Origin of the sequence: Crossiella sp. S99.2 (assembly GCF_023094165.1) — a bacterium.
Lineage (GTDB): Bacteria > Actinomycetota > Actinomycetes > Mycobacteriales > Pseudonocardiaceae > Crossiella.
Map to the genome: position 1 here is coordinate 1 of NZ_JALMDK010000020.1, position 57671 is coordinate 57671.

Sequence of the window (57671 nt, forward strand, 5' to 3'; positions counted from 1 at the left end):
TTTGCCACGTCTCGTTCCCTCCGGACTCTCCGTCAATTCTACTTGGGGACGTGTCCGGAAAACTCGGGGCACCTCATTCATCGTGTTGGCCGTTGTCGTACGGTGCGTTGGCCGTTCCCGACGGCGAGTTGGCCCAACTGGTACGCCCGGTTGGCCCAAGTGGGCGTACCAGTTGGCCCAAGTGGTGCGTTAGCCGCGCAGCGAGCTGACGCCCGACTCGACCACCCGCGCCGCGCGGCCCACCTCCTCGGTCACCCGGGCCCGGATCTTCGCCGGCGGATGCTCGCCCTGGAGATACCGCCGCAGTGCGCGGGTGTGCACCTCCCACAGCCCGAGCAACGCGGTGGCCGCGATCAGCGGCTCGGGGTCCTCGGCGGTCAGCCCGGAGCGCTCGGCCAGGATCTCCGTGGCCACCGCGACGACCTTGTCCAGCTCGTCTCGCTGGTGGGCGCGCAGCGCGGGGGTGGCCCCGGCCAGCTCGAAGAAGCGGCGCACCAGGACCCGGGTCTGAGCCGGGTCCGCCTGGTCTGCCAGCCAGCCGAGCAGGTCGTCGAGTTCGCTGGCCAGGATCCGTTGCACTGCCTCGACGGGGGTGGTCGCGGGGTCGGCCAGGGCCGCGCGCAGGGAGGCGGTTGTGGTCTCCCAGCGGTCCAGGACCAGGGATTCCTTGGTGGGGAAGTAGTTGAAGACGGTCTTCTCCGAGACGCCGCAGGCCTCGGCGATCTCGGTGACCCGGACCGCCTCGAAGCCGCGCTCCATGAACATCATCGTCGCGGTGTCGGACAGCTGCTGGCGCATCTGCCGCTTCTTGCGCTCGCGCAGGCCCTCGGCGGCGGGGGCCTGATCCGCCGGGCCGCGCAGCGCCGTCCAGTTCACCGTTCGCGCCTCCATGACCGCAGCATAGTCCAGCCCCTGCATTGTTTCTGCTACGGTAATTTTATAGCTACTGAAACTAGGAGGCTGGACATGACCAAGACGCGGATCGCGATCATCGGCGCGGGACCCGGTGGACTGCTGTGCGCCCGGGTGCTGCAACGGCGCGGCATCGAGGTCGCCGTGTACGACACCGACCCCGGCCCGTACGCCCGCGACGCCGGCGGCACTCTGGATCTCAAGGCCGATTCGGGGCAGATCGCCTTGGAGGACGCCGGATTACTGGCCGAGTTCCGGGAGCTGGCCCGGCCCGAGGGGCAGGCCAAGACGCGGCTGGACCAGCACGGCACTGTGCTGGCCGCCTTCGTTCCCGAGGAACAGGATGAGGCCGCCACCGAGATCGACCGCGGTCAGCTCCGGGTCATGCTCGCTGACCATCTGGCGCCGGGAACCGTGCGCTGGGGCCACAAACTGCGCGCCGCCACCCCGCTCGGCGCGGGCGTGCACCGGCTGGAGTTCGCCAACGGCGTCGTCGTCGAGACCGACCTGCTGATCGGTGCGGACGGGGCCTGGTCCCGGGTGCGGCCGCTGCTGAGCCCGGCCAACCCGGTCTATCGTGGAGTGTCCTTTGTGGAGGTTCGCTTCGACGAGGTGGACCAGCGGCACCCGCGGATCGCCAAGCTGGTCGGCGACGGGCAGATGTTCGCCACCGACAACGCCGGGCGGGCGATCATCGGACAGCGCAACAGCAATGGGCACGTACGCGGCTACGTCGCCCGGCGCACTGCGCTGGACTGGCTCGCTGAGGCCGGGCTGGACCTGGCGGATCGGGTTGCGGTGCAACGGTTCCTGCTCGCCGAGTTCAGCGACTGGTCCGCGGATCTGCTGCCGTTCATCACCGATAGCGAAGGCGAGTTCGTCAACCGACCGCTCTACGCGTTGCCCGCCCCGCTCACCTGGGCGCACCGGCCCGGGGTGACCCTGCTCGGTGACGCCGCGCACCTGATGACGCCGTGGGGTGGGTTCGGGGTGAACCTGGCCATGCTCGACGGCGCCGAACTCGCCCGCGCGGTGGCCGAGGAGTCCACTGTGGACACAGCGATCCGACGGTACGAAGCCGTGATGCTACCGCGCGGCGGCGAACACGCGGTCGGCGCGAACGACGCGATGGACCGGTTCTTCGCCACCAAGGAGTTCGACCCCGCCGACATCCCGGACACCCTGGCCGAGCACCAGCACGCACTGGCCGCCGCGGCCGAGTACCGCCGCCGCCACCCGGTGGCCACCACCTGGACCCTGCGCTTCCGCACCCCTGGCGGGGAACGGACCTTCGCGCTGGTGCTCGACACCAGCACCGCACAACCCACCGGCACCCTCGACGGCCTGCCGATCGAGCACGGCACCCTCGCCGATGGCGTGCTGCGCTTCACCGCCCGGCTCACCGCACCGTTCCCGATGAAGTTCAGCTGCATCGCCTCTCTGGACGGCGACACCATGACCGGCAGTGCCAAGGCGCCGATGATGTCGATCGCCTTCACCGGCACCCGCGCCACCCAGGGGAGCACCCGGTGATCGAGGTGACCGACCTGGTCAAGCGCTACGGCGAGACCACCGCGGTGGACCGGCTCAGCTTCACCGTCCGGCCCGGCCTGGTCACCGGTTTCCTGGGCCCCAACGGCGCCGGGAAGTCCACCACCATGCGGATGATCGTCGGCCTGGACACCCCGACCGCGGGCGCGACCAGGGTCAACGGGCGTGCGTACCGGACCCAGTCCGCGCCGCTGCGGGAGGTTGGCGTGCTGCTGGACGCCCGCGCCACCCACCCCGGCCGCTCGGCGCGGGACCATCTCCTCGCGCTCGGCGCCACCCACGGCATCCGGGCCGACCGGGTGGACGCGGTGCTGGAACTGGTAGGGCTGAGCGAGGTCGCCCGCCGGCGGACCGGCAACTTCTCCCTCGGTATGGGGCAGCGCCTGGGCATTGCCGCCGCGCTGCTCGGCGATCCTCGGACGCTGTTGCTGGACGAGCCGGTCAACGGACTGGACCCGGACGGCATCCGGTGGATCCGGCATCTGTTGCGCGACTTGGCCGCGGAGGGCCGCACGGTGTTCGTCTCCTCGCACCTGATGAGCGAGATGGCGCTCACCGCCGACCACCTGATCATCATGGGCCGGGGCAGGCTGGTGGCCGATCTGTCGGTGGCCGAACTGGTGGCCGCGGCGGCCCGCGGTGTCCAGGTGGGTTCGCCGAGGGCGGGGGAGCTGGCCGCGGCGCTGGACGGCCCCGGCGTCACGATCACGCCGCAGGGCAACGGTGTGCTGCACGTGACCGGGCGGAGCGCGCCGGAGATCGGCCTGCGCGCGGCGCAATCGGGCATCCCGCTGTTCGAGCTGACCGCCCAGCAGGCATCCCTGGAGGAGGCGTACCTGGAACTGACCGCGGATGCCGTGCAGTACCAGGGCATCCTGACCGGGAAGGCCGCCTGATGACCACGACGCTGCCCGAAGTCCGTGCGGCGCAACGGATCCGGCTCAGCGCCGCAGGGGTGCTGCGCGGGGAGTGGATCAAGCTGATCAGCGTGCGCTCCAGCGCGGTGTGCCTGCTCAACGCGGTGGTCGCGATGTTCTCCGCGGTGCTGCTGCTCTCCATCCGGAGCACCATGCAGATGGCCAAGGTGGAACGGGATCCGGTGGCGACCGTGCTCAGCGGCGCCGAGTTCGCCGGACTCGGCATCGGCGTGCTGGGCGTGCTGCTGGTCAGCACCGAGTACGCCACCGGCCTGGTCCGGGTGGTCTTCACCGCGGTGCCCGCCCGGCTGCCGGTGCTCTTCGCCAAGATCGCCGCGGTGCTGCTGGCGGTGTTCCCGGTGATGCTGGTGGCCAGTGCCGCGGCCTTCCTGGCGGGGATGGGTGTGCTGGCCGCCAACGGCGGCTCGACCACGGCGCTGACGGATCCGGGTGCGCTGCGCGGGGTGGTCGGCACGGCGGCCGCGCTGGCCGGGATCGGGGTGCTCGGCGTGGCCCTGGGCACCATCCTGCGCGGCACGGCGGCCGGGGTCACCGCGGTGATCGCGGTGGTGTTCCTGCTGCCCAACGTCGGCGACCTGCTGCCGCTGTCCTGGCAGCAGACCGTGCTGAAGTTCTTGCCAGCCAAGGCGATCGAGGCATTCACGCACAGCGTCCAGGACCCGGCGCTGCTGACCCCGGCCACCGGCGCGCTGGTGTTCACCGGATGGGTGACTGCCGCGGTGACGCTGGCGGCCCTACGCCTGCGCCACCGCGACGCCTGATCACCCACCCGCCACCGCGTTGGCCGAATCCCGGTACCACTTGGGCCAACTGGTACACCCACTTGTGCCAAACGGGCGTACCAGTTGGCCCAACTCGCCGGAAGGTCGGTACGCCGGAGCCGGGAGCTGGCCTGGTTCAGCCGATCTTTACCCGGCTGCTTTCCTTGTCGGACAAGAACAACGCGACCTGTTCGGCTTCCTCGGCCACCGCGGTCCGGTCGGCCTTGGGCAGCTTGCCCAGCGGTGTGACCAGCACGGTGCCCTCGGCTGACTTCCAGGTCGCGGCGACCCGGCCGTCCACCAGGACCACGCGTTCGCCTGCCACGGACAGGTTGCGGTGCTCGTCGTCGATGATCCGGGTGCGGTCCTGGTAGCCGAGGATCGCGTTGTCGAAGGCAGGCAGGAAGCGCACCGGGGCGGGGGTGTCGGGGTCGGGACGCGGGGCCTCGGGCAGGTCCAGGAGTTCCCGGCCCCGCTCGTCCCGGAAGCTGATCAGTTCGGGGCGGACCGCGGCCACCGCGGCGGGCAGTCCGGTCAGACCGCTCCAGGCCCGCAGGTCGGCGGGGGCGGCGGGGCCGAAGGCGGCGAGGTAGCGGCGGAACAGGATTTGGCCGACCGGGTCAGTGGGATCCTCGTCCAGCGGGTCGATCTCCCGGCCCACCCAGTCGGCGAGCAACGCGTTGCGCGCGCCGCCCTTGGCCCGCCACAACCCGCGCGGCGGGATCTGCACCATCGGCAGCAGGGCGGTGACCAGCATTTCGCCGAGGGCCCGGTGACCCGCCGACGGCCAGCGGTCCAGCACCGCCCTGGCCAGCTCGGGCCTGGAGCGGGGTTCGCCGTCGGCCAGCACCGCCCGGCCCGCGGCGGCGAGTTCGTCCAGGTCCACCTCGGCCAGGTCGGCGCGGTAGACCCCGAGCATGCGCTGGCGCAGCATGGCGTTGTGCCGGGACCGCCAGGCCAAGGGGTCCGCGGTGGTCATCAGGTGCACGGTGCCGCGCATCAGGTGGGTGCGCACCACCTGCCGACCGGTCAGCAGGTCGGAGAGCACCGTGGGATCGAAGGCGCACAGTCGTGACCACAGGCCGATGAAGGGTTCCTGGGGTTCCTGGGCCTGCAATCCGCCCAGGTGCGTGACCGCGTCCAGCACCGGCAGGTCGGCGCGGTCGAGCAGGAGCTGGCGGGCCAGGGCGGCGCGGTTGAGCGCCCGGGTGGTCAGCACGGTCATCGGGCACCGCCGTGGCGCGCACCGTGTCCGGACCCACCGAGTCCACAATGGAGAACCATGAGATCACCTCGCAGCCGCAGGCGATTCCGGTCCACCGCCCTGGTGTTCACCCTAACCGCCGCACTGACATCGGCGGTGGCGTGCCGGCGCACACCACCGCCTGATGCTCAGTCCGACAGGTCGACCGGCAGTACGGCCTCGTTGGCCGTCATGACCGCCCTGGCCGCCTCGGCCTTGGCGAGCACACCGGGCCAGCGCGGATCGGCCAGGTAGACCTCGTCGCGCACGTCACCGAGGTCGGTGATCAGCACGTCGAAGACCAGCCCGGCCTGCCGGAGCGGCTCGACCTCGTTGGCGTGCAGGATCTCCCCGACCGCGGCCGCCGGGTCGGAGAGCACCTCGGTGTCGTCGAAGAGCACGTGCACGCACTCGTCGAGGTTCTCCACGTTGCTCCGGTCGAGCCACACCCGTTCCTGGTACTCGCGGTCGGCGAGTGCGCGCACCGCCGCCAGCACCTGGAACCGCAGTCCGGGAAACCTGACCTGCCTCATTTCTCGTTCCACGATTTCCACTGCAACCATTCCTCGAGTGGGATGTGCGTGGCCAAACCGTCGTCGGAGACCTTTGTCCCCTGCGGTAGCTTGTTCCCGTTCCGGTCGACGAGACGGCCATTGTCGGTGATGCGCACGTGGTCGACCCGCTGGGACGGGAAGTCGCTGGCCGGGTTGCCCTTGTCGATGCGGATGAAGTTGCCCCTGGGGTTCTTCTCATCGAACCACCGGACCCCGACGCCCTTCTTGGTGGGGCCGGGCAGCCCGAAGGTGTCCGGCACCTTGGTCAGCGCCCGCGCGTCCAGCCAGCCGTCCAGCGGCGGCGTCTCGGGCGCGTTCTCCCGGACGCGCTCGTTCAGCTCCCGGAATGCCTTCTTGTTGACCAGGTCGCTCAGCTTCTCGACGATGTCGAGGCCCTGGTCGAAGATCTCCTTGATCTCCTGCTGGTACTTGGTGGCCAGCGTGTTGAGCAGCCACTCCAGGTCCGCGCGGGTCCGGCACAGCGGACTCTTCAGGCAGGCCTTGGCGACGGTGACCACCATCGCCTTGTCCCTGGCCCGTCCGTCGACCTGGGCGCACTCGATGGTGTGCTCGGTGCAGTGCGCGGCCAGGAACTCGGTGATCGCGTCGGCCTTGTCCTGCTGCGGACTCGGCGGCGGACCGATGTCGGTCCCGTCCTCATCGGCGTTGACATCGCTGCCGCTGGCCGCCTTTTCCTTGGCCAGCGCGGATTCCAGCGCGTCGCTGGCCGCCTTGGCCGCGGCGGCGGCGTGCTCGTTGGCCTCCTCGGCCGAGGCACGTGCGCTGGCCGCCGAGTCCGCCGCCGAGGCAGCGGAAGCCTTGGCCTGCGCGGCCGAGGTGGACGCGGCCGCGGCCGAGCTGTCCGCCGACCAGGACGCCCGCTGCGCGGACGCCGCCGCCGCTCTGGCGTCCTTGGCCGACTGCGCGGCCTGCGCCGCCGATGCCTCCGCGTCCCGCGCGGACCTGGCCGCGTCGTCCGCGTGCACCTGTGCCTGCGCCGCGGAGGCCGCGGCCTGGCGCTTGTACTCATCCGCCGCTTCCGCGGCCTTGTTGGCCACCGCGGCCACCCGTTGCGCCTCGGCCGCGTCGGCCCCGGCGGTCGAGGCGAACCGGGCCGCGTCGGCGACGTAACCCTTGACCCGCGCCTCGTGCGCCGCGGTGTCCTGGTCCCGGCGCTGCGCCCGCAGGTGCTCGACCTGGAGGAAGTCCGCCAGCATGCTCGGCGGGCCCTCCAGGGCGATCGCACCGGCCGCCTTGACCTCCTCCTTGCCCGCGGTCATCAGCTGGGCGACCCGGATCCGGTTGTCCTGCTCGGCGGCGATGTGCTGACCGCGCAACAGGAACTCGGTGCGGTCGGCGTCGGTGCCGTTGAGCGCCCGGTTGCCCGCGTCCCTGGTCGCGGAGCCGCCGTTGTGCATGAGCACGCCGATCGCGACCCGGTCGTCGTCCTCCTTGCCCGGGTAGGCCCTGGTGCGCTCGAAGTCCAGCACCGCACCGTGATCGCCACCCAGCGCGGCGGCCGCGGCCTTGCGCTGCGCGGTCTTCGGCGCGTCCATCGCGAGGTACTCGACCCGGGACCGGTCATCCAGCTCGGCGGCCAGCTGCCTTTGCCTGGTGACGAACTCGCGCACCTCGTACTCGGTGCCGCCCAGCGCGCTGTAGGCGAAAGCCCTGGTCCACGCGCCGCCGGAACGGGTCAGGTGTGCGGCGGCCTGCCTGCCCTTGGCCGCGACCACGGCCAGTTCGACGCCGGGCGCCGCGGCCTCGGCCAGCAGCCGCTTGGTTTCGGCCTCGGTCCGCCTGCCCTCGACGCTGGCCCAGTCCTCGTGTTCCTTGCGGTTGAGCCAGTTCTCCTTGGCCAGCCTGGCCTCGGCCTTCTTCGCCTCGGTCTCGGCGGTGAGCCGGTTCGCCGCCGCGTCCCGCGCGGTCTTCTCCACCTCGGCGGCGGACTTGGCCGCCTTGGCCGCGGTCTCGGCCGCCTTGCTCGCGTTGCCCGCGTGCTCGGTGGACTTCCTGGCCGCGGTGGCCGCGTTCCCGGCGTGTTCGGCCGCGTCGGCGGCCGCCGCGGCCGCTGCCCTGGCGTGCGCCGCGGCGTCGGTGGCGTGCGCCTTGGCCGCGAACGCGGCCTTCGCCGCCTCCGAGGCCAGTCCGGCGGCGTCGTTGGCGGCCCGCTTGGCCGCGCCCGCGGCAGCCCGCGCGGTGGCCGCGGCGCGCCTGGCCCGCTCGGCCTCCGCACCGGCCACAGTAGACTGTCCGGCGGCCTGTTCCGCGGCCGCCGCGGCCAGCTCCGCGTTGGCCGAGGCGCCGCCCGCGGCCGCCGCGGCCTGACCCGAGGCGGTGGCCGCCCGGCCTGCCGCGTCGGCGGCCACCACCGCGGCGTCCACTTCGAGGGCGACCTGCGCCGCCTCCTCGGCCATCCGGCGGGCCACCCCCGCCGCGGCGTTGTCGGTGGCCGCGTTGGCCGCCGCCTGGTAGGCGCGGGCGGCGGCCTGGCTGGCCAGCACCGCCGCACTCGCCGCGCGGGCGGCCGCGTTGGCCGCCACCCTGGCCGCCTGGTTGGCGGTGGCGGCGGCGCCGATCGCGGTCCGCGCGGCCACCGCGGCCCGCCCGGCCGCATCCGCCGCCCGGCCGGCCGCCTGGGACGCGGCGGTCGCGGAGTCCTTGGCCGCCGCGGTTTCCCGCGCCGCCAGCTCGGCCGCTGCCTTGGCCAGTTCGGCGGCCTGGACTGCCTGATCGGATGCCTCGGTGGCCAGCTCGGTCTCCGCCTTCGCGGTCGCGCCCGCCTCCTTCGCGGCGGCCACCAGCTGGGTGAGGGTCAGCGTCTCCTGGTCGCGTTCCCGCGCGATGTGCTGGCCGACCGTCAGATAGTCCCTGATCTCGGGCAGGCCGCCGCCCATCGCGACCTGCGCGGTCCGCTTCACCTCCGGCCCGCCCGCGGCCATGATCTGGGCCAGCCGGACCCGGTCGTCCTCCTCCTGGGCCCGCTGCACCCCGGTGGCCAGGAAGGTCTGCCGCGCGGCGTCGTCACCGGCCAGCGCCCGCTGCCCGGCCTCGTTCACCGCCCGCCCGCCGACGGTCATCAGCTGACCGATCCGGACCCGCTGGTCCTCCCGCGACGGCGCCACCCAGCCACCGGCCAGGAACTCCCGGATCTGAGTGATCCCACCGGCCATCGCCCGGCTGCCGGCCTCCCGGACACCTCGCCCGCTCGCGGCCATGAGCTTGGCCAGACGCACCCGGTCGTCTTCTTCGGTCGCGGCCGGTTGCCCGGTGCTGAGGAAAGCCCGGACGTCGGCCTCGGTGCCGAGCAGCGCGGCCTCGGCGGCCCTGGCCGTGCCGGGCCCGCCGGTGCGCAGGAACTGCAGGGCCTTGGCCCGGTCGGTGGGCGGCAGCGGTGCGGCCGCGGCGGCCTCGGGCGCCAGTGGCGCACCCGCGACCCCGGCCAGCACCGCGACCGCCAGCGCGGCGGCGGTCAGTCTGGACGCGATTCTCATGCCGTCACCCGGAATTCGAGCAGGGTCGCGTCCGGCCCGCCGGTGCCCTCGCCGATGGGGGTCCAGTCCTGCCCGTTGAGCCGGACGGTCTTGGTCTCGGTGGCGGTGCGCAGCACGACATCGGTGCTGAACAGGCCCTTGGCAAAGTAGGCCTTGGGCAGCTCCATGGTGATGAACCCGGAGTTGCCCGCCAGCTTGAAGCAGTACTGGCCCGCCTGGTTCGGCGATCCGTCGGTGCGGCGCTGCACGGCCAGCACACCCTCGACACCGGTCCGCGGGCAGTCGGTCAGGGTGATCTTCCCGTCGCCCTTCTTCAGCCGGATGCCCTTCTCCTGGAAGATCTTCTCCGCCCCGGGGTAGTCGTACTCCTCCTCCAGCGGCGGCGGGTCGTCAGCGGCGGCGGCGACCGGCACGCCGGAGATCAGCACGGCGAACACACCGGCCAGGGACGCGGACAGGACAGAACGAAGGCGCACGACAAGAACCCTCACGGCTCAGTGACAGCAACTCGCCTCGGCACGACTGTGCGAGACCCCCGACAGCCCGGAATTACAGCATGTAACAGTTAGGTCGTCCAGGGGTTCCAGCGTCGAGTTGGCCACACTCGTACGGCCAGTTGGCCCAACTGGTCGTCCCACTTTGGCCAACTCGACGGCCGCCGTCGGCGGAGGCGGCGGCCAGCTCGGCGAGCAGCTCCTTGGCCTCGGCGGACCGGGTCACCAGCCAGTCGGGCACTCCGCCCCAGGTCTCCACCCGGTGCACCTGTCCAGCGGCTCAACCCGCTGATCCAGCCGCTCTCCCTTGCTCCCACACGATGATCTCACCGTGACCGCTGCCGCTGGCGAGCAGAACCGTGCCGTCGGCCAGGGTGAGGGTGGTCAGGGCGTACACGCTGGCGGTGTGGCCTTCCAGCTCGCGCAGGAGTTCTCCAGTCGCCGGATCCCACAACCGCACCACGCGTCCGTCTCCGGCAGTGGCGAGCAGGGTGCCGCCATCGGGGGCCGGTACCGCGACGAGCGACCAAGCCGAATGGTCGGGTATGCGGAAGTCGTTGTGCGGCAAGCCGGTCAGCGGATCCCACAGGCGCACGCGGTCCTGGTCGGCGGCCGCGAGCAGGGTGGTGCCGTCCGGCCTCGGCACCAGCGTCATGGCATGCACGTCGCGGTGGTCGAGTTGTCGCACCAGCTCGCCGGAAATGGGGTGCCACAACCGGATTCCGTCGTCCTCGGTGCTGGCGATCAGCGGCACACCGTCCGGCATCGGCAATACCGCCAGGGCGGCGATGCTGTCCACGTTGTGCCCGTTGAGTTCGTAGGCGTACTCACTGTCGAAGGCCGGGTTGCCGACCTCCACCAGATCGACGTACTTCTCGTACTTCTCCATCGGGCTGGCGTAGTCGTCGTAGTCGTAACCATCCCTGAGCTGGGCCGTGCCGCGGGCGAGCAGCCGGGTGCCGTCCGGCAGCACCAGCACCGCCAGCTCGTGGCCGCCGTCGTCCCCCCGGTACTCCTGCACCGGCGTGGCCGCCGAGCCCGGGGCGAGATCCCACAGCCGCACAGACTTGTCGTCCGAGCCGATCAGGACGGTGCTGCCATCCGGTATCGGCATCGCGATCAGCGCCGTCACCGGGACCTCGTGGCCGTGCAGTTCCCGGTGCAGCTCGCCGGTGACCGGATCCCACAGTCGCACAACGTGATCGGCGCCCCCACTGGCCAGCAGCACCGTGCCGTCGGGCATCGGCACCGCGGCCAGCGCATTCACCTCTCCGATGTGCCCCGCGCTGGTGCCGTGCAGGCCACCGGCGGCCAGGTCCCAGAGCCGGATCGTGCTGCGCACCACCATGCTGTTCTCGCTCGCGGTGGCGAGCAGGGTCCCGCCATCCGCCATTGGCACCGCGGCGAGGGTGTGCACCCGGCCCGGACTGCCTTCGAGCGTGCTGTGCTCGACCCCGGTCCCGGGATCCCACAGTCGCACCACCTGGTCCTCGCCGCCGCTGGCCAGCAGCATGCCGCCACCGGGTGCCCGTACGGCGGTCAGGCAGTGGACCGGGCCGAGGTGCCCGTGCCGTTCCCGGCGCAGCTCACCGGTGGCGGGGTCCCACAACCGCACCACGCATGGCTCGCTGAGGCTCAGCACGGGGTTGTGGTGGTAGTCGTGGCCCGCGCCCGCGAGCAGCACCGTGCCGTCGGGCATGGGCAGCGCCGCCAGCGCGTACACGCGGTTGAACTGAGGCAGCGGGAACCTGCGGTCGTATCGCGTGCCGGTGACCGGGTCCCACAGCAGCACCCCGTCATCGCCGCCACTGGCCAGCGCGGTGCCGCCGTCGGGCAGCGGCAGCACCGCCAGTGCCCAGATCGTGTTGGTGTGGCCGTGCAGTTCGCCGCGCAGTGTGCCGGTGGCCGGGTCCCAGAGCCACACCACCTCATCGGGACCGGCGCCCGCGAGCAGGGTGGTGCCGTCGGGCATCGGCACTGTCACCAACGCGTTCACCTTGGTCGCGCCCGGCGGGTAGGCGAGTTGGCTGCGCGGCGTACCGGTGGCGGGGTGCCACAGCCGAAGGTTGTCCTCGCCCGCGCTGGCGATCAGGAGGGTGCCGTCCGGCAGCACCAGCGAGGTCAGCGCCTGCACGGACCCGGTGTGGCCGCGGAGTTCGGCGCGCAGCTCACCGGTGCTGACCTCCCGCAGCCGCACCACGTACTCCTCCCCGGCGCTGGCGAGCAGGGTGGAGCCGTCCGGTAGTGGCACCGCGGCCAGTGGATGCGGGTGGGCACTGCTGTTCTCCAGCAGACGGTGCGCGGTTCCGCGCCACAACGCGTGCCGGGCGCGCCAACCGACCGGTCGGTTGAGGCGCGCCGCGAGCGTGTGGTGGCCGACCTTGAGTGCCGCCACGTGCAGGGCGTCCAGCCGGTCGGCGTCGGATCGCCAGGCGTTGGCGGCCAGCTCGACCACCGCGAGCGTCGCCGAGTCGCTCGTGTGCCGGCGTAGGCGGAGCAACGCGGGCACCGAGGTGACCGCGAGGAAACCGGGCTCCTCCAGCAGCCGGTCCAGGCGCCCGCTCAACGCCGCGTGCTCGGCGAGGTGTTCCCGCGCGTAGAGCGGCAGCGCCGCCCAATCAGCTTGCGGGGTAAGGGAATCTGCCAGTCGTGCGTGAGCCTCGCGGGTGGCGGTGGCGAGGTCGTGCGCGAGTTCCCGGAGCTGATCGTCCGCGGTCGCGCCGGTGCAGAAGTCACGCAGGCTCTGGTGCCGCAACGCGTAGACGTCCGGATCGCCCTCCGCATCCGGGCGGGCGGCCAGGAACGGCTTGAACGGACCGCGCAGCAACGCTTTCACCCCGGCCAGGTCAAGCCCGCCCCAGGACGCGAGCTGACGTGCCGGTAGCGGACGGCGGGCCGCGGCCAGCAACGCGAGCAGCGGGAGACCGGTCGCAGGCCAGTCGGGCTGTGCCTGCCAGCGCTGGATGTTGTTGGCGTAGAAGCCCGCCAGGCCGGTCGGCAGGTTCTCGATCGCACTGGCCGGGTGGCCGTCGCGGAGCTGGTCCAGCACCGAGGCGGCGTAGATCCACACCCCGCCGGCGCGCTCGGCCAGCACCCGGCAGAACCGTTCGGTGGACAGTCCGGCCGCGCTGATCGCCTGCGCCAGCCGGGTATCTCGCCGCGCCACCCGGTCCAGGAAGTCGAGCAGGTCCTGGCGGTTGGCCGGGCTTTCCACCTCGATCCGCCGGACCCGGCCGAGACCGGCGGGCAACGGCGTCCCCGGCCGGGTGGTCGCGATCAGCACCGTGGCCGCGGGCAGCTGCCGGGGCAGTCCGAGCGGGAGATCGCCGGGCCGGGGTGGCGGAGCCTCGTCGAGCCCGTCCACCAGCAGGACCACCGGTGTGTCAGGGGCGGTCTCATCCCGGCGGCGGGCGGCGTTGAGGAGTTGCTTGGCCAGCCAGCCGACGCTGTCGTGCCCGGCTGGCAGCACTCCGCCGGGGGCGGCCTCGGTGAGGTCCCAGCGGGCGATGAGCTGGGCGACCAGGTTGGTGCGCGCGGTTTCCGGGGCGGTGCCGCCGGGCAGCCGGGTCACGTGCGTCGGGTAGTCGCGGGTGCAGGCGAGGTAGGTGGCCAGCGCGGTCTTGCCCATCCCGGCCTCGGCCTCGATCAGCAGGTGGCCGCCGACCCGGTCCCGCACACAGCCCGCGATGAACTCGTCGATCTCCTCGATCAGCCGGCCACGCCCGGTGAACAGCCCGACCAGGTCATCGGGGTTCTGTGGGTCCACCAGCCGGAGGTCGGCGGGCAGCAGGTCCAGCCCCAGGGTGGCCTCGCGCAGCTGCCGGAAGTCGCCGTGAAAGTGGATGTCCCTGGCCTGCACCACCGGACCGAAATCCTGGCCGCTGACCGTGTTCCTCACCTCGGCCTGGCCGGCCTCCTCCTGAGCCACAACTCACCGTAGCCGACCAGGGCCGGTGCGGTCAGAAAAGGCCGGCTCGCTCGTCGACGGTGTGCGTTGGCGTGCCCAGGAACACCTCGGTTCCCTCGACGCCATAGCCGATGTTGAGCGTGTCCAGCCGGTAGTTCCACTCGCCGCTGCAACAGCTGACGAACCGGTAGTTGACCTGCCAGCGCAGCCATTCGCCCGGCCCGATCCGTCGCGCGGGCGGGCGTCGCCAGCGGCGCGGCATCCCGTACGGCGGCACGTCGAGCTGGACTCGAAGTAGCCCGTCGGACTCCTGGAGCTTCAGCGGCGAGTCCGGGAGTTCTTCATCCCGGATGTCGAAGCGCGGCTGGAAGTCGCTCCGCTCGTCCATCCGCACCTCGTGGGTGAGCGGCGGTCGCCGGGCCGGGAGCGGGAACGCGTTCGGCGCGGCGTTGCGGCGGGCGGCCTCGACTCCACCCCGGGACTGCTTGGTCCACGAGGTCTGAACGCACTGGACGATCGCCTGCATGGCCACATCCTCGGCCACCGGCTCGGGGCTCGCGACCGTATTTCCCCCGACCTGCTGACACGAATTGGCGATGTTCTTACTCTGCGCTGTCCATCTCCTGTCCTGGCGCTAGCTCGCTCACTCGAAAGTGGAGTCAACACCCACTGAGCGGGACAGAGGAGAAACAATGCGTCGTACCAGCAAGGGCGTTCGGATCGCGGCGGTCAGCGCGGCGTTACTGGCCACCGTCACGGCCACCGCGTTCACCGGCACCGCGCTCGCCCAGCCCCAGGCCGCGAACAGCGCACCCGGGCCGGAGGTGGGGCTGCACCTCGGCAGCAGGCCGAGTGAGCGGGAGATCGCCGCGCTGTTCGAGAAGTGGAACACCGCGCTGGCCACCGGCAAGCCGACCGTGGTGGCCGATCTCTATGCGTCCAACGCGGTGCTGCTGCCCACGGTGTCCAACGAGGTGCGCACCACCCGGGCCGGCATCGTGCGCTACTTCGAGACCTTCCTGACCAAGCGCCCCAGCGGCCGGATCCTCAGCTCCACCATCACCGTGCTGGATCGCAACACCGCCACCAGCAACGGAACCTACCGCTTCAGCTTCAGCGACGGGTCCACTGTGGACGCTCGGTTCAGCTACGTGTACGAGAAGGTCGGCGGCCGGTGGCTGATCGTCACCCACCACTCCTCGGCGATGCCGGAGAAGTAACCCCGCGCCCCGCCGCCCGCAGGGTGATCCACACCGCCAGTCCGCCGCCGGGAGCCGGTGCCAGCCGCACGCTCCCGGCGGCGTCGGCGATCAGCTGCTTCACGATGGCCAGGCCAAGGCCCGAGCCACCACGCCCGGTCAGGCCCTGCCCTCGCCAGAACCGGTCGAAGGCCCGCGCGCGTTCCGCCTCGGACAGGCCGGGCCCCTGATCCAGCACCACCAGGGTCACCCGGTCGCCCTCGGCGGTGGCGCGCACGGTGACCGCGCCGCCGTTGGGGGAGACCTCGATCGCGTTGGAGAGCACGTTGTCCAGCACCTGTTCCAGGTGGCCGGGCGCGGCCAGCGCGTGCGGATCTTCCTCGGGCAGTTCGGCCAGCAGGCGCAGCCCGCGTTCGGCGGCCACCGGCATCCACACCTCGAACCGGTCCCGGACCAGCTCGGCCACGCCCACCGGTTCCGGCGTGGCCACCTGGCCCTCGGCCTTGGCCAGTGCGAGCAAACCGTTGACCAGCCTGCTCATCCGCACCACCTCGGCGGTGGCGATGTCCACGTCCTCGCGGGTGTGCTCGTCGGTGATCTCCTCGCCGATGTTGTCCAGGGACAGCCGCAACGCGGTCAGCGGGGTGCGCAACTGGTGCGAGGCATCGGCGACGAAGGCGCGTTGCGCGTCGACCAGGGTGCCCAGCCGTTGCGCGCCGGAGTTGAGGGTGCGGGCCAGGGTGCGGGTTTCCGGCGGGCCGGTCTCGGCCGAGCGGGCGCGCAGGTCGCCGTCGCTGAACCGGGCGGCCATCGTGGTCAGCTCGCGCAGCGGCCGGGTCAGCCTGCGGGCGACCAGCACGCCGGCCGCGGCCGCCACCACCAGCACACCGATCGCGAGGGCGGCGCGGAAGCCCCAGATCTGCCACAGCCGCCGTTCCAGGGGGGCTTCCGGGTAGTGGACCCGTACCGAACCGGCCACGGTCCCGTCCGGTCGGCGGGCGGGGACGGTGAGCACCAGGGCGTCCGCGCCGAGCACGGGGGAGTGGGTCCACCGCGCGGAGTTCGTGCCTGCCTTGGCTTCGGATGAGTCGGCGGGCAGCAGTTCGATCCGGCCCAGGGTTTGTTGCTGGTAGGCGCCTACCAAGCGGTCGAGTGCCTGCCGGGAGGGCTCGTCCGGGGCGGCCAGCAGCAGGGCGACCGTGTCGGCTTCCCGGCGTACGGACAGTTCCAGATCGCCTTCCAACTGGGCGGTCAGGGTGAAGGCGACCGGCACGGTGAACGCGGCGATGGCCAGTGCGATGAGCAGCACGTAGCTGGCGACCAGCTGGCGGATCATGCGGAGACGACCAGCCGGAAGCCGACCCCGCGCACGGTCTCGATGGCGAAGGCGCCGGGGAACTTCCGCCGCAGCGAGCCGATGTGCACGTCCAGGGTCTTGGTGGGGCCGAACCAGTTGGCGTCCCAGACCGCTTCCATGATCTGTTCCCTGGTGAACACCGCGCCCGGCTCCTCGGTGAGGAAGGCCAGCAGGTCGTACTCCTTGGGCGTGAGCAACACCTCCGCTCCGTCCAAATAGGAGCGTCGGCCGCGCCGGTCCAGGGTGAGCTGGCCGTACCGGTCCGGCTGGGCCTGCGCGGCGGGGTCGGCAGGCCGGACCCGGCGCAGCACGGCCCGCATCCGGGCGATCACCTCGCGCACGCCGAACGGTTTGGTGACGTAGTCGTCCGCGCCGATCTCCAGCCCGACCACCCGGTCGACCTCGTCGCTGCGCGCGCTGATCACGATGATCGGCACATCCCCGCGGGCCCGCAGCTCCCGGCACACGTCCAGCCCGTCGGTGTCCGGCAGCCCGAGGTCCAGCAGCACCAGCTCCGCCTCGGCCGCGGCCAGCGCCTCGGCGCCGGTACGCACCCAGTCCACCTCGAAGCCGTAGCGGCGCAGGCCCCGGCGCAGCGATTCGGCGATCGGCTCGTCGTCCTCAACCAACAGCACTCGCACGCGCGCATCCTCGCACGCCCGCGCCACCCCGACTGACGTGCGTGGACCGGATCCGCACGGCTACCGACCGGTCGGTAGCCGCGCGGATTTCGGTCCGACCACAGTGGTCCAGCAGTTCACTGTGCCGAGTTCATGGGCGATACGCCGTGGTCCACGGACACACCCGGCCGGAGATCAGGGAAACAGCTCCACCGGGTTGTCGCAGCCGTGCCCGGCCCGCAGCCGTTGGATCTCGTCGAGCAGATGTGGTTGACGTGCCAGTTCGGTCACCTGGCCGCTGTCTGGTTCCATGCCAGGGAGCGTGCTGGTGAGGTATCGCCAGGAACGGCCCCACAGGGACAGTACGGTCTGCCGCCACGGCGCGCTCGCGATCAGGTAGGAGTACTGGTCGGGCTGCTCGACTCGGATCTTCGCCAGGTACCGCTCGATCCACCACAGATGGGTGAGCAGGGCATGTCGGTCACTGGTGCGGGTGGTGCCGCCGGAAGAGAGGTAGTAGGTCACGGCCATCGAGTTGATGTACTGGGTCCACTCCTCGACGAGCATGTTGAAACCCTGGTCGCCGGATTCGAACTTGGTGTTGGCCGGGTCGCCATTGAGGTAGGTCTCCGCGTAGTCGCGGTCACTGCCGTGACTGCCGCTGCCGAACTCCTTGCTGGTGGTGATCGTGCCCCGCTGGGCCGGTGGCCGCTTGCGGTTGTCCAGGTCCGCCAGCAGCAGCGAGCGTGCCATCGAGTACTTCGGGCTGTTCGAGGTGGTGCCCTTGCCGTGCATCCCCGGCGCGGTGAACACGACATCGGCGCCGGACTTGCTCCGGGCGACGAAGTACCGGTTCTCCGGCACGCTCTTGTCGATGCCGTGCCCGACCTCGTGCACAACCGTGCTGAGTTGGCCGAGCACCTGGGATGCGGTGTTCTTGGACCACAGCCAGCGATCCACCGCGGGCTTGCCCCCGGCGATGTCGATGATCCGTTTACCGGTGGGGTACCGCCGGGCCAGCACACCGTCGATGAAGCTCAGGTAGCTGGCCGATTGGTAGGAGTTGATCAGATCCTGGATGCCTGGGAACTGGCTGGGTTCCCGGAAATCCTCCACGGTGAGCACAAAATCGCCGTCGGCGCAGTTCCGGTCGACGACCACCGGCGCCCCGGCAGGGGCAGCCGCCACGACGGCCGGGGTCGCGCACTGCATGATCAGGGCGAGCGCCGTGGTCGCCGAAAGTCGAATCGGGTGCATAGCCGGACCTCCGTAGCAGGGTGGAGATACGTGGAGTGGGCGCCTGTGCACAGGGGAGGGCGCCCGGCACCCACCTTGCGCCCTATGGAGCCCCGAAACCAGGGCGAACAACAGTGGTCCCACTTGTACGCCACCCGGACTCGTGACCCTGGCTGGTGAGGGTGTTGGCAGCCGAGCGCGGCCACCAAACAATCATGAGTGGTTGTGTGGACAACTCAGGATCAGCTGGTGGCCGCGGGCGGTGTGGGATGCCGATGCGGTGCGGGATGCCGCGGTGGTCTGGTCCAGGTCCAGGATCGTCCGCTGGCCGAGCGTGACGGCGCGAACCGACCTCACCGGGTCCGAGCAGCGGCCACTCCCGGCCGGCTGAATCGCCGCATGATCGGCCGCTCCCAGCCCACGTAGAGCAACGCGGCCACGCCCAGCGCCAGCACAAAACACCCCACCAGCACCAGCACCCCGAGCCCGACCGAGCCCGGCCCGGCGAACTGCTGCACGGTGTAGGTCACCGTGCCCAGGATCATCGCGTGCGTCAGGTAGAACGCGTAGGTGGTGTCGCCCAGGAACACCAAGGTCCGCCCCCGCAACGGCGAGAACGATCCCTCCACGTCCGCCCTGGCCAGCGCGGTGGTCAGCAAGGCCAGCGGAATGGTCCACATCGCCACCTGGGTGAACACCGGCGGCAACCACAGACTCGGCACGTAACAGGCCACCAGCACCGCGGTGGAGGCGCCCAGGCCGATCCGCGGCGCCAGGCCCAGCAACAACATTCGCGCGCACAGCATGCCGAGCAGGAACTCCAGCGCCCGGGTGGGCGGGAAGTGGGTGGAGAACCACAGCTCGTACAACCCGATCTCGGTGCTCGCGATCGGCTTCGGCCCGACCGGGATGACGAAGTGCGAGAGGATCGGAATGAGGATCGTCACCGCGATCACGCCACCCAGCCAGCGCCCCAGGTTGCCCGGCCGGATCCGGCAGATCCAGTGGTGCAGCAACGGGAACAGGGCGTAGAAGAGCAGCTCGCAGGACAGTGTCCAGCTGACCGCGTTCATGCTGGTCATCAGCTGGTAGTTCGGCCACCAGCCGTGCAGCAGCAACAGATTGGGCAGCCACAGCCAGAGCGCGGGCAGCCCGGCCAGCAACGCGGTCACCCCGAACAACAGCACGTGATTGGGGTAGATCTTGAAGAACCGCCTGCGCCAGAACCGTTTCAGCGAGTCACCCGGCGGCGCCACGTAGGTGAGCACGAACCCGCTGAGGATGAAGAAGAAGGACACCCCCACCGAACCCAGGTTGATCGCCACCGCCCGGTACCCCGCCAGCACCGCCTCATCGGCCAGCACGTTCACGAAGATCCCGTGCGTGGCGAAGACCAGCACCGCGGCCACGAACCGCATTCCGGTCAGCGAAGGCAACCGGGTGTGTTGCGCCGCCATCACCTGGGCCGGGCTCGCGGGCACAGCGCCCAAGGGACACCTCCGGTGAGTACGAGCGACTGGGCGCCACCGTACTCAGCGGTGCTGGCGGTGGACTTGGCGCGCGCCTGCACCTCCGGGCCCTGGGGTGCAGAACCAGTGCAGGAGCGGGGCCACCGGTTCCTTGCCCGGGTTACGCCCCGTACCCGGTGAGCTTGCCGGGGTTGAGCATCCAGTAGATCTCGTGGATGCCCTCGGCCGAGGCCGCCACCGTGATCATCGCGAACGTCTCGCCGTCCCGCCGCAGCACCGCCGCGGTGTGCCCGTTGGCGGCAGCCCACTCGACCTGCACCCCGACCCAGAACCGGGTGTGGAACGCGCGCACGAACTTGGCCACGATGGGCGCGGTGCGCACCGGGATGCGGGCGGCGCGGGCCACCCCGCCGCCGTCGGAGTAGCTGACCACGTCGGCGGCGAAAAGTTCTTCCAGGGCAAGCAGATCGCCTTCGCGGGCGGCGGCCACGAAAGCGGTGAGCAGGCGGCGTTGTTCGGGTGCGCTGGCGGGGGTGCGCCGTTGTTCGGCCAGCTGGCGGCGGGCCCGGCTGACCAGTTGGCGGGCCGAGGTCTCGGTGGCCTGGATGATCTCGGCGATCAGCGGGTAGGGATAGCCGAATGCCTCGCGCAGCACGTAGGCGGCCCGCTGGGTGGGGGTGAGTTTCTCCAGCAGCAGCAGGACGGCGAGTTCCAGGGCGGAGTCCGCTTCGGCGCCCAGTTGCGGGTCGGCGGTGGTGTCGATGGGCTCGGGCAGCCACTGGCCGGGGTAGTACTCGTGCCGGGTCTTGGCGCTGCGGCCGGCGTTGATGGCCAGCCGGGTGGTGGCGGTGGCCAGGTAGGCGGCGGGGTACTGCACGGCCGCGCGGTCGCAGGTCTGCCAGCGCAGCCAGACCTCCTGCACCAGATCTTCGGCGTCCTGGGCACTGCCCAGCATGCGATAGGCGATGCCGAACAACCGCGGGCGCACCTCTGCGAAGACGGCGGACGCCTGGTCGAGGTCCGCGTTCGCGGTCTCCGACATGGCTGCGATGTCCTCCCGCTCACCTGCGCGCGGCACCTGCGTGATCCACAACACCACTCACCTCGATCCTACTCGCGGAGCCTTGTTGATCATTGCCTCGATGGGGTGATGCCGGGGGCACGGAACCGGAAGGCGCGCACCCACGGGTGGTCCCGCGTCCCCGGCATCAGCTGGGGGAAATCAGGGCCGGGGCGCGCGGAGATGCTTGCGCTGGGCCAGTTCCTCGGGGCTGACCAGGGTGAGGATGGGCCGGCCCGGCGCGCAGAACAGGGTCACCGCGAACACGGCCTCGGTATCCGGCAGGTTGTTGGCGCCGCGGTAATGGATCACGTCGCCGCCGGGCTCCCAGAACGCCTCGCCCGCCTTGATCACCCGCTCCGGCTCGCCCTCCAGCTCGAAGATGATCTCGCCCTGGACCACGTAGCCATAGGCGGGGCCGGCGTGGCGGTGCGGGGGAGCGCCGGGGCTGCCCGGGGGCAGGGTGATCCGCAGGGCCATCGCCTCGGCGCCCGCCGGGATCGGCGGCGGACCGGGCACGGTGCCGATGACCTCGATCACCGGTTGCGGGCCGGACGTGCCGGGGTTGGGCAATGTGTGTCCGTGTTCGGTGTTCATCGTTATTCCACCTCGGTTTTTGGGCATGGCAAAGGACATCGGGTGCTGTGATAGCGCTTTCCGGCAGCTGCTCAGAGCAGGCCGGAAAAGTAGTTGGCGCGAGTGTGTCCTTTGTGGACGGATCAGTCCAAAGCGGACCGGACGATGCGGCGGACCGCGGGCTCCTCGTCCAGCTCGGCCTGGATGTCGGCCAGGGTCTGGCTCGCCAGCGCCTCGTGCCAGGCCCGCTCAGCCCGGCGCATGGCCGATTTCACCTGACACGGTCCGGTCGGCCGGGGACTCAGCTCGCCGATCCGGCCACCGCAGCGGATCTCCTCGCAGCGGAAGAGCGGCTCCTCGCCCTCGATGGCCAGCACCACATCGAGCAGGGTGATCTCCTCGACCGGCTTGGCCAGGCTGAACCCGCCGTGCGGACCCGATGAGGAGAGCAGCAGTCCGGCCTTGACCAGCAGCTGGAGCTGCTTGTTCAGGTAGGCGGGCGGCAGACCGTGGGCGCGGGCGAGCTGCGGGGTGCCCAGCGCCCCGGATTCGGCCATGTTCAAGTTGAGCAGCGTGTGCACTGCCCACTCGACGCCCTTGCCCATTCTCATCTCGCCCACAGTGTAGGTCCGGGATCACCACGGCGTGGCCTCCACCCATGGCCCGGCCAGCCCGTCGCCGGGCATCGACACCCTCCGCATGTTCGCTCCCCTCACTTGCCGGATCTAACCTGGACATTAAATATCCAGGTTAGTGAAAGTCAAGCACCCCGACCTGTCACAACCAGGCGGGCCGCGCTGTCTTGGCTGGTAGAGCGCGAAGAACGGAGCGTTCCGGAACCGCCGGGACGCGATCGAGAAGGAGTCACCATGAAGGTCGTCGTGATCGGCGGAACCGGTCTGATCGGGTCCACCGTCGTTGCCCGGCTGGCGGAACACGGCCACGACCCGGTCGCCGCCGCGCCCAACACCGGGGTCAACACCATCACCGGCGCGGGCCTTCGGGAGGTCCTGGCCGGCGCGGACGTGGTGGTCGACGTCTCGAACTCGCCCTCCTTCGCCGACGATGACGTGCTCGCCTTCTTCCGCACCGCCACCACCAACCTGATCGACGCGGCCAAGGACGCCGGGGTCGGGCACTACGTGGCACTGTCCGTGGTCGGCGCCGAGCGCACCCCCGACTCCGGCTACATGCGGGCGAAAGTGGCCCAGGAGAAGCTGATCCGCGACTCCGGGCTGCCCTACTCGCTGGTGCACGCCACCCAGTTCTTCGAGTTCGCCGCGGGCATCGCGGACTCCGCGACCGTCGACGGCGTGGTCACCCTGCCCGACGGCGGCGTGCAGCCGGTGGCCGCGGCCGAGGTCTCCGCCGCGGTGGCCCGGACCTCGGTCGGCGCGCCACTGAACGGCGTGGTGGAGATCGGCGGCCCCGAGGTCTTCGGCATGGACGGCTGGATCCGCACCGTGCTCGCCGCCCGCGAGGACGACCGCAAGGTGCTCACCGACCCGAACGCCCGCTACTTCGGCACTCTGCTGGAGGAGAAGACCCTGCTGCCCGCCGAGGGTTCGCTGCTCGGGCAGACCACGCTGTCGGACTGGCTGGCCAAGTGAGTAGTCCCCGCGCGGGCGGTCGCCGCCCGCGCGGGTCCGCCGCTTTCTGAACGGAGAACCGCATGAGCCACCCCGCCGAGATCCAGCTGGCCACCTCCGTGCTCGTCATCGGCACCGGTGGCGCCGGGCTGCGGGCCGCGATCGAACTGGCCGAACGCGGCATCGACGTGCTCGTGCTCGGCAAACGCGCCAAGGCCGACGCGCACACCACCCTGGCCGCCGGTGGGATCAATGCCGCACTGTCCACAATGGATGCCGAGGACAGCTGGCAGCAGCACGCCGCGGACACCATCAAGGAGAGCTACCTGCTCGCGCATCCGGAGACGGTGCGCATCGTCACCGAGCACGCCGCCCGCGGCATCGAGGACCTGGAACGCTGGGGCATGCCCTTTGCCCGCGAGGCCGACGGCCGGATCTCGCAACGGTTCTTCGGCGCGCACACCCACCGGCGCACCGCCTTCGCCGGTGACTACACCGGTCTGGAGATCCAGCGCACCCTGGTCAACCGGGCCGCCCAGCTGGACATCCCGGTGCTGGACCGGTGTTACGTGACCAGGATCCTGGTGCGGGACAACGTGGTCTTCGGCGCCTACGGCTTCGACCAGGAAACCGGCGCCCGCTACCTCATCCACGCCGACGCGGTGGTGCTGGCCGCGGGCGGGCACACCCGGATCTGGCGCCGCACCTCCTCCCGCCGCGATGAGAACACCGGCGATTCCTTCCGGCTGGCCGTGCTGGCCGGTGGCCGCATCCGCGATCCCGAACTGGTCCAGTTCCACCCCTCCGGCCTGATCGAACCCGAATCCGCGGCGGGCACCCTGGTCTCCGAGGCCGCCCGCGGCGAGGGCGGCATCCTGCGCAACGCCCTCGGCGAACGGTTCATGGAGCGCTACGACCCGGTGCGCCGCGAACTGTCCACAAGGGACAGAGTCGCGCTGGCCGCCTACACCGAGATCAAGGAAGGCCGCGGCACACCCCATGGCGGGGTGTGGCTGGACGTCTCGCACCTGCCGCGCGAGACGATCATGCGCAGGCTGCCACGGGTGTACCAGACCCTGCTCGAACTCCAGATGCTCGACATCACCAGGACTCCCATCGAGATCGCGCCCACCGCGCACTACTCGATGGGCGGGGTGTGGGTCCGCCCGGAGGACCACGGCACCGGCGTGGAGGGCCTCTACGCCATCGGCGAGGCGGCCAGCGGCCTGCACGGCGCCAACCGGCTCGGCGGCAACTCGCTGATCGAACTCCTGGTCTACGGCCGGATCGTGGGGGAGCACGCGGCCAAGTACTCGGCCAACCTGGGCGCGCAACAACGCTGCGCCCTCGCCCTGGCCGAAGCCCGCGGCGAGGTGGACGAGCTGCTGGCCGCCGACGGCCCGGAGAACATCCGTGCCCTGCAACGCGGACTGCGCGACATCATGACCGAACACGCCGGCGTGGTCCGCGACGAGCTGGGCCTGGTCGAGGGCCTGATCCGGCTCGGTGAGATCGAGGCCAGCACCCGGGACCTGGGCGTGCACCCCGACCTGGCTGGCTACCAGGACCTCGCACACGCCTTCGACCTCAAAGCCTCCCTGCTGGCCGCCCGCGCCACCCTGGAAGCCGCACTGGAACGCCGGGAGACCCGCGGCTGCCACAACCGTTCGGACTTCCCGGCCCTCGATCCGACCCAGCGGGTGAACCTGGTCTGGTCGGGCCCAGGGAAGATCACCCGAGAGCCGATCCCGCCGGTGCCCGCGGAGATCGCCGCGCTCATGCGAGAGGTCAGCAGCGAGGGCAAACTGGTCGAGTGAGCCGAGTCGCTCAGGGCACCAGCAGGACCCGGACCAGTGTCCTAATGGCCCAACCGCCAGACACGAATCGGGGATATCCGGACCCAGGTCACTAGTCAGATAATCTGTCGATGTCTGAAAATACGGGGAATGGCCGACCTCAGTCAGATGGTGCGGAATCTTTACCCAGTGTGCTGGTGGTGGGGGCCGGGATCGCCGGGCTGACCGCCGCGCAATCGTTACACGAATTAGGTTACCCAGTTACCATCCTGGAGGCACGCGACCGTGTCGGCGGCCGGATCTGGACCGACCAGGACGGTGTTGACCTGGGTGCACACTGGATTCACGGCACCGAAGGGAACCCGATCACCGAGCTGGTGGAAAAGCTGGGCATCCCGTACAGCTATATCGGCGGCGACAGCTCCTACACCGGCGGATTCGACAATCTCGACCTGTACGGCGCCGACCAGAGCCGAGCCAATCACAGCCGGAAAAGCCACACCCTAGAACTGGCCGACGGCGTGCTGCACGACCTGGAACAACGCGCCGAAACCGCGCGCAAAAAAGACCACCTCGATCTCCCACTAGGCGAAGCCATTGCACAAATCCTGGCCGAACGGCAACTCACGCCCGAGGATGAACAGGCGGTCCGCTTCCACCTCAACGTGATCCTGCGCGAGGACGTGGCCGAGGACCCCGGGAAACTCTCCTTCAAATTCTGGGAGGACGGCTACCTGGTCTACGGCTACGGCGACAGCATCCTGCACGCGGGCTACCAGTCGGTGGTCACCGCACTCGCCGAGGGACTCGACGTCCGGCTGGGCCACATCGTGCGCCGGATCAGCGCGGGGGAGGGCGCCGGGCCGGTGCGAGTCAGCACCGACCAAGGCGAGTTCACCGCGGACAAGGTGCTGGTCACCCTGCCGCTGGGGGTGCTCAAGGCCGCGTCGGTGACCTTCGACCCGCCGCTGCCCGAGGTCAAGCAGTCGGCCATCGCCCGGCTCGGCTTCGGCACCCTGAACAAGATCGCCCTGCATTTCAGCGAAGCGTTCTGGCCGCAGGAGCAGTACGTCTTCGGTTACCTGTGCCGCGATACCGATCGGTACCCGACTGTCGTCATCAGCATGTGGAAATCGCACGGCAAACCCATTCTGGTGCTCCTGCTCGGCGCCTCCCTCGGCCGCGAACTGGAGACCTGGTCCGATGAGCAGGTCGCCGACTACGGCGCCACCATCGTCCGGGACATCTTCGGCGCCACCGCACCCGCGCCCGAACACGTCTCGCGCACCGGCTGGTCCAGCGACCCCTTTGCCAGGGGCGCCTACACCTGCGTCGGCGTCAACGCCTCGCCCAAGGACATGGGCACGCTCGCCGAACCGGTCGGCGACCAATTGTTCTTCGCCGGTGAGGGCACCAATGCCTATCACTGGGGCTGCGTGCACAGCGCGTACGAATCCGGCCGCCGCGAAGCCGCCCGGATCAGCGGGGATTCCAGTCTGTACGCGCCGCCGAGCACCGGCACCTCCCGTCGGCAGGCCCGCGATATCGACCGCATGAAACGGTTCGCCCGCATGCGGATGACCCACATCACCGACCGCGAACTCCAGGACCGGGTGACCTGCCTGCGCACCAGCGTCGACCCGTTCGGCGTGCACCTGTTCGAAGCGCTGGTCGACGCCGAAGTGGAAACCCTCGCCTCGATGTTCGACGAGATCCCCTTTGTCGCGGGCGATGCCATCTGCCGCGAAGACGATGAGGCACACGGCGTGTACCTGGTCGCCAGCGGCGAGGTCGAGGTCGATTTCGGCGGCATCTACGAACGCGCGGTCCTGGGGCGCGGCGCGCTGCTCGGCCATTACGACCTGTTCTTCAACGCCCGCACTACCTCGGTCACCGCGGTCAGCGAGCACGTGGTGATGTTCTACCTCGACCACTACCGCTACCAGATCTTCCTCTACGCCTTCCCGGACGTGCTGATGCTGATGATGTCCGACCTGGTCACCCGGTGGGAGCAACTGGAAAGCGCGCTCGGCTCGTCCACCCTCGCCGGGGTGAAACGCGAATCCGGAGTCCGCCCGATCGCACCGGCGCCCGACGCCTCCTAGCCGCGACGCCGCCCCGGCCCGCGCACAATCCACCAGGGCCGGGGCAACGTTCCGGGCTAGGGTCCGCATCATGCTCGCGTTGACCGTTGCGCCCGGTGCCCCACACGTCGCGCTGACCACGGTCGCGGACCCCACCCCATTGCCGGACCAGGCGCTCGTCCGGGTCAGGGCGTTCTCGCTCAATCGCGGCGAGGTCCTCGGCCTGCCCAACCGTCCGGTAGGTTCGGTCACGGGCTGGGACGCGGCCGGCGTGGTGGAGCGGGCCGCCGCGGACGGCAGCGGGCCGGCGGCGGGAACCCGGGTGGTCGGTCTGGTCCGGGTCGGCGCCTGGGCCGAACTCGCGGCGATCCCCACCAACAGACTGACAGCGATCCCGGACGGTGTGTCCTACGCCCAGGCGTCCACCCTGCCCACCGCGGGCGTGACCGCGTTGCGGGCGCTGGAGATCGGCGGCCTGCTGCTGGCCAAGCGAGTGCTGATCACGGGCGCGACCGGGGGAGTCGGCCGGCTGGCGGTACAACTGGCGAGCCTCAGTGGCGCACACGTCACCGCGCTCGTCCGGGATCTCGCCGCGGAGCCGTTGCTCCGGCGTCTGGGCGCGAGCGCGGTGGTGGACGCCCTGACCGAGGACTTCGAGTTGATCGTGGAAGGCGTCGGCGGCGCCACGCTCGGCACGGCCATCGAGCACCTGGCCAAACGCGGCATCCTGGTCAACATCGCGACCCTGGACCCCGCGGAGTCCGTCAGTTTCCGGATGTCCCGCTTCACCCGCTCGCCCGGCGCGCGGATCCACACCTTCACCAGCTTCGACGAGACCGCCGCCCACGACAGCGGAACCAGCGACCTCATCCGTCTCTGCACCCTGGTCGCGGACGGCAGGCTCGACTGCCAGATCGAACTCGAACACTCCTGGCACGCCATCGCCGAGGCGATCGACGCCCTGCTCAGCCGCCGGGTCGGCGGCAAGGTCGTCCTGCACATCGACTAACCACGCTGGTCGGGGCCAGGCCCGGCGGGCCGCCACCCTAAAGAAAGAACAGTCGTTCTGCAAGGTTGGTCTTGTCACCTTGCCTGACTCCCGCCTGCTCTCTAATCTTCGAGAAGACAGAACGTTCGTTCTTTGCGAGGAGTGGTCATGAGCGACAACAAGCCCACGGTGGTCCTGGTGCACGGCGCCTTCGCCGACTCGTCCAGCTGGAACGGTGTGGTCCCGAGGCTGCGGGAGCAGGGCTTCCCGGTGCTGGCGGTGGCGAACCCGTTGCGCGGCGTGGCATCCGACGCGGCCTACGTCGCCGACGTGGTCAACAGCGTCCCCGGTCCGGTGGTGCTGGTCGGGCACTCCTACGGCGGCGTGCTGATCAGCCGTGCGGCCAGCGAGACCCCGAACGTGCAAGCCCTGGTCTATATCGCCGCGTTCCAGCCGGATGAGGGCGAGAGCGTGTTCGATCTCTCCGGCCGCTTCGCCGGCGGCAAGCTCGGCCCGGACACCACCAACGTGCTTGTGCACCAGGGCGTCGCGGAGCTGTCGATCAAGCCGGCCGACTTCGCCGAGGTCTTCGCCGGTGACGTCGACCCGGCCGCTGCCGCGGTCCTGGCGGTCACCCAGCGCCCAGTCGCCGAGCAGGCATTGGCGGCGGCTTTCGATGGCGCCCCCGGCTGGCGCAAACTGCCGTCCTGGGCGCTGATCGCCAATGGTGACCACGCGATCCCGGCCGCCGCGCAGGAGTTCATGGCCGACCGGGCCGGTTCCACGGTGCGCCGGATCGACGCCTCGCACGCGGTCGCGGTGTCGCAGCCGGATGCGGTCGCGGACCTCATCGTGGCCGCCGCCTCCGCCTGAGAGCAGCTGCTGCCTGAGATCAATCCGCCGGGCTCACGGAGTCGTTGATTCGCCGGGTGTTCGCCCGCAACGCCTCGGTGGTCCGGCGGGTCCAGTCCAGGATCGCGCGCAGCTCGGTCTGGTCGTAGTGGCCGGCGATCTCGGTCATGTCCGCGGCGAACGGGCCGAAGGCCATCGCCAGCAGCGCGTCCATCCGCTCGTTCGGCAGCAGCCGCACCACGACCTTGCGGCGATCGTGCGGATCGGCGACGCGCTCCACGTACCCGGCCTTGCTCAGTCGGTCGAGCATGCGGGTGATCGCCCCGGTGGTGAGGCCGGTGTGCTCGCCGATGGCCCCCGCCGTCACTGGACCGAGTCGTTTGAGCAGGTCAAGGCACTTGCGTTCGACCGCGCTGAGTCCCAGCAACCGCCCGACGGACTCGTGGAAGACCACGATCGCGGTGGCGAAGTCGCGGCCGAGTAGCTGGGCGGCGGTGGCCGGATCGACGGGGTCGGCTTGCGTCACCCGCTCAACATACCTTACCGTGGCATTCTCTTAGTCAAGTGAAATAATGACGCGTGCAGAGAATGTGCGGGGTGTGCGATGCGAGTCGTCGTGGTGGGGGCCGGGCTTGGTGGGCTGGCGGTGGCCAACGGGTTGCGGCGCAAGGGTCTTGACGTGGTGGTGCTGGAAGCGCGGCCCCGCCTCGACGACACCGAGCAGGGCTACCGCATCAACATCAACGCGACCGGACACGCAGCCCTGCACGCGTGCCTACCGACCGTCCGGTTGGCGGACTACCACCGCATCCTGCATCGTCAGCGCGATCCGGCGGTCTATCTGTTTGACCCCGACCTGCGGCTGCTGTCCCGGAACGAGCTGCCATCGGTGCCCGGCGCGGTTGACCGGGGCGCGTTGCGACGGGTGCTGGCCGAGGGGGTGGCGGACCGGATCACCTTCGGCAGGGAGGTCACCTCACTGTCTGAGACCGGTCCGGCTGATCTGGTGGTGGCCGCGGACGGGGTCGGGTCCGCGCTGCGGCGGGAACTGTTGCCGCACAACGGACCCGAACCACTCGGCTGGACGGCGATCTTCGGCCGCAGCCCGCTGGATTGCACGGGTGAGCAGGGCTTGCCTGCCGCGAGTCGCGCGGAACCGACTGTCACGCACGGAGGCCGTCTGGCCGAGGTCATCCGGCACAGTCGCTTCTGTGGAGTGGTCGACCATTCCACCGTTCTCGCCCTGTGCGCCTACAATCCACCGTCCCCACCAGCACGCGGCCCCTACCTGATGTGGGTCCTGATGGCTCCCACCGAGGAACTTCCCCTCCCTGGCGCCGGCCCCGCCGACCTGCTTCGCTTCGCCTTGCGCCGCACCGCGAACTGGGGCCGGCACGCCACCTCGGCCCTGCGCGCGGCGATCGTCACCGACACCTTCCGGACCCCGCTGCGCGCGATGCCCACGATCCCGGATCTGCCGCCCAGCAACGGAATCCCGGTCGCCTTCCTCGGCGACGCCATTCACGCGATGTCGCCGGCCGGTGGCGAGGGCGCGAACACCGCGCTCGCCGACGCCGCCCTGCTGGTGTCCCACCTGGACCGGACCACCGACCTCGCCTCGGCGGTCGCGGCCTACCACCGGGACATGCGCGTCACCGCGGGCGCCGCGCTCGACCGCTCCGCTGGATTCGCGGTGCGGGCCCAGCACATCGCCACGGAGGTCTCCCATGTCTGAGATCAGCGCGGGCCGCAAGGCCGCCCAGCTCGGCCTGCTGATCGGGAATCTCGCGGTGGATCTGTTGCTGCCGACGGTGGTGTTGCTCGCGCTCGCACCGACCGGCATGCCCGCCGCGGTGCGGCTGGCCATCGGCGGCACTCTGTTGAGCGGCAAGGCGATCGGGGGTCGGCTGGAGTCCGGCGAGTTCCGCTGGCGGCTTGCGCTGGTCGCGGCACTGGTGCCCTCGGTGGTGATCCTCGGCTGTTACCTGGGTGGCTTTGGCGATGTTCTGAGCATGGTGCTTGGCGCTGTCCTTTCCGGACTGATCGTGCTCGCGGATCTGGTGCGAGGCAAGGCTCGTGCGCGATCTGGGCCCCGGGTCGACGTGTTCGCGGTGCTCGTCTTGGTGGAGGTGGCGGCGGGGGTGGTGCTTACTTCGATCAGTGGCGACGCGCGTTTTGTGCTGGCCCGGATGTCCATGTACCTGGCCATCGGCGGCATCGTGGTCCTGGCGACCACCTGGACTGATCGGCCGCTGATGCGTACCGTGCTCAAACCTGTTGCGAGCCAAGGTGATCCGTCCCGCGCGGAGGCGTTCGAGCGGACCTGGCTGCGGTCCGGCCGGTTCCGGGCGTTGTATCGGGCGATGACCGCGGGGCTGGGTGTGGTGCTGATCGCGGACGCGGTGCTGCGGATCGTGATCATCTACAGCCAGTCCGCCGACGCGGTGGTGGAGTCCTCGCTCACCTCGCAGTCGCCGCTGATCATCCTGCTCGGGCTGTGGTTCGTGGCGGGGCGGGGCTTCGCGGTGCCCAGGGCCAGGCGGCTGCTGGAGGCGGAACTGACCAGGGGCTGAACTTCCTGACAACAAATCGTCCACAACCGTTGGCAACACTGGTCGCAGTACCCCTCCGCACCCGAGGAAGTCCTATGTTGCAACGCCGTCACGTCCTGCGCGCCTCCGTGGCCGCCCTCACCGTGGTGCTGGCCGCCGCCTGTGCCCTGGGCACCGCCACCAGCGACCCGATTCCGTCCAGCAGCAGCACTTCCGCCCCGATCGGGGCCGGGCCCACCGACGGCGTGACCCGGGCCGAACTCCAGCGCTTCCCGGCCCCGGCCAAGGGCTGGGAGATCGTGCAGACGCTGGTGGAGATCCCCGAGGGCAAGGAATCCGGCAGGCATTCCCATCCCGGACCGGAGATCGGCTACATCATCCAGGGCGAGGTCTCGATCGAGTTCGACGACCGGCCCGCACTGCGCCTGCACTCCGGCGATCCGTTCACCATCCCGCCGAACGTGGTGCACAACGCCCGCAACGTGGGCAAGGTGCGCACCAAGATGCTGTCCAGCTACGTGATCGAAGAGGGAAAACCGTTGGTGCACATGCACTGACCGCCCGCGGCCGGACCCGTCACACGACGCGGTCCGGCCGGCTCAGGCCGGACTGGGCTGCAGGGCCGCGCCGAGTTCGGTGCGTGAGGTGATGCCGAGTTTGGGGAAAATCCGGTGCAGGTGCGTGCTCACCGTCCGGTGTGACAGGTACAGCCGCTCGCCGATCTCCCGGTTGGTCAGCCCGTCCGCGGCCAGGCGGGCGATGTTCAGCTCGTGCGCGGTCAGCTCGTGGTAGGCGTCCTCGCGGGGTTCCGGACTGGCCTCGCCGGTGGCACGCAGGTCCCGGCGGGCGCGTTCGCTCCAGCCGGGCATGCCCAGCGCGTCGAAGGTTTCCCGGGCCGCGCGCAGGTACGGGCGGGAATCGGCCGGGCGGCGCTGGCGGCGCAACCATTCCCCGAAGGCGAGCTGGAGCCGGCCGCGTTCCAACGGCCACCGGGTCAGATCCGCTTCCAGCGCGGTCCGGAACAGGCTTTCCGCCCGGTCGTCGGCGGCGAGTACGGCCCTGGCGTAGCGCAGGCCGATGGTCAGCGCAGGCGAGGACGTGGACAGCGCGGCCGACTCCAGCTCGGCCACGATCTTGCGCACCTCATCGGCCTGATCACAGCGCAGGCCCGCCTCGGCCAGCTCCGGCAACAGGTAGCAGCGCAGCGCGAGCTGATAGGCGGGATCGGCCGGATCGTGCACCCGGCGCAGTGCGAGGAAGGCGTCCAGGTACCGTCCAGCGCCGAGCGCGGCAATGCCCCTGGCCAGTTGCACCTTGGCCAGCACCGGCCGGGCCGCGGCCGCCAGTCCGACCTGTTCCGCTTCCGCGGCAAGGGTTTCCGCCTGCTCGTACTCCCCGCGCAGCGCGCAGATCTCCGCCTGCACCGCGCGGGCCAGGCCGTACATGTAGGGCTGCCTGGTTTCCCTGGCCAGCTGGGCGGCCTCCTCAGCGGCGGGCGCGGCGGTGAGCAGATCGCCTAGCCGCACACAGCTCCACGCCTGCACCGCCAGCGCCCTGGCGACCAGGGCGAGTTTGCCCTCGGCCCGCAGACCCGGTTGCGCCGCGGCGGAGAACCGCGCGGACTCGGTCAGCGCGCCCACCTGCAGGGCCGCGCTGCTCAGGTACCGGTAGGTCACCGGATCGCCGCCGACCTCGGCCGCCAGCTCCCGCAGGCGCGCGACCACCACATCGCCGCGTTCGATCGGGGCCACGTAGGCGGTGATCGCCACCAGCCGCGGATCCCGTGCCGGGAGCGGCAGCCGGTCGGCCACGCCGATGATCCGTTCCCGGACCGCACTGCCCGGCTCGACCCAGAAACACCGCATCGCGGTGCCCCAGAAGATCCGCATCGCCAGGTCGAGTTCGCCGGCGGCCAGCACCTGCTCGACCAGGGTGAGCAGTTCGCCGGGGCCGGCCGCGCCCTCGCTGACCCCGTCGTCGAAGGCACTGGGCAGCCAGGCGGCCAGGGCGCGTTGCCGGGCGGTCAGCGGTAGCGCGCGGACCTCGGCCAGTACCCGGTCCACGATGTCCCGGCGGCCGGAGTCCACCGCGAGTTCGGCCGCCCGCAACAGCCGCCGCACCCGGTCCGCCTGGTCTTCACTCAGCTGCGCGGCGCGTTCCAGCGCGCTGATCGCGGCCGCCACCCCGCCGCGGCCCTGGGCGCGGTCCGCGGTCGTTTCCAGGTCGGCGGCCACCTGTTCGTCCGGGCCCAGGGTGGCCGCGGCCCGGTGCCAGGCCCGCCGGTCCGGCTGGCCGGAGAGGACCTCGGCCAGCGCCCGGTGCGCGGCCTGCCGCTGGCCGAGATCGGCGGTCTGGGCGATGGCCGAGCGGACCAGTGGATGGCGGAACTCGACCACGCCGGTGTCCAGGGTGATCAGCCCGGCCGCGACGGCGGGCCGCAGCACCGCCACGCCCGCCTCGGTCTGGAGTCGGGCCGCGGTCAGGATCTCGGCCAGTGCGCCGTGCTCGTGCAGGGCCGCGATCAGCAGGCAGTCCCGGGTGGCGATGGGCAGGGCGTCCGCGCGGGCGGCGAAGGCCCGTTCCAGCCGCGGGGTCAGCGGCAGCGGGCTGGTTTCCGTTGCGGTGGCAGGGAGTTCGGTGAGGGCCAGTGGGTTGCCCTCGGCCTGGTCGAGCACGCGGGCGCGGGCCGGTGCGGGCAGGTCGGGGGCGACACGGTCGAGTAGTTCGGCGGCGGCCTCGGCCGATAGCCGGTCGAGGGCGAGTTCGGGCAGGCCCGCGCTGGTGAGCGCGGACGGCTCGCCGGCGCGGCGGGTGGCGATCAGCACCGCGGGTTCGGCGCACAGCCGCCGGGCCACGAAGGTCAGCACCTCCTGACTGGCCTGGTCCAGCCACTGCACGTCGTCCAGCAGCACGGCCAGGGGTGCGGTCTCGGCCAGCAGGTTCACCACCGCCAGCCCGACCAGGGACACCTCCGGCGCGGGGCCGTCGGCCAGGCCCAGCGCGGTGCCGAGCGCGGCCCGCTGACCTGCGGGAAGCCCGCTCAGCCCGGCGCGGACGGGGTAGAGCATCTGGTGCAGCCCGGCGAAGGGCACCTGCTGTTCGGACTGCACCCCGTTCGCGGCCAGCACCCGCACCCCTGCACTCGCGCAGTGCGTCCTGACCTCGGCCAGCAGCGCGGATTTGCCTGCGCCGGGCGCGCCGGAGAGCAGCAGGGCCCCACCGCTGTGCTGGATGTCCTCGATCAATCCGGCCAGGTGTTCGAGTTCTGCTTGCCGTCCGATCAGGGACAACGCGGCTCCTCCTCGCGACAGACTGGCCCTGCCGGCGGCAGGCTGTCCCCAGTATTGACCCAAACACCGGGTGACGTGCGGATTCCGGGCGCCGACCGACCGTTCGGTAAGGAGACCGCAAGATTTACTTGACAGCCGGGGACACGGTCAGCGCGTGATCGACAAGACTGGGCGGATGGAGTTCCTCTGCTACCACCGCGACCGGCCCGGCTCGATGCCGTTGCGGATGGAGCTGCTGGCGGCGCACTGGTCCTATATGGACCGCTTCGCCGAGCAGATGATCGCCCGCGGCCCGACCCTGGACGGCGACATCGCCACCGGCAGCCTGCACATCCTCGATCTGCCTGATCCGGCCACCGCCCGCGCGTTCGCCTTCGACGAGCCCGGCTACCAGGCCGGGGCGTACCGGGATGTGCTGCTGCGCCGGTGGCAGAACCGGCTGGGGCGCACGATGTGGGAGTTCCCTGGCGGCCGCACCGGCGGCGACCGCTACCTGGTGCTCGGCTTCGGCCAGGGCGAGCCTGCCGACCTCGCCGTGCCGGAGCAGGCCGGGCTGATCGCCTACGGCCCGCTGCTCTCCGATGACGGCGCCGGCTGGCTGGGCACGGCGGCACTGCTGGTGGCCGCGGACCCGGCCGCGGCGCGGGCCGTGCTGACCCCGGACCGGTACGCCGCCATCGAGACCCACCGCTGGCAGTTCGGCGGCCGACCCTCCTGACCAGCAGCGGCACCGGATGACGTACCCGGACAGCGTCATCCGACGGGCGCGCGCACCACCCCGGCCCACCTAGGTTCGGCGCCGTGCCCGAGGCCCGGATCCGCTGCCCAGGCTCGTACTGACCCGGGGCACAACCGTTGCGAGGAAAGGTGATCACCATGTCCGGCGAGCCCACCGGGATCTCCCGGCGTAACGCGATCCGCGCCGCGGACGCCGGTGCGCTGCTGTTCGGATTGGCCAGTGCCCCAACGGCTTCGGCCGCCCCGCGCCGACACACCCCGGTCGGCCCGGGTTCGGTGTCCCAGGCGCCGAACCTGCCGCGTGGCTTCGGCAAGACGTTCACCAGCCACTACATCGACACCGGCGACCTGCGTCAGCACGTGGTCATCGGCGGTCAGGGCCCGCCGCTGCTCCTGCTGCACGGCTGGCCGCAGACCTGGTACACCTGGCGCCTGCTGATGCCCGCGCTGGCCAAGGATTTCCAGGTGATCGCGGTCGACCAGCGCGGCTGCGGCCTGACCGGCAAACCCCGCACCGGCTACGACACCGGCACCCTGGCCGCCGACCTGGTCGCGCTGATGAGCAAGCTCGGCCACCAGCGTTTCGCGCTGGTCGGCCACGACACCGGCATGCCGATCAGCTACGCGCTGGCCGCCGACCACCCCGACCGGCTGGACCGCCTGGCCGTGGCCGAAGCCATCATCCCCGGCCTGACCCCGTCGCCACCGCTGCTGGGCAGCTCGAAGGCGAACGAACGCCTGTGGCACTTCGGTTTCAACCGCCTGGGCGCCGAGGTGAACGAAAGCCTGGTCCAGGGCCGCGAGCAGGTCTACTTCGGCGCCAAGTTCGCCGCCTCGGCCCACCGCCCACTGCCCGAACACGCGGTCCGGCACTACATCGACACCCTGGCCCGGGACCGCGAGGCGTTGCGCGGCAGCTTCGAGTGGTACCGCGCGCTGGACACCACCATCGCGCAGAACGAACAACGCAAGGCCCGGCGACTGACCCTGCCAGCGCTGGCGATCGGCGGCGGAGAGAGCGCGGGGGAGGGGATCGCGAACACGATGCGACTGGCCGCGGATGACGTGCACAGCGTGGTGATCCCGCGGTGCGGGCACTGGATCACCGAGGAGGCCCCGGCGGAGGTGCTGGCCGCGCTGACCACGTTCCTGGCGCCCTGCCGCGGGAACTGAGTGGTCGCGACTGACCACTGTGGACAATCCTGGAAAGTCCACAGTGGTCAGTCGCGGAGGGCGGCGACCGCGGCGGCGGTGTACCGGTCGCCGAAGCGGGTCAGTGGCGCGTAAGCGGCCGCGCGGCGGTGCCGGATCTGGCGCAGTTCGGCCACCGCGTTGGCCGATCCGTCGGGATGCTGGGCGATCGAGTGCCGGAGATAGACCATCGAGTAGGCCAGGGTGGCGTGCCGTTCGGCGTCGATCAGATCGGCCTCCAGGAGTTCGTCCCTGGCGGTGGCGAGGCGGGGTGCGCGGGCGTGCAGCTCGTCGTAGGGCTCGGGCAGTTCGGCGAGCAGTTCCCGCACGGCCGCCCGGAAGAACTTGTAGCCGCGGTGCATGCGTCCGCTCAACGGCCGGGGCTCCGCGGGCGGGGCCATGGTCGGCCGCACCACCCGCTGGTAGTGCTCGGCGGGCATCGCGCAGGCGTGCGCCATCGCCGCCGGGAACCCGCGCACCTGCGTCACCGCCCGCCGCAACGCCCCGACCGCCGCGGCCGGCTCCTCCCGTCGCAAGTGTCTGGCAGCCTCGAACACCGCGGTCGCGGCACCCACGTTGAACAGCACGTGCACCTGGTGCCCGATGATCCACCGCGCACTCCACTCGCCATGCGGATCCGCCTGCCGCACCGGATCCGGCGCCGGGAGGTGCTGCTCGTGCGCCGGCGCGGCTCCCGGTGCGGGCGTGGCGAGCAGGTCGAGCAGGGCCTGGCGCATCCCGGCCAGCTCCAGCGCCAGGTCCGAACCGGACACCGGGGCCGCCGCGAGATCGGCCAGCCCACGCAACACCACCAGAACCCCGTGCAGCGCAGCCTGTTCCGCGGGCAGCACGGTCTCCCGCACCCGGAAGTAGGACTCGCTGGGCGAGTGCGTCGGCAACGCCTCGCCGGGCAGGTGGGTCACCCGCCCGGACACCGCGGCGACCAGGTCCGCGGTCGCGGCCATGGCCCGGCGGATCCCGTTGCCGCGCAAGGGTTCTGGCGCGTGCGTGGCCACCTCGGCGAGTGCGGTGGCGGCGAGCTGGGCGTGATCGTGCACCCCGGTGGCGAACCGGGGTGGCGCGGCGGGCGTGGTGGGGTCCCGGAAGACGGCGACGGGCGGGCGGCGGTCCGCTGACGAGCTGTCCATCCACCCAGTGTTGAGCCTGTTGACGGCCCGGCACTGCCGCCGATCAGGGAAAACCGGCCGCCCAGGCGGCGGAACCACCCGGTCGTGGCTCCGCACCCCGGTTGCCGGGGCCGCCGGACGGCGAGACGATGGGCAGTCCGCGACCGAACACGCGCGTGCAGCGCGAACGAGGTGAGCACGATGGAAAACCGTTGGATGATCGAACTGCGGTTCGACGAGGACGGCACCCGCACCATGGCCACCGCCACCCTCACCGGCTCCGGCGCCCCGGACGTGCGCGGCCACGGCTACGCCCGCCGCAACCCCGCCGACACCCCGGACGCCTGCGTTGGCGAGGAGATCGCCGCGGCCAGGGCGTTGTCGAACCTGTCGCATGAACTGGTGGACGCGGCGGCCCGGCGGATCGAGGAACGCACCCACAGCCCGGCCCGGCTGAGCGTGTAGGAGCAGGTCAGGACGGCTGCCATTCGCTCGCCAGCAGCGACCACACCTCCACGTCCTGCCGGATGCCGCGGTGCGGGAATGACTGGCGCAGCACGCCTTCCCTGGTGAAGCCCAGGCGCTGGGCGGTGGCGATGCTGCGCGTGTTGTCCGGCACGGTGCGCCACTCCACCCTGGACATGCCGCGCACCCGAATCGCCCAGTCCAGCATGGCGCCGACCGCCTTGGTCACCAGCCCTTGTCCGACTGCCTCCGGCGCCAGCCAGACCCCGACCTCGCACACCCCGGTCCGGCTGTCCCACACCCGGAACAGGGTGCCGCCGAGAAGTTTTCCGTCCAGCCAGATGCCCAGGATGCGGCCGTTGCCCTTGGCCTGTTCGTCGGCGTAGCGCTGTAGGAACATGGCGGCGGTCTCGGTGTCGACCACGGTCAGCGCCCAGGGCAGCCAGGGGGAGAGGTGTTCCCTGGCGTTGTGCACGTGGGTGGCGAACTCGTTGGCGTGCCAGGGTTCCAGGGCGGCGAGTTCGGCGTTGTCGGTCAGGGTTCGGGTCAGCATGAGTCCCCGTTTCGGTACAGAACGTTTGTTGTGTACCGTAGCAGCATGCCGGCCAGAGGTGACCACGAGGCGAGACGCGCGGAGGTGTCCGAGGCGGTGTGGCGGGTGCTGGCCGCGCAGGGCTTTGCTGGGCTGACCATGCGGGCGGTGGCGGCTGAGCTGGGTGCGTCCACCGGGTTGCTCACGCATTACTTCCGCAGCAAGCGGGAACTGGTGCGGTACGCCCATGAGGTCGCGGAGCAGCGCACTTCCGTGCGGGCCCGGCAGCCTCCGGCGGCTCCCGGGCTGGCGGCGTTGCGGGCGGCGCTGGTCGATGTGCTGCCGTTGACCGCTGAGATGGTGGCGATGAGCCGGGTGTGGATCAGTTTCTGGGATGCCGCGCTGGGTGATGCGGAGCTGGGGGAGAGCCAGCGGGCCCGGTACCAGCGCTGGCGGGACCGGTTGTGCGGGCATGTGGTGGCTGCGTGCGGGCTGGGCGAGATCCCTGGGGCCGCGGACCCCGAGGACATCGCCGCCACGGCCGCGAGTTTCGCGCACGGATTGGTGGTGCAGGCGTTGTTCGACCCGGACCGGTTTCCGCCGGAGCGGCAACTGGCTCTGCTGGACGGGTTTCTGGACTCGATCAGGCCGGGGAGAGCAGGCAGCCCGGCAACTGGCCGCGCACCTGGCGGGTGAGGGTCCACAGTGGACAGAGCGGCCAGGCCGCCGAGCAGGACCCGGCCCGCACGTTCAGCGTCGATGCCCGGCAACCAGTCGCGGGCGGTGCCCTTGGCCGGATCGAAGGTGCGGAAGGAGGTGATCGCCTGCGCGAAGGTCTCCGAGGTCAGGTCGGCGACGGTGTGCCGATCGGTGGTGCGCCGTGCGAAGAACGCGGTGACCACGGCGAAGTTCGCCCGGTAGATCGCCTCGAACGCACGCGCCGGAATCCCGTTACGCGGCCACACCTCAGACCGCCGCGGACAGCCGCTCGGCGAGACTGCTGACGGCCGCGCGCAGCTCGGGGCCACCCTCAACGCGGAAGGCGAACGGCATGGCGGAGAGCCACTCGCCGGCCACCATCGCCGGATTGCTCGTACTGCCCACGAGCAGGCAGCGGTCGTCGTCGAGTGGTTCCAGGCGTCCCATCGGCGGCGTGACGAATCGGGCCACCTCCGCATACCGTGCGGCGAAGACGACCTTGGTCTCGAACTCCCGGCCCGTGCCCAACTGCGTCTCCAGCAGCGGAACGGGGTCGAGGTCGAGGGGCGGCTCGAAGGTCTCCGCGCACTCCCGCACGGCGGTGACCCGGTCGATCCGGTAGGTGCGGACGGCGTTGACCCGGTGGGAGTGACACAGCAGGTACCAGAGGCCGTGCCGCACCACGACGGCCCACGGGTCCACCTCCTCCGCCCACTCCGCGCCGGCCCGGCTGCGGTAGCCCAGGCACACCCGACGCTGCCGCGCCACCGCGGTGACCAGCGCGATCGTCTGCTCCGGGTCGGGACGGGGCAGGCTGGTGGGCACGGCGGAGGCGTGCTGCCGGATGGTCGCCGCCGGACGGCCGACGTGCTCCGGCAGTGCCCGGATCAGCTTGCCCAGTGCGGCCCCGACCGGACCGTCATCCACCGGGTGGCTGCCGTCGAGCACGGCCATGACCAGACCGAGCGCCTCGGTGGCGGTGAAAACCAGCGGTGGCAGGCGGATGCCGCGCCCGAGCCGGTAGCCGCCGTAGGGTCCGCGCGCCGATTCCACCGGGATGTCGGCGTCGCGCAGGATCGCCACGTACCGCCGTGCGGCCCGGGGCGTCACCCCGAGCTGGTCGGCGAGCCGGTCGGCGGTGATCCCTGGGTGATCCTGGATCAGGGTCAACACCCGGAGCGCTCGCGAGGCGGGACTGACTGCGGCCATGGATCCCAACCTAATGCGGAACGGATTCGTCCTGAACCATCGCTACGGTGCTGGGCAGTTGCCCGACAGTCAGGAGAGACGTGATGGCCGAGATCGTCCTGTTCCACCACACCCGGGGGCTCACCGAAGGGATCCGCCGGTTCGCCGAGGGTTTCCGGGCCGCGGGACACACCGTGCACACCCCGGACCTGTTCGACGGGATCCTCCCCGAGAGCATCGAGGCCGGGCTCGCGCTGATCCGCGAACTCGGTGACGAGCTGGACCGGCGGGCCGACCGAGCGGTCGGCGACCTGCCCGCTGCACTGGTCTACGGGGGCTTCTCCGCGGGGGAGTCGGTTGCCCAGCGCCTGGCGCAGACGCGACCGGGTGCGGTGGGCGCCCTGCTCTACGAGTCCTGCATCCCGATCACCGGCGAATGGGCTTTTGGGTCCTGGCCCGCGGGTCTGCCGGTGCAGATCCACGGCGCTGAGGGCGACGAGTTCTTCGGTGAGGACCTGCCCGCTGCCCGTGCACTCGTCGAGATCGCCGGGCCGGAACTGGCCGAACTCTTCCTCTACCCGGCGAGTGCTCATCTGTTCACCGACAGCTCGCTGCCCGGCTACGACGCCGAGGCTGCGGCGCTCGTGCTCCAACGCTCCACGGCATTCCTCGCCCGACTTGGCTGAACGATCCCCCGGGGCGGCTCCCCGTGGCAGGATGACGGGCATGACGATCCGAAAGGGCCATGCCGCGTAGGCGCCCGGTAACACTCCGCGCCCGCCTGCCACTGCATCAGCAGTCCGGCCGGAAGATCCCCCAGGTTTCCGGGGTTTCCGCGCGCACCATGAGCGCGATCCGCGATCTCGAACGCGACCATCTGCGACCAGGTGCGATCGCCGAAGCGCTCGCCGGCTGGTCCCGGTTTGTGCACGGCACCAGGCAGACGCTGGCCACCTACGCGCCGGAGGACTGTCCCTGTCCTGGCTGCCAGTGGGACGATCCGGTCGAGCGTCGCAAGGCGTTGCGGCTGGCGTTGCAGGTGTTGCCGGTCCGGGCGGCACGTGAGTTGCGGGCGCTGGTCCGGCCGCTCGACCAGCGGTACCTGGACCGGTCGTACCCGGAGCCGGACACCAACCACATCCGTTATCTGCTGGATGGTTAGCACCTGGTCAGGGCCACGATCAACCCTGCGTGGGCGGGTACCGGGAACTCGGACCGGGTGCCGTCAGGTGCCTTGCCGGCGGTCGACAGCAGTGCGTTTCCGGGGCGGGGCAGGGTGATCGTGGCCGGGTCTGGGCCGAGGTTGAGGAGGACCGCCAGGGTGTGTGACGGGGTGCTGCGGAGGTAGGCGAGACAGTGCGCCGGGAGGTCGTCCAGGGCCTCGTAATCGCCGCGGTGCAAGGCGGGGTTGGCGCGGCGCAGGGCGAGCAGGCGGCGGTAGAGGGTGAGGGTGGAGTGCGGGTCGGCGAGTTGGGATTCGACGGTGCCGGCCAGGTAGTGGGCGTTGGCGGGTAGCCAGGTGGCGTGGTCGGTGCTGGTCCAGGGCATGGGGCCGCGGACCTGGTCGCGGCCGAGCGGGTCCTGCCAGTGCGCGCGGGGAATGGGGAGGTCGGGCAGGCCGAGTTCCTCGCCGTAGTACAGGGTCGGGGTGCCGCGCAGGGTGAGCAGGAGCAGGGCGGCGACGCGGGTGTGCTGCTGGCCGAGGCGGGTGGGCAGGCGTGGGCGGTCGTGGTTGGACAGGACGTAGTTGGGCCAGGCTTCCGGGGGCAGCGCGGCTTCCTGGGCGTCGACGGCGGCGCGTAAAGCCTTGGCGTGCCAGGGGGTTTCGAGGAAATCGAAGTTGAAGGTGAAGTGCACACCGTTGAGTTGTGCGCCCAGGAAACGGGTTGCGGCGGTCCAGGGCATGGCTTCCACCTCGCCGATGGCGATGCGTTCCTGGCCGGTGCGGACGGTGTACTCGTCGAGCAGGGCACGGATTTCCGTTATATAGCAGTCCAGATCGGGATGCAGGCGGTCGTGCACGTGCCATTGGGTGTCGTAGTCGGGGTGTTGCAGGTCGGTGTCGTTGGGGGCGGGCAGTGGGCGGGGTGGGTTGTCGGTGAAGGCGGGGTCCTTGGCGATGAGGTGCAGGACGTCGATGCGGAAGCCGTCCACGCCGCGATCAAGCCAGTGCCGCACCACGTTCAGCATCGCCGCGCGGAGTTCCGGGTTGCGCCAGTTGACATCCGGCTGGGTGCGGTGGAAGGAATGCAGGTAGTACTGGCCGGTGGCCTGGTCGAACTCCCAGGTCGAGCCGCCCTGTTCGCTGGTCCAATTGGACGGGGGTGTGCCGTCGGGGCGAGGGTCGGCCCAGACGTACCAGTCGTGCTTCGGATTGTCTTTGTTTGCACGGGATTCCTGGAACCAGGGGTGCTGGTCGGAGGTGTGGTTGGGCACGAAGTCGATGATCAGTTTGAGGCCGCGGGCGTGTGCCGCGGTGAGCAGGTCGGCGAAATCGGCGTCGGTGCCGAAGACCGGGTCGATGGCGGTGTGGTCGCTGATGTCGTAGCCGAAGTCGATCTGCGGCGAGGGGTAGACCGGGCACAGCCAGATCGCGTCCACGCCCAGGGTGTCCGCCAGATAGTCGAGTTTGCCAACCAGGCCAAGCAGATCGCCGATGCCGTCGCCGTCGCTGTCGGCGAAGCTGCGCGGGTAGACCTGGTAGATCACCGCGTCCCGCCACCAGTTCACGCGCTCACCGCCGCCTTGGCCAGCACGCCGCCGTCGCAGACCAGCTGGGAGCCGGTGACGTAGCCGGAATCCTCGCCCAGCAACCAGATCGCCGCCCTGGCCGGTTCGACCGGGTCCGCGAGACGGCCCAGCGGCACCTCCGCGCACAGCCGCTCGCGCAGTGCGGTGCGGCCGGATTCCGGGGTGCTGGCCCACATCAGCGGGGTTTCGGTGGGGCCGGGCACGATCGCGTTGACCCGGATCCCGTGCGCCGCATAGTCGATGGCCAGTGCGCGCGTCAGCGCGGACACCCCGCCCTTGCTTGCGGCGTAGGCACTGGTGCCGCCGTCGCCGAAGGCCACCGAGGCGGCAGGGGAGGAGCACAGCACCAGCGAACCGCCGACGCCGTGGTCCAGCATGGACGCGATCACCGTGCAGGCGGCCAGGAAGGTGCCGGTGAGGTTGACCTCCAGCACCCGGTTCCAGTGCGACAGCGGCAGTTCGTGCGCCGGGCCGCCCAGATCGATGCCCGCCGCGGTCAGCAGACCGGTGGGCGGGGTGCCGAAGTGCCGCACCGCGGCGGCCACCGCCTGCCGGACCGAGGACTCGTCGGTCACGTCGCAGTGCAGGCCGATCGCGCTGGACTGGGCGGCGGCGATCTCCATCGCGCCCGCGGCGTCCGCGTCGAGCACCGCGACCGGGATGCCGGCCTGGCCGAGCAGCCCGACCGCGGCCCGGCCGATGCCCGAGGCTCCGCCGGTGACCACCACCATCCGTTGTGCCACCACGGTTTCCTTTCTTCCGGCGAGTTGGGCCAACTGGTACGCCGGGTTGGCTCAAGTGGGCGTGCCAGTTGGCCCAAGTGGTACGGGGTTCAGGGGATCAGCAGGGCGGCGGCGTTGGTGTAGCGCGCCAGGCGGTCCGGGTCCAGGTCGACGCCGAGGCCGGGGGAGTCCGGGATCGGCAGGGTGCCGTCCGGGTCGAGCCGGGGTGGGGCGGTGGTGATCTCGTCGAGGTAGGGCGCGCTGGTGCGGTACTCGACCAGGTCGGTGTCCGGCAACGCCGAGGCCAGCTGCAGGTCGGCGGCCAGGCCGACCGCGGTGTTCCAGCCGTGCGGGATCAGCCGCACCCCGTGCGCCTCGGCCAGCCAGCCGATCCGGCGGCTCTCGCTCAGCCCGCCGACCTTGGTGCAGTCCGGCTGCACCAGGTCGAAACAGCCCTGCTGGAGGTAGGGCTGGAAGGACTGGCGGCGGGTGAGCACCTCGCCACCGGCGATGGGCACCGGCGAGCGCGCCCGCAGCACCGCGTGGTCGGCCATCGCGTCCGGGCGCAGCGGCTCCTCGAACCAGGCCACCGCGAACTCGGCGAGCATGCTCGCGGTGCGCAGCGCCCACTTCAGATCACCGCGCCAGAAGCCGTCGCTGCCGCCGGCGTCCACGGCCAGCAGCGCCTCCGGCCCGACCGCGGTCCGGGCGGCCCGCACGATCTCCTCATCCCGGGCCGCGCTCTCCCGGCCGAACGGTCCCCAGCCGATCTTGAAGGCGCGGAAACCGTTGGCGCGCAAGGCGAGCAGCTCCTCGGTCAGCCGGTGCGGCTGGTCCATCAGCACCGAGGCGTAGGGCCGCACCCGATCGCGGTACCGCCCGCCCAACAATCTACCGACCGGTTGGTAGCTGGACTGACCGAGCAGATCCCACAGCGCCAGGTCGATCCCGCTGATCGCGTGCGTGACCGCGCCGCCCCGGCCGAGCCAGAACGTGTGCTGGTGCAGGCGTTCGGTCAGCCGCTCGGGTTCCAGCGCGGACTGCCCGCGGTAGAGCGGTTCGAGTAACGCGAGCGCGGCGCGAACCAGGTCCTCGCTGCTCGAACAGCTGCCGATGCCGACCTGACCCGTGTCGGTGTGCACCGCGATCAGGGTGTGCACCACGTCCTCGGGGGTCAGCTCCTCGGTCCACCCGCCCGGCGGGGTGCCGCCACGTAACCCGGCGGCCCGGATCTCCCTGATCTGCATGTCGGCAAGCTACGACGATTATCGATAATCGTCAACCGATAGTGCGCTAGGGTGAGCCGGTGCGCCTGAACAACCACGGGACCCGCACCACGCGGACCTACATCGCCGAGACCCTGCGCGAGGCGATCATCACCGGCGAGCTGCCACCGGGGGAGAAGCTGCGCCAGGACCAGCTCGGCGCCGAGTTCGGCGTCAGCGCGGCCCCCGTGCGCGAGGCTCTGGCCCAGCTGGAGAGCGAGGGCCTAGTGGTGCACGCGCCCAACCGCGGCTCTTTCGTCGCCGAGATCACCGAACACGAACTGCGCGAGGTCCTGGCCCCACTGCGCCTGCACCTGGAGCGGTACGCACTCGATCGCGCGGTGGAATCCGGCCGGGACAAGCTGTGCGACCAGCTCGCCGAAGTGGTCGAGCAGATGGACGCCGCCGCCCGGCGCGCCGACCTGCGCGCGGTCACCGAGGCCGACGTGCGCTTCCACCGGACCCTGGTCGAGGCGGGCGGCTCGCCGCAGACCAGTCAGCTGTGGGGCAGCATCCAGTGGCGGCTACGCGTGCAGTTCCAGGGCCTGGGCGATCCGGCACGGCGGCTGCACCGGATCACCGAGGAACACGCGGTGCTGCTGGAGGTCATCCGGGCCGGGGACACCGACGCCCGGCATGCCGCCCTGGACGAGCACATCGTGCAGGCGGTGGCCAAGCTGCTGGGTTAGCTCCGCCGATCCAGCAGGCAATGAGTTCGGCCTGCCGAAGGCCCGGCTCAGGACGCCCTGACGTTCATCCGGGTCGCGGTGGCCACCGCGGCAAAACCGTGCTCCAGCATCTCCTGTTCGTAAGCGCGGACCGCGTCGAGCAGGGGCGCGCCGGAGACCAGCCTGGTGGCCAGCAGACCGGCCTCGTGCACCGCGACCCCGGCGCTGATCCCGGCCGGGGGCATCGGGTGCGCCGCGTCGCCGACCAGCGTCACCGGCACCGGCGACCACGGGGCGGGACGGCTGGAGGTCTGGATGCTCGCGGGCACTACGTACCGGAGGTCGGCCAGCCGGAGCAGCGCGGTCAGCGAGGGGTGCCAGTCCGAGAGGGCGCGTACCGCTAGTTCCAGCAGCTGCTCCGGGCCGAGGTCGAAGAACCCGGGGCCGCAGAGGTCGGCGGGCAGGGTCGCGCCCCACATGAGGTAATCCTCGCCAGAGGGCAGGCCGAACTCGGCCGGGTCGCGGCGGAACCGGTGCGCGGCCAGCGCGAGCGCGCGTCCGTCCTGCCCGCCCACGCCGAGAAAACCACCCAGTGCGGGTGCCGGGGTCAGCTCCCGGGTCCGCGCGGTCAGTGGGGTGCGGCCGTAGATCAGCCTGCGGTCCAGCGCGGACACCGGGAAGTCCGGCAGCAGCTGGCGACGGACCCCGGAGTTGACCCCATCCGCGGCGACCAGCAGATCACCGTCCACAGTGGACCCATTGGTGAGCAGCACCCGCACGCCGCCGTTGTCCAGAAGTTCGTAGCGGGCGAATCCGGCGCCGAACCGGGTCGAGTCCGCCAGCCCGCGCAGCATGATCCGGCGCAGGGTGAGCCGATCGACGGTGATGCCGGGGACGCCGGGCGGGAGGTCGATCTCGGTGTAGCCGCGCAGCTGTGGGTCGGCGAAGCTGACGCCGCCGTCAGCGATGCAGGCGGTGGCGACCGCCTGCTCGTAGTCCTCGGCTGGCAGCCAGGTGCGCAGTGCGGTGTGTCCGTTGCCGTTGAGGTGGATCCGGTAGCCCTGCGCGCGGGCGTCGATGGCGAGATCCCGTTCCAGGAGCAGCACGTCGACGCCATGCCGCCGCAGCCCGTGTGCCAGGCAGGGGCCGGCCAGCCCCGCCCCGCTGATCAGAACACGCACAAATAACCTCCCAGTGAGATCGTCTCGAATGAGATTATCTCGGATGTTAGCATTGCGTCCATGGCAGCTCAACCGATCGACCCGATGGCCCTCGGACTGCTGATGTACCGCGCCCACCAGCTCGCCAGGGCCAAGGCCAACCACGCGGCCCGGCCGGCCGGGATCGAGCTGCAGCACGCCGGGGTGCTGACCACGATCAGCACCGGTGAGGTGCACAGCCAGCGCGAATTGGGCCGCACCCTGGGCATCGACAAGTCCACCCTGGTCCGCATCGTCGACGACCTGGAACGCCGGGATCTGGTGCGGCGGCAGCGATCCGACCACGACCGCCGCGCCTACGAGGTGGTGATCACCGACGAGGGCGAACGGCGCCTGGGCGAGGCAGGCGAGCTGTTCCGCGCGGCGATGGTCGAACTCCTCGCCGTGCTCGACCCCGGCGAACAACGGCAGCTGCACGACCTGCTGGCCCGCTTCGCAGACCAGGAGCGAGCCGGGGACGAAACAGCGTGAAGCCGTACTGGAACACCAACGTCGCCCGGCACCCGGACATCCTGCGTGCCGTCCCCGCGGACTGCCGCGAAGCCCTGGACATCGGCTGCGGTGACGGCCTGCTCGCCCGGAAGCTGACCGCGAAAGCCAAGCGGGTCACCGGAATCGACAGCTCACCGCGGATGATCGCCCTCGCCCGCGAACTCGCGGCCGACCACCCGGACCTCGACTTCATCGAGGACGATTTCCGCACCGCCGACCTGCCCGCGGCGGGCTATGACTTCATCTGCTCGGTGGCCACCATCCACCACGTGGACCTGGCACCCGCCCTGCTCCGCCTGCGCGATCTGCTGCGCCCCGGCGGCACCCTGGTCGTGGTCGCGCTGGCCCGCTCGGAAACCTTGGGGGAGCGGACGTTCGCGGCCGCGGTGACGCCGATCGTGTGGAGCCTCAAGCGGTTACGCCGCGCGCACAGCCCCGAGGGGATGCCCGGGGCCGAGGCGCGCCTGAGTTACGGCCAGGTGCGAGCCACCGCGGAACGCCTGCTGCCCGGCGTGCGCTACCGCCGGCACATCCTGCGCCGGTACTCCCTGGCATGGACCAAACCCGGCTAGCACCCGCACAGTGTTGGCCGTTCTGGGCGGCGAGTTGGGCCAACTGGTACGCCGGTTTGGCCCAAGCGGGCGTACCAGTTGGCCCAAGTGGTACGAGAGTGCGGATCAGCTGGTGAGGGGGGCCATGGCTTTCCAGGTGCCGGGGGTGCCTGGGGTGACGCAGATCCAGCCGGGGGTGCCGCCTGCGGTGGGCTTGGCGTGCCAGCAGGTGTCGCCGGGCTGGAAGGGTGCGGTCATGCCGGCTGCCGCCGGGTCCTGGAGGCCGTACAGTTCGCGGCGGCCGCGGCCGTAGACCGGGGTGCTGGGGCTGAGGTGTGTGTTGTCGCTGAAGTCGGCGGTGCGTGAGTAGGCGAAGTCCAGGTGCAGGAGTTCGCCCTTGAACTCCCAGGGTTTGCTGGTCCGGTTGACCAGGCCGCGGATGAGCACGGCGGTGCCCGCGCTGCTGTGCAGGCACTTGCGCAGGGTGGCCGGTTCCGGGGCCGCGGCGTGCAGCAGGTCGGCCTCGCTGTGCAGGACCGGCTGCGGGGTGACCGTGGTCGTCTTCACCGCGTTGACGTAGTAGGCCAGCCGGTCCGCGGCCGGGGCGCCGGTGGTGTTCCGCGCGCAGTCGGTGAACACGTTGCCCGCGGAGTGGGTGTCGCCGATCAGGTCGACGTACAGGCCGCTCCAGTTGGTCTCGCGCACCGTGTTGTTCCGCACAGCGCCGCTGAAACCGTTGAGCAGCAAGCCGTAGGCGCCAGTGCCTGCGACGGTGTTGCCGATGATCGAGCCGTGCCAGGTGCGGTTGACCGCGATGCCGTACTCGCTCATCGCGCGCACCGAGTTGCCCGCGATGACCGGCTGCTGGAACCCGGCGGTGGCGACGTCCTTGGCGGTGTTGAGCACGATGCCGGACTCGGCGTCGTGCAGCACGTTGTCGGTGATCATCAGTGACGGCACGGTGACCTCGGCCGACTTGGCGATCTGCACGTTGACGCAGTTGAGCGCCACGTTCCGGACGACGTTGCCGCCGATTTGCGCGCTGCCTGGCGCGGAGAGGTACATGCCGTGCTGGCCCGGGATGCCGTGGATGACGTTGCCGCTGATCACCAGGCCGGCGCCGTGGCCGGAGCCGATGCCGAAGCAGTGGCCGGAGATGGTGTTGCCGCGGATGACGATGTTCTCGTTGGGACTGCTGTTCCACTGGCCGATGGCGAAGTCGTTGTTGTTGTCACCGCGACGGATCGGGCCGGGGTCGCCGCCGATGCCGGTGATGGTGTTGTCCGCGAACAGGGCCCCACGCAGCGAGCCGGTCCAGCGGATGCCGCCGCCGGCGTGGTGGGCGATCCGGCAGCCGGACACGGTGACGTTCGTACAGCCGTCGAAGCGGACCGCGGCCACCCCGTTGTAGGACAGATTCCCTTCCCCTGCAACGTGTTCGGTGCCGCGCCCGGTGAAACTCAGCTCGCGCACCGCCACACCGTCGGCGTTGCCGAACCGCAGGGTGGCCTTGCCCTTGCCACTGGCGTCGGTCTGGGTGAGCCGGGAGGCCCAGCCCGCGCCACGCACGAGGATGTTGTTGGCCTGGATGAGAATCTCGCCGTTGACCCGGAAATCGCCGGGCGGGAAGTACACGGTGCCGCCGGCGACGGCCGCCTTGATCGTCGCGGCGATACCGGCGGTGTCATCGGCGATTCCGTCGCCGCGGGCGCCGAAGTCCTTGACGTTGAAGACCAGTGCGGACTCCGGCGCTGCCGGTGCGGCGTGTGCGGTGGCCGCCGGGGCCACCACCGCGGCCGCGGCCCCGATACCGCCGATCCGCAGGAAGCGCTTGCGGTCGAACTTCTTCGCCGGGTCGTGCGCGTGGTCCATCGTGTTGTCCCCCATCGGTTCCGCCCTGCGGCGACGGCCTGGTCGGAGATCAACGTAGTGCGCAGCCTGCCGGAAAACAGGCCCTGGCGGGTGGTATTGCGCTATCGGGCAGTTCCACCCGGACAGCACGACACGAATGGCGTAGGTGTCGTGCTGTCCGGGCGGAGGCGCTGTGCTCAGCCCGCCTTGCGGGCGCGCAGCAGGAAGCCGTCCAGCGGCAGCGGCGTGGTCCTGGTCAGCTCGAAACCCGCTGCGGCCAGTAGGGATCGGTAGTGCGACTCGGTGCGTTCGCGGCCGCCCACGTTGCACAGCATGTGGATGTCCCAGGGCACCGCGAGCGAATCGGTCGGCCCGGCCTCGGGCAACAGCCGTTCGATGATCATCAGCTCCGCGTGCTCGGGCATGGCCGCCGCACAGATGGCCAGGATCTCCTGGCAGCGGGCGTCATCCCAGTCGTGCAGCACCCGGGAGAGCAGGTAGACGTCACCGCCTGCGGGCACGGTCTTGGTGAAGTCGCCGGGCACCAGGGTGACCCGCTCGGCCACCGGCTCCAACGTCGGACCGGCGGTGACCAGGGCGCTGGGGAGGTCGAACAGGATGCCGTGGGCAGTGGGGTTGGCGGTCAGCACGCGGGCGAGCAGTTCGCCGTTGCCGCCGGCGATGTCGATCACGGTGCCCGCGGCGGTGAAGTCGACCTGGCGGGTGAGTTCGCCGAACATCGCGTTGCTGGCGGCCATCGACTGGTGGAACAGCCCGGCCAGTTCGGGATCGCCTGCCAGGTGGGTGAAGTGGTGCGCGCCGAAGACCTTGGCGAAGGACTCCTCGCCGGTGCGCACGGCCTCGGTCAGCGCGCCGAACGATCGGTAGAAAGGCCCGCCGTACATCCGGGCGAGGGAGTGCATCGACCCGTCGACGTCGGTGCGCAGCAGTTCGCCCAGCTCGGTCAGCGCGTAGCCGGTGGGCACCGTGCGCACCAGGCCGAGGGTGGCCAGGTAGCGCAGCAGCCTGCCGAGGCTGTCCTGGTGCGTGCCGGTGGCCGCGGCCAGTGCGGGCACCGCGGCGGTACCGACCAGGTGGTCGGGCAGGCCGAGTTCGACCGCGGCGGCGATGGCCTGGGTGGCCCAGGCGCCGGTGAGCAGGCGCAGCAGGCCCAGACCGGGTGCGGATTCGCGCAGGTGCGCGGCCAGCAGCGGCTGGACATCGCCGGTGGAGATCAGTTCCAGGCGGCGGAAGGCCGGGTTCGGGTGCTGGGCGTCCCGGAAGTAGAGCACCGTGCAGTTCTCGTGCCGGTTGTAGCCGCCGCCGTCGGGCCGCAGGTGCGCGGCGACGATGCGCTGCACCCCGGCGAGCAGCACCGGATCGGCCGCAGGCACGGCCAGCGCGACGTGGTTCTCCCGGCCGTGGCGGCGTTCGTCGGTGGCCAGGTGCGCCAGTTCCGGCGGGGTGGCCATGGCGAAGATCTCCAGCTCGCGCGGCTGTCCGGCGGCATCGGTGACCGGGGCGCGCAGGATGCCGACCTGGAGTTCGGCGGCGGGCACCCCGTAGCGGCGGCTGAGCCGGTCGCGGACCACCACGCTGGGGGTCATCGCACCCACGTCGAGGCCGTGGTGGGCCAGCTCCTCGCGCAGCCCGTCCAGGGTGGCGGGGAAGATCAGCACGGCGGCGTGCGCGAAGCGGGTCCGGCCGGCCAGCGCGGCGCGTTCGGCCGGCGGCAGCGTGGGCATCGCCGCGGCCAGCACCGACTCGGTGTCGTTGGCGCGCACCAGTTCCAGGGTTGTTCGCAGACGGGTGCGGTCTGCCCCGGCCAGAATGGGGGCGAGGGTCGAGGTCATGTGTGCTCCAGCGGTGTCAGATGCCGACGTAGTTCTCGGCGAAGAAGTCCTGGTGGGCGCGGGAATCCCGCAGGCTGTCGAGCCGGGCGCGGCACAGCGCGCGCTGGAAGTCCGCCGCCGGATCGGCGCCGAGCGGACCGTGCAACAGGTTGATCATCCAGTGCGAGAACTCCTGCGCCCGCCAGATCCGGGGCAGGCAGGTGCGCGAGTAGGCGGCCAGCGCGCGTTCGTCATCGCGGAGCAGTGCGTCGGCCAGGGCCCCGGCCAGCACCTCGGCGGCCATGATCGCCAGGTTGGCGCCCTTGGCCGCGGACGGGCTGATCAGGCTGGCCGCGTCCCCGGCCAGGAACAGCCGGGCGTGCTGAAGCGGATCCAGGACGTCGGAACGCAGCCGGACCGGTTGACGCTCGGTGATCGGACCCTGCCGCAGCGGGCCGAACTCCTCGGTCCGCATCCGGACGCCGAGTTCGGCCCAGATCCGCTCGTCCGGCCACGCCGCCGGGGTGTCCGTCGGCGGGATCTGCAGGTAGTAGCGGGTGACCTCGGGACTGCGCGCCATGTGACCGGCGAAACCGTTGTCGTGCAAGGCATAGGTGACAGCGGCCATGCTCTGCGGCGCCTGGGCCAGCACGGCCAGCCAGGTGATGCCGTGATCGCGGGTGTGCCGGGAGACCGAGGCCGCCGCCACGGCCTGCCGGGTCACGCCGTTGCCGCCGTCACAGCCCGCGAGGAACCGGCCGGCGACCTCCCCGTCACCCTGGGCGTCGCGGTAACGGACAGTAGCCGTCTGCGGGTCGACCTCGGTGACCGTGGCGCCGAATCGGAGTTCGCCGCCCCGGCTCAGGTATTCGCTGATCAGATCGGTTACCAGGTGCTGTTGCGGATAAACGGTGTGCACCTCGCCGCGGCCCAGTTGGCCGTAACGGAGAGTGAATTCACCGTTCGCATCCCGGAACGCGCATACGTCGTGCGATCGCCCATTCCGGAGCATTCCGGCGGCTAACCCGTGCTCGGTGAGCACCCGGGCGCTGTGCGCGCTGAGGAATCCGGCCCTGGCCCGGGTCCACACCTGGTCCCGGCTGGCCCTTTCCAGAATGAGCGTGTCAATTCCACTGGCACGTAACAGGTTGCCCAGCACGAGCCCGGATGGACCCGCGCCGACAATGACCACGGCCCGTTGCTTGGCCACGTTTCGCCGCTCCCTTATTCGCCGATGTGCGCGAGCAAGTTAGCAGGGCGGAATTGCGGATGATCATCGGGTATTGGCTGTTAAACTTGTCTCGCTGGATGATCATCCGAATGGGTTTAGATGATCACCGAAATAGGTGACGGCTTGAATGCGGCGTCGGCCGGAAGTCACTGCTTCCTGATATCGGCCGGGGTGCCGCCGGTCAGTTCCACCAGCTCGGCGAAAGTCGTGGCGAACAGGGTGTGCCGGGCGCCGCCGCCCGCCCACAGCTCCGGGTGACCGGCCAGGGTGACGTCGATCAGCGTGGGCAGCGGGGCCGGGTGCCCGATCGGCGCGACGCCGCCGACCGGCTGGCCGGTGGCCGCCAGCACCACCTCGGGATCGGCCCGCCTGAGCTTGGCCACGCCGAACTCGGCGGCGGCCTTGCGCAGGTCGACCCGGTGCGCGCCACTGCTGACAATGAGCACCGGGCCGTGGTCGCCGACGAACACCAGGCTGTTGGCCACCGCACCCACCGGACAGCCGACCAGCTCCGCGGCGGCCGCGGCGGTGGGCACGTCCTCGGGCAGGGTGACGATCTTGGCGGCGCGCGGCAATCCACTCAACGCGGTCTCGACCCGGCGCACGGCGTCCTGCATGGCAACCCCTTTCCGTTGTGCGCGCAGGCTAACGGCCGCGGGGTTGCCGGGGGAACCTGATTTTCGCCGGTCCACAGTGGACCCCGTTGGCGAATCGACGGCAAGATCCGCACCCCCGTACCAGTTGGGCCAACTGGTACGCCCACTTGGGCCAACTCGGCGTACGAGTTGGCCCAAGTGGGCGGAAGATCGGCATGCCAAGGCGAGTTCGCCGACAGCGTCCACAGTGGCACAGGGGCCGGGGTGCCCGGCCCCTGTGCCACCCGGATCAGCCGATCTCGTACGCCTTGAGCACTGTCTGCTCGACCGAGGACTCCCCGTCGGATGCCTTGGCCCGCAAGGACACGAAGCCGCCGGCCGGGTTGCGCACGGTTACCGACCAACCGGTCGGGGCCGGTTCGACCTTGGCCTGTTGCCAGGTGGCGCCGTCGTCGACCGAGTAGTCGACGGTGAGGTTGGTGGCCTTGGCCGTACCGTCCTGGCGGGGCACCGTGACTGGGATGGTGAAGTCCTGGCCGGCGGGGGCCAGGTTGTGGATGTTCACCGGTGGCGCATAGCGGACGTTGAACAGCGGCAGCGCGCTGTCGCGAGGGCTGCGGAAGGTCCAGGCCGACTGGATCTTCGTGGCGGTGCGCCACCACTGCGCGGTCCTGGTCACGTCGGCTTCCAGGCGGTACTCGTTGGCCCTGCCGCGCGGGAACACGCCCCGGCCCGGTTCGTGGTGCCGACCCAGTTCCTTGCCGTCGCCGTAGAGGGTCATCGAGCCCGTGTCATAACCCCACGCGGGCTGCACCACCCTGGGATGTCCGGCGGCGTCGGTGAACCAGGGCACGGTCACGTCGATCAGGTTGCCCTTGGCCCAGGCCCACGGGTGGTTCTCGCCGAGTTCGTTGCTGGTGGTGCCGGTGAATCCGGGGCTGTGCACCGCCTTGTTCCACTCCTGCCGGTAGGACTTGCCACCCTCCAGCCGCACCTTGGCCACCAGGTCGCCGGAGGCGTGGTAAACGCCGCTGACGTTGATCTCCCAGTCGCCGGGGGTGAAGTGCTCGACCCGTTCGCCGGAGCTGATCGCCTGGTTGTGCACGTTGACACCGATCCGGCCGCCGAAGGCGGAGATGTAGGAGCCGACGATGGCCGGATCGTCCGCGCGGAAACCGTGGTAGGCCATGGTGACCGCGGCCAGGTCAGCGGTTCTGACCGGGTAGTCGAGCTTGGCCGGGACCTTGCCGGGGGAGGGGAAGGCCAGGTCGTAGCGGTATTTGCTGGCCGTGCGGGTGGTCAGGGACATCGGCCCGCCGGTCTTGGCGTACTCGGCGACCCTGGCCACCGAGGCGCCGTAGACCTTGATCGAGGGCAGCACCACCGGGTTCTCGTCGCTGTCGGGCTTCGCACCGGCGCGGAAGGGCGCCTCGTCGGTGGGGTAGAGCACGGTGGCCACGCCCCCGGCGGCCTTGACGTTGCGGATCCGCTGGTACACCTCGTCATAACTGATCGAGCCCAGCCCGAGGACCACGATCTTGCCCTTGGCGTCGACCTTGGCCAGCTCCTCGACCGTGCCGCCACCGGCGTGCACGCTGGGCAGCTTCAGGTCGACCGCCTCCCGGGTGGCCCCGCGCAACCAGCCCGCGTACAGCTCGCTCCGGCGCGGGCCCTCGGTGAACAGCTCGACGTCCGGTTCCTCCAGCCGCTGGTTGTTGGCGTAGGCGAAATCGGGGGAGCTGACCCCGGGTGCGGACCAGCTGTACAGCTCGCTGAACCGGGTGCTGAGCCCGAAGCCCCAGCCCAGCATCTGCCCGGTTCGCTTGTCCCGGCTGAACATCTGCGAGACCCAGTAACCACCCCTGGCCGCGGGCTGGTCGGTGCTGATCTTGACCTGCTTGGCCTGCCGCGCGTCGAAGTTCAGCGTGGTGGCCTTGCCGATGCGCAGTTCCGGGTTGGCGAAGGTGGTGATGCTCGGCTCCGCGCCAGGGCGCGGGGTGTACACCGAACCTTCCATCCGGTAGGTGCCCGGCGGGACCCGGGTGGCGCCGCTGAACGGGATCGGGTATTCCTTGCCGTCGTCCAGCCTGGTCAGCGAGAGCCTGCCCTGATCCTCCAGTGTGGCGAGTTTTCCGTCCCGGCGCAGGATCCTGGCGTTGACGTCGTAGTGCTCGCCCTCCTCGTTCGCGCCGATCAGGGTGCGCAGGGTGGCGCCGCCGCCGGTGGCGGTGAGGGTGCCGGTGTAGTTTCCCGGCTTGGCCGCGCGCGGGGTGAACCCGACGGTGACGCCGGCCTGCCCGCCCGCGGGGACGGTCACCGTGTCCGCGGACAGCTTGACGGGACTGGCGGATCCGGGGACACCGGTGAGGTCGAGCTTGAGGTTGAGCGTCACCGGGGTGGGGCCGGTGTTGGTGTAGGTGACGGTGCGGTTTTCCGTTGCGGTTCCAGGCCATTTGAGGAACACGTTGTGCCCGCTCGGATTCGCGTGCACCTTGGTGGTGGTGGCCTTGCCCACGTCCAGCCGGCCGCTGCCGACCTCGAACACACCGTGCTCGGGCACCGGGTTCGCGGTGGACACGAGCGCGGACTTGAGCTGCTCGGCGGTCCAGTCCGGGTGCTGCTGGGCCAGGATCGCCGCGCCACCGGACACGTGCGGGGTGGCCATGGAGGTGCCGGATGCCTTGGTGTAGCGCTCGTTCACCGGGGTGCCCATGGCCGTGCCGGTCGCCCGTGCGGCCACGATGTCACTGCCCGGGGCGGAGATCTCCGGCTTGACCGCGCCGTCCCCGTCCCGCGGGCCCATGCCGGAGAACGCCGAGCGGACCCCGGATTTGGTCAGGCTGCCCACGCTCAGCGCGAGGTCGGCGGTGGACGGACTGGCCACCCAGCCCGGGTGTCCCTGATTGCCCGCGGCCGCCACGAACAGCGTGTTGTGCTTGCGGGACAACGTGTTGACCGCCTGGGACATCGGGTCGGCGCCGTCGGTCGGGCCGCCGCCCAGGCTCAGGTTGACCACCTTGGCCTTGACCTCGGCCGCCGCCCAGGTCATGCCCGCGATGATGTCGGCGAAACTGCCCTGACCGTAGTCGTTGAGCACCTTGCCCACGGCCAGGTCCGCCTCGGGCGCGACGCCCTTGTACTTGCCGCCCTCGGCCGCGCCGGAGCCGACCGCGGTGGCCGCCACGTGGGTGCCGTGCCCGTCGCCGTCCTTGACGTTGCCCTTGCCGCTGAAGTCCTTGCTGTGCTTGACCTTCCCGGCCACATCCGGGTGCGTGTCGTCGATCCCGGTGTCCAGCACCGCGACGGTCACCCCCTTGCCGGTGTGCCCGCCCTGCCACGCCACCGGCGCGCCGACCTGGCCGGCGCTGGTGTCCAGCGAGGCGGAAACCTTGCCGTTGAGCCAGATCTTGCGCAGCCCACCGGAGAACGCGGCCGGACCGGAGCGGGTGAGGTCCTGCCAGAACTCGGCCGCGCGTACCTTCTGCTGCTCCGCCGCCGCCAGGTTCACCTCCGGCAACTCCCGCCGCACCGTCAACCCGGCCGCAGCCGCCCCGCGGGCCGCCGCCTCCGGGTACTCCACCAGCAACGGCAGGTGCTTGCTGCGCGCGTCGTCGAAGCCCTGCCGGATCAGCCCGGTGATGTTGAACAGCTCGCGATCCAGGCGGCCCTCGGCCAGTGGCCGTTCCGCGCTCAACGGCACCAGGTACCAGTCGGTGCGATCGTTGCGGGTGACCGGGAACTGCCGGAACCCGATCGCCGCGCCCTCGCGACCCGCCTCGATGGCGAGGTTCCAGGCCCCGCCGGCGCCCGGCCGGGCCTGGACCCGGTCGCCGGTGATCAGGGTGACCTGGTGGGTGCTGCCCGCGATGGGTGCGGCGGGTGCGGCGGCCGGTGCGGCGGCGGCCGGTGGCAGCACCGCCAGGGTGGCGCTCGCGGTGGCCAGTGCCAGCAGCCCGGCCAGCATCCGTGGTCTTCGGCTCATCGATGGAACCCCCTCAGTACACAACCGGGGCCGACGCCCCTACGAGAG

General features: G+C 70.8%; 49 protein-coding genes and 1 pseudogene. 21 read left to right on the forward strand and 29 right to left on the reverse strand.

The annotated features are described in order from the left end of the window. Positions 1-189 precede the first annotated feature (189 nt). The gene (locus MZC64_RS43625) at positions 190-891 is read right to left on the reverse strand and encodes a TetR/AcrR family transcriptional regulator (protein ID WP_247765400.1); all 702 of its coding nucleotides are present in this window, start codon (positions 889-891) and stop codon (positions 190-192) included. A gap of 75 nt (positions 892-966) precedes the next feature. Between MZC64_RS43625 and MZC64_RS43630 the strand changes: the two genes are divergently transcribed. From MZC64_RS43630 to MZC64_RS43640, 3 genes are read left to right on the forward strand one after another with little or no spacing between them, the layout of a single operon-like run. Next, positions 967-2445: an NAD(P)/FAD-dependent oxidoreductase gene (locus MZC64_RS43630; protein WP_247765401.1), complete on the forward strand. Its 1479-nt coding sequence runs from the start codon at positions 967-969 to the stop codon at positions 2443-2445. Then, the gene (locus MZC64_RS43635; RefSeq protein ID WP_247765402.1) at positions 2442-3359 is read left to right on the forward strand and encodes an ABC transporter ATP-binding protein; all 918 of its coding nucleotides are present in this window, start codon (positions 2442-2444) and stop codon (positions 3357-3359) included. Before MZC64_RS43630 ends, MZC64_RS43635 begins: the two co-directional genes overlap by 4 nt. Further along, complete coding sequence (locus tag MZC64_RS43640; protein ID WP_247765403.1) at positions 3359-4162, forward strand: ABC transporter permease; 804 nt, start codon at positions 3359-3361, stop codon at positions 4160-4162. The genes MZC64_RS43635 and MZC64_RS43640 overlap by 1 nt, the downstream gene beginning before the upstream one ends. A gap of 136 nt (positions 4163-4298) precedes the next feature. On the opposite strand, the gene MZC64_RS43645 is transcribed toward MZC64_RS43640, so the two are convergent. The 6 genes from MZC64_RS43645 to MZC64_RS43680 form a co-directional block, all read right to left on the reverse strand. Continuing rightward, positions 4299-5387 (reverse strand): winged helix DNA-binding domain-containing protein, encoded by a 1089-nt coding sequence (locus MZC64_RS43645; protein ID WP_247765404.1) that lies wholly within the window; start codon positions 5385-5387, stop codon positions 4299-4301. Between the two features lie 167 nt (positions 5388-5554). Continuing rightward, positions 5555-5938, reverse strand: a complete 384-nt coding sequence (locus MZC64_RS43650; protein WP_247765405.1) for a hypothetical protein — start codon at positions 5936-5938, stop codon at positions 5555-5557. Further along, on the reverse strand, positions 5935-9453 hold the full coding sequence (locus tag MZC64_RS48405; protein WP_282106858.1) for an ALF repeat-containing protein: 3519 nt from the start codon (positions 9451-9453) through the stop codon (positions 5935-5937). The genes MZC64_RS43650 and MZC64_RS48405 overlap by 4 nt, the downstream gene beginning before the upstream one ends. Next, on the reverse strand, positions 9450-9929 hold the full coding sequence (locus tag MZC64_RS43670) for a hypothetical protein (protein ID WP_247765406.1): 480 nt from the start codon (positions 9927-9929) through the stop codon (positions 9450-9452). Before MZC64_RS43670 ends, MZC64_RS48405 begins: the two co-directional genes overlap by 4 nt. A gap of 298 nt (positions 9930-10227) precedes the next feature. Then, a complete protein-coding gene (locus MZC64_RS49005; RefSeq protein WP_247765407.1) occupies positions 10228-13875 on the reverse strand; it encodes a hypothetical protein in 3648 nt (1215 codons plus the stop codon). A gap of 31 nt (positions 13876-13906) precedes the next feature. Then, positions 13907-14380: a hypothetical protein gene (locus MZC64_RS43680; protein WP_247765408.1), complete on the reverse strand. Its 474-nt coding sequence runs from the start codon at positions 14378-14380 to the stop codon at positions 13907-13909. 166 nt (positions 14381-14546) lie between these two features. Between MZC64_RS43680 and MZC64_RS43685 the strand changes: the two genes are divergently transcribed. Beyond that, a complete protein-coding gene (locus tag MZC64_RS43685; protein ID WP_247765409.1) occupies positions 14547-15074 on the forward strand; it encodes an SgcJ/EcaC family oxidoreductase in 528 nt (175 codons plus the stop codon). Here MZC64_RS43685 and MZC64_RS43690 read toward each other — a convergent pair. The 7 genes from MZC64_RS43690 to MZC64_RS43720 all read right to left on the reverse strand — a co-directional run bounded on the left by MZC64_RS43690 (position 15040) and on the right by MZC64_RS43720 (position 21982). Beyond that, entirely contained in the window at positions 15040-16389 is a 1350-nt protein-coding gene (locus tag MZC64_RS43690; RefSeq protein WP_247765410.1) for a sensor histidine kinase, read from the reverse strand. The two genes, MZC64_RS43685 and MZC64_RS43690, sit on opposite strands and share 35 nt — an antisense overlap. After that, entirely contained in the window at positions 16386-17051 is a 666-nt protein-coding gene (locus MZC64_RS43695) for a response regulator transcription factor (RefSeq protein ID WP_247765411.1), read from the reverse strand. The genes MZC64_RS43690 and MZC64_RS43695 overlap by 4 nt, the downstream gene beginning before the upstream one ends. 174 nt (positions 17052-17225) lie before the next feature. After that, on the reverse strand, positions 17226-18287 hold the full coding sequence (locus MZC64_RS43700; protein WP_247765412.1) for a hypothetical protein: 1062 nt from the start codon (positions 18285-18287) through the stop codon (positions 17226-17228). 332 nt (positions 18288-18619) lie between these two features. Further along, positions 18620-19747 (reverse strand): acyltransferase, encoded by a 1128-nt coding sequence (locus MZC64_RS43705; RefSeq protein ID WP_308301138.1) that lies wholly within the window; start codon positions 19745-19747, stop codon positions 18620-18622. A 148-nt stretch (positions 19748-19895) separates the two neighbouring features. Next, positions 19896-20777, reverse strand: coding sequence for a sigma-70 family RNA polymerase sigma factor (locus MZC64_RS43710; protein ID WP_247765413.1), 882 nt, complete (start codon positions 20775-20777; stop codon positions 19896-19898). A 180-nt stretch (positions 20778-20957) separates the two neighbouring features. Then, positions 20958-21392: a cupin domain-containing protein gene (locus tag MZC64_RS43715; RefSeq protein ID WP_247765414.1), complete on the reverse strand. Its 435-nt coding sequence runs from the start codon at positions 21390-21392 to the stop codon at positions 20958-20960. A gap of 122 nt (positions 21393-21514) precedes the next feature. Further along, positions 21515-21982, reverse strand: coding sequence for an Rrf2 family transcriptional regulator (locus tag MZC64_RS43720; protein WP_247765415.1), 468 nt, complete (start codon positions 21980-21982; stop codon positions 21515-21517). A 258-nt stretch (positions 21983-22240) separates the two neighbouring features. On the opposite strand from MZC64_RS43720, the gene MZC64_RS43725 reads away from it, so the two are divergent. The 5 genes from MZC64_RS43725 (at position 22241) to MZC64_RS43745 (ending at position 28701) form a co-directional block, all read left to right on the forward strand. Next, positions 22241-22981, forward strand: a complete 741-nt coding sequence (locus MZC64_RS43725) for an SDR family oxidoreductase (RefSeq protein ID WP_247765416.1) — start codon at positions 22241-22243, stop codon at positions 22979-22981. Between the two features lie 62 nt (positions 22982-23043). Beyond that, positions 23044-24777, forward strand: coding sequence for an L-aspartate oxidase (locus MZC64_RS43730; RefSeq protein ID WP_247765417.1), 1734 nt, complete (start codon positions 23044-23046; stop codon positions 24775-24777). 170 nt (positions 24778-24947) lie between these two features. Next, positions 24948-26861, forward strand: a complete 1914-nt coding sequence (locus MZC64_RS43735) for an FAD-dependent oxidoreductase (RefSeq protein WP_247797791.1) — start codon at positions 24948-24950, stop codon at positions 26859-26861. Between the two features lie 70 nt (positions 26862-26931). After that, positions 26932-27849 carry a zinc-binding dehydrogenase gene (locus tag MZC64_RS43740; protein WP_247765419.1) on the forward strand — a complete coding sequence of 306 codons (918 nt, stop codon included), beginning with the start codon at positions 26932-26934 and terminating at the stop codon, positions 27847-27849. A gap of 147 nt (positions 27850-27996) precedes the next feature. Next, complete coding sequence (locus tag MZC64_RS43745) at positions 27997-28701, forward strand: alpha/beta fold hydrolase (RefSeq protein ID WP_247765420.1); 705 nt, start codon at positions 27997-27999, stop codon at positions 28699-28701. 19 nt (positions 28702-28720) lie between these two features. Here MZC64_RS43745 and MZC64_RS43750 read toward each other — a convergent pair whose 3' ends face one another. Further along, entirely contained in the window at positions 28721-29206 is a 486-nt protein-coding gene (locus tag MZC64_RS43750; protein ID WP_247765421.1) for a MarR family transcriptional regulator, read from the reverse strand. Between the two features lie 78 nt (positions 29207-29284). On the opposite strand from MZC64_RS43750, the gene MZC64_RS43755 reads away from it, so the two are divergent. The 3 genes from MZC64_RS43755 to MZC64_RS43765 all read left to right on the forward strand — a co-directional run bounded on the left by MZC64_RS43755 (position 29285) and on the right by MZC64_RS43765 (position 31789). Continuing rightward, the gene (locus MZC64_RS43755) at positions 29285-30415 is read left to right on the forward strand and encodes an NAD(P)/FAD-dependent oxidoreductase (protein WP_247765422.1); all 1131 of its coding nucleotides are present in this window, start codon (positions 29285-29287) and stop codon (positions 30413-30415) included. Further along, positions 30408-31253 carry a VC0807 family protein gene (locus MZC64_RS43760; protein ID WP_247765423.1) on the forward strand — a complete coding sequence of 282 codons (846 nt, stop codon included), beginning with the start codon at positions 30408-30410 and terminating at the stop codon, positions 31251-31253. The genes MZC64_RS43755 and MZC64_RS43760 overlap by 8 nt, the downstream gene beginning before the upstream one ends. Positions 31254-31327: 74 nt before the next feature. Further along, positions 31328-31789: a cupin domain-containing protein gene (locus MZC64_RS43765; protein WP_247765424.1), complete on the forward strand. Its 462-nt coding sequence runs from the start codon at positions 31328-31330 to the stop codon at positions 31787-31789. A 42-nt stretch (positions 31790-31831) separates the two neighbouring features. Here the strand turns inward: MZC64_RS43765 and MZC64_RS43770 are convergent, their stop codons facing one another. Then, positions 31832-34522, reverse strand: a complete 2691-nt coding sequence (locus MZC64_RS43770) for an AAA family ATPase (RefSeq protein ID WP_247765425.1) — start codon at positions 34520-34522, stop codon at positions 31832-31834. 175 nt (positions 34523-34697) lie between these two features. Between MZC64_RS43770 and MZC64_RS43775 the strand changes: the two genes are divergently transcribed. Further along, complete coding sequence (locus MZC64_RS43775; RefSeq protein WP_247765497.1) at positions 34698-35240, forward strand: YciI family protein; 543 nt, start codon at positions 34698-34700, stop codon at positions 35238-35240. Between the two features lie 158 nt (positions 35241-35398). Next, complete coding sequence (locus MZC64_RS43780) at positions 35399-36433, forward strand: alpha/beta fold hydrolase (RefSeq protein WP_247765426.1); 1035 nt, start codon at positions 35399-35401, stop codon at positions 36431-36433. A gap of 47 nt (positions 36434-36480) precedes the next feature. Here the strand turns inward: MZC64_RS43780 and MZC64_RS43785 are convergent, their stop codons facing one another. Continuing rightward, positions 36481-37599 (reverse strand): hypothetical protein, encoded by a 1119-nt coding sequence (locus MZC64_RS43785; RefSeq protein ID WP_247765427.1) that lies wholly within the window; start codon positions 37597-37599, stop codon positions 36481-36483. Positions 37600-37779: 180 nt separating this feature from the next. Between MZC64_RS43785 and MZC64_RS43790 the strand changes: the two genes are divergently transcribed. Beyond that, positions 37780-38043, forward strand: coding sequence for a DUF1876 domain-containing protein (locus MZC64_RS43790; RefSeq protein ID WP_185005634.1), 264 nt, complete (start codon positions 37780-37782; stop codon positions 38041-38043). Positions 38044-38050: 7 nt separating this feature from the next. Here MZC64_RS43790 and MZC64_RS43795 read toward each other — a convergent pair whose 3' ends face one another. Then, a complete protein-coding gene (locus MZC64_RS43795) occupies positions 38051-38596 on the reverse strand; it encodes a GNAT family N-acetyltransferase (protein ID WP_247765428.1) in 546 nt (181 codons plus the stop codon). Positions 38597-38641: 45 nt separating this feature from the next. Here MZC64_RS43795 and MZC64_RS43800 point away from each other — a divergent pair, with 45 nt between their 5' ends. Continuing rightward, complete coding sequence (locus tag MZC64_RS43800; protein ID WP_247765429.1) at positions 38642-39271, forward strand: TetR/AcrR family transcriptional regulator; 630 nt, start codon at positions 38642-38644, stop codon at positions 39269-39271. A 131-nt stretch (positions 39272-39402) separates the two neighbouring features. Here MZC64_RS43800 and MZC64_RS49240 read toward each other — a convergent pair. Both MZC64_RS49240 and MZC64_RS43810 read right to left on the reverse strand, forming a co-directional pair. Beyond that, positions 39403-39603 (reverse strand): annotated as a pseudogene (locus MZC64_RS49240) (hypothetical protein); the annotation flags it as partial. Next, positions 39542-40483 (reverse strand): YafY family protein, encoded by a 942-nt coding sequence (locus MZC64_RS43810; protein WP_247765431.1) that lies wholly within the window; start codon positions 40481-40483, stop codon positions 39542-39544. The pseudogene MZC64_RS49240 and the gene MZC64_RS43810, both read right to left, overlap by 62 nt. An 83-nt stretch (positions 40484-40566) precedes the next feature. Here MZC64_RS43810 and MZC64_RS43815 point away from each other — a divergent pair, with 83 nt between their 5' ends. Beyond that, positions 40567-41148, forward strand: coding sequence for a dienelactone hydrolase family protein (locus MZC64_RS43815; protein ID WP_247765432.1), 582 nt, complete (start codon positions 40567-40569; stop codon positions 41146-41148). Positions 41149-41306: 158 nt separating this feature from the next. Then, positions 41307-41624, forward strand: a complete 318-nt coding sequence (locus MZC64_RS43820; protein WP_247765433.1) for a hypothetical protein — start codon at positions 41307-41309, stop codon at positions 41622-41624. On the opposite strand, the gene MZC64_RS43825 is transcribed toward MZC64_RS43820, so the two are convergent. From MZC64_RS43825 to MZC64_RS43835, 3 genes are all read right to left on the reverse strand, one after another. Beyond that, on the reverse strand, positions 41621-43192 hold the full coding sequence (locus tag MZC64_RS43825; protein ID WP_247765434.1) for an alpha-amylase family glycosyl hydrolase: 1572 nt from the start codon (positions 43190-43192) through the stop codon (positions 41621-41623). The genes MZC64_RS43820 and MZC64_RS43825 overlap by 4 nt on opposite strands. Further along, positions 43189-43956 (reverse strand): SDR family oxidoreductase, encoded by a 768-nt coding sequence (locus MZC64_RS43830; protein ID WP_247765435.1) that lies wholly within the window; start codon positions 43954-43956, stop codon positions 43189-43191. The genes MZC64_RS43825 and MZC64_RS43830 overlap by 4 nt, the downstream gene beginning before the upstream one ends. An 89-nt stretch (positions 43957-44045) precedes the next feature. Further along, positions 44046-45182: a mandelate racemase/muconate lactonizing enzyme family protein gene (locus MZC64_RS43835; protein ID WP_247765436.1), complete on the reverse strand. Its 1137-nt coding sequence runs from the start codon at positions 45180-45182 to the stop codon at positions 44046-44048. Between the two features lie 59 nt (positions 45183-45241). Between MZC64_RS43835 and MZC64_RS43840 the strand changes: the two genes are divergently transcribed. Further along, positions 45242-45889, forward strand: a complete 648-nt coding sequence (locus MZC64_RS43840) for a GntR family transcriptional regulator (protein ID WP_247765437.1) — start codon at positions 45242-45244, stop codon at positions 45887-45889. Positions 45890-45936: 47 nt separating this feature from the next. Here the strand turns inward: MZC64_RS43840 and MZC64_RS43845 are convergent, their stop codons facing one another. Then, on the reverse strand, positions 45937-47049 hold the full coding sequence (locus MZC64_RS43845) for an NAD(P)/FAD-dependent oxidoreductase (RefSeq protein ID WP_247765438.1): 1113 nt from the start codon (positions 47047-47049) through the stop codon (positions 45937-45939). Positions 47050-47109: 60 nt separating this feature from the next. Between MZC64_RS43845 and MZC64_RS43850 the strand changes: the two genes are divergently transcribed. Both MZC64_RS43850 and MZC64_RS43855 read left to right on the forward strand, forming a co-directional pair. After that, positions 47110-47559 (forward strand): MarR family winged helix-turn-helix transcriptional regulator, encoded by a 450-nt coding sequence (locus tag MZC64_RS43850; RefSeq protein WP_247765439.1) that lies wholly within the window; start codon positions 47110-47112, stop codon positions 47557-47559. Then, positions 47556-48152, forward strand: coding sequence for a class I SAM-dependent methyltransferase (locus MZC64_RS43855; RefSeq protein ID WP_247765440.1), 597 nt, complete (start codon positions 47556-47558; stop codon positions 48150-48152). Before MZC64_RS43850 ends, MZC64_RS43855 begins: the two co-directional genes overlap by 4 nt. Before the next feature lie 105 nt (positions 48153-48257). Here MZC64_RS43855 and MZC64_RS43860 read toward each other — a convergent pair whose 3' ends face one another. The 5 genes from MZC64_RS43860 to MZC64_RS43880 form a co-directional block, all read right to left on the reverse strand. After that, a complete protein-coding gene (locus MZC64_RS43860; RefSeq protein ID WP_247765441.1) occupies positions 48258-50018 on the reverse strand; it encodes a nitrous oxide reductase family maturation protein NosD in 1761 nt (586 codons plus the stop codon). A 161-nt stretch (positions 50019-50179) separates the two neighbouring features. Further along, positions 50180-51835: a methyltransferase gene (locus MZC64_RS43865; protein WP_247765442.1), complete on the reverse strand. Its 1656-nt coding sequence runs from the start codon at positions 51833-51835 to the stop codon at positions 50180-50182. A 16-nt stretch (positions 51836-51851) separates the two neighbouring features. Continuing rightward, a complete protein-coding gene (locus MZC64_RS43870; protein ID WP_247765443.1) occupies positions 51852-53024 on the reverse strand; it encodes a 4-hydroxybenzoate 3-monooxygenase in 1173 nt (390 codons plus the stop codon). Positions 53025-53191: 167 nt separating this feature from the next. Beyond that, positions 53192-53662 carry a YbaK/EbsC family protein gene (locus tag MZC64_RS43875; RefSeq protein ID WP_247765444.1) on the reverse strand — a complete coding sequence of 157 codons (471 nt, stop codon included), beginning with the start codon at positions 53660-53662 and terminating at the stop codon, positions 53192-53194. 268 nt (positions 53663-53930) lie between these two features. Next, entirely contained in the window at positions 53931-57623 is a 3693-nt protein-coding gene (locus MZC64_RS43880) for a S8 family serine peptidase (RefSeq protein WP_247765445.1), read from the reverse strand. Between the last annotated feature and the right edge of the window lie 48 nt (positions 57624-57671).

Bases quoted from the DNA above. Each gene is read 5' to 3' on its own strand.
- MZC64_RS43700 (WP_247765412.1), bottom strand. From the start codon at position 18,287: ATGCACCCGATTCGACTTTCGGCGACCACGGCGCTCGCCCTGATCATG.
- MZC64_RS43730 (WP_247765417.1), top strand. From the start codon at position 23,044: ATGAGCCACCCCGCCGAGATCCAGCTGGCCACCTCCGTGCTCGTCATC.
- MZC64_RS43860 (WP_247765441.1), bottom strand. From the start codon at position 50,018: ATGGGGGACAACACGATGGACCACGCGCACGACCCGGCGAAGAAGTTC.
- MZC64_RS43820 (WP_247765433.1), top strand. From the start codon at position 41,307: ATGAGCGCGATCCGCGATCTCGAACGCGACCATCTGCGACCAGGTGCG.
- MZC64_RS43780 (WP_247765426.1), top strand. From the start codon at position 35,399: ATGTCCGGCGAGCCCACCGGGATCTCCCGGCGTAACGCGATCCGCGCC.
- MZC64_RS43685 (WP_247765409.1), top strand. From the start codon at position 14,547: ATGCGTCGTACCAGCAAGGGCGTTCGGATCGCGGCGGTCAGCGCGGCG.
- MZC64_RS43640 (WP_247765403.1), top strand. From the start codon at position 3,359: ATGACCACGACGCTGCCCGAAGTCCGTGCGGCGCAACGGATCCGGCTC.
- MZC64_RS43715 (WP_247765414.1), bottom strand. From the start codon at position 21,392: ATGAACACCGAACACGGACACACATTGCCCAACCCCGGCACGTCCGGC.
- MZC64_RS43765 (WP_247765424.1), top strand. From the start codon at position 31,328: ATGTTGCAACGCCGTCACGTCCTGCGCGCCTCCGTGGCCGCCCTCACC.
- MZC64_RS43725 (WP_247765416.1), top strand. From the start codon at position 22,241: ATGAAGGTCGTCGTGATCGGCGGAACCGGTCTGATCGGGTCCACCGTC.
- MZC64_RS43815 (WP_247765432.1), top strand. From the start codon at position 40,567: ATGGCCGAGATCGTCCTGTTCCACCACACCCGGGGGCTCACCGAAGGG.
- MZC64_RS43650 (WP_247765405.1), bottom strand. From the start codon at position 5,938: ATGAGGCAGGTCAGGTTTCCCGGACTGCGGTTCCAGGTGCTGGCGGCG.
- MZC64_RS43680 (WP_247765408.1), bottom strand. From the start codon at position 14,380: ATGCAGGCGATCGTCCAGTGCGTTCAGACCTCGTGGACCAAGCAGTCC.
- MZC64_RS48405 (WP_282106858.1), bottom strand. From the start codon at position 9,453: ATGAGAATCGCGTCCAGACTGACCGCCGCCGCGCTGGCGGTCGCGGTG.
- MZC64_RS43710 (WP_247765413.1), bottom strand. From the start codon at position 20,777: ATGTCGGAGACCGCGAACGCGGACCTCGACCAGGCGTCCGCCGTCTTC.
- MZC64_RS43630 (WP_247765401.1), top strand. From the start codon at position 967: ATGACCAAGACGCGGATCGCGATCATCGGCGCGGGACCCGGTGGACTG.
- MZC64_RS43720 (WP_247765415.1), bottom strand. From the start codon at position 21,982: ATGAGAATGGGCAAGGGCGTCGAGTGGGCAGTGCACACGCTGCTCAAC.
- MZC64_RS43835 (WP_247765436.1), bottom strand. From the start codon at position 45,182: ATGCAGATCAGGGAGATCCGGGCCGCCGGGTTACGTGGCGGCACCCCG.
- MZC64_RS43880 (WP_247765445.1), bottom strand. From the start codon at position 57,623: ATGAGCCGAAGACCACGGATGCTGGCCGGGCTGCTGGCACTGGCCACC.
- MZC64_RS43760 (WP_247765423.1), top strand. From the start codon at position 30,408: ATGTCTGAGATCAGCGCGGGCCGCAAGGCCGCCCAGCTCGGCCTGCTG.
- MZC64_RS43790 (WP_185005634.1), top strand. From the start codon at position 37,780: ATGGAAAACCGTTGGATGATCGAACTGCGGTTCGACGAGGACGGCACC.
- MZC64_RS43740 (WP_247765419.1), top strand. From the start codon at position 26,932: ATGCTCGCGTTGACCGTTGCGCCCGGTGCCCCACACGTCGCGCTGACC.
- MZC64_RS43775 (WP_247765497.1), top strand. From the start codon at position 34,698: ATGGAGTTCCTCTGCTACCACCGCGACCGGCCCGGCTCGATGCCGTTG.
- MZC64_RS43745 (WP_247765420.1), top strand. From the start codon at position 27,997: ATGAGCGACAACAAGCCCACGGTGGTCCTGGTGCACGGCGCCTTCGCC.
- MZC64_RS43800 (WP_247765429.1), top strand. From the start codon at position 38,642: ATGCCGGCCAGAGGTGACCACGAGGCGAGACGCGCGGAGGTGTCCGAG.
- MZC64_RS43810 (WP_247765431.1), bottom strand. From the start codon at position 40,483: ATGGCCGCAGTCAGTCCCGCCTCGCGAGCGCTCCGGGTGTTGACCCTG.
- MZC64_RS43755 (WP_247765422.1), top strand. From the start codon at position 29,285: ATGCGAGTCGTCGTGGTGGGGGCCGGGCTTGGTGGGCTGGCGGTGGCC.
- MZC64_RS43865 (WP_247765442.1), bottom strand. From the start codon at position 51,835: ATGACCTCGACCCTCGCCCCCATTCTGGCCGGGGCAGACCGCACCCGT.
- MZC64_RS43690 (WP_247765410.1), bottom strand. From the start codon at position 16,389: ATGATCCGCCAGCTGGTCGCCAGCTACGTGCTGCTCATCGCACTGGCC.
- MZC64_RS43850 (WP_247765439.1), top strand. From the start codon at position 47,110: ATGGCAGCTCAACCGATCGACCCGATGGCCCTCGGACTGCTGATGTAC.
- MZC64_RS43875 (WP_247765444.1), bottom strand. From the start codon at position 53,662: ATGCAGGACGCCGTGCGCCGGGTCGAGACCGCGTTGAGTGGATTGCCG.
- MZC64_RS43785 (WP_247765427.1), bottom strand. From the start codon at position 37,599: ATGGACAGCTCGTCAGCGGACCGCCGCCCGCCCGTCGCCGTCTTCCGG.
- MZC64_RS43625 (WP_247765400.1), bottom strand. From the start codon at position 891: ATGGAGGCGCGAACGGTGAACTGGACGGCGCTGCGCGGCCCGGCGGAT.
- MZC64_RS43795 (WP_247765428.1), bottom strand. From the start codon at position 38,596: ATGCTGACCCGAACCCTGACCGACAACGCCGAACTCGCCGCCCTGGAA.
- MZC64_RS43645 (WP_247765404.1), bottom strand. From the start codon at position 5,387: ATGACCGTGCTGACCACCCGGGCGCTCAACCGCGCCGCCCTGGCCCGC.